Annotated in this window: 44 protein-coding genes; 28 read left to right on the forward strand and 16 right to left on the reverse strand. The window is 62.4% G+C overall.

Going from position 1 to position 51477, the window contains the following annotated elements; all coding sequences use genetic code 11:
- Nucleotides 1-225: 225 nt before the first annotated feature.
- The 5 genes from otnI to ltnD all read right to left on the reverse strand — a co-directional run bounded on the left by otnI (nucleotide 226) and on the right by ltnD (nucleotide 5504).
- Entirely contained in the window at nucleotides 226-1011 is a 786-nt protein-coding gene (gene otnI / locus HDC32_RS25520; RefSeq protein WP_145338767.1) for a 2-oxo-tetronate isomerase, read from the reverse strand.
- Nucleotides 1012-1026: 15 nt separating this feature from the next.
- The gene (locus HDC32_RS25525; protein WP_184746029.1) at nucleotides 1027-2487 is read right to left on the reverse strand and encodes an SLC13 family permease; all 1461 of its coding nucleotides are present in this window, start codon (nucleotides 2485-2487) and stop codon (nucleotides 1027-1029) included.
- Between the two features lie 98 nt (nucleotides 2488-2585).
- On the reverse strand, nucleotides 2586-3230 hold the full coding sequence (locus tag HDC32_RS25530; protein ID WP_131698759.1) for an aldolase: 645 nt from the start codon (nucleotides 3228-3230) through the stop codon (nucleotides 2586-2588).
- The gene (otnK, locus tag HDC32_RS25535; protein ID WP_184746031.1) at nucleotides 3227-4519 is read right to left on the reverse strand and encodes a 3-oxo-tetronate kinase; all 1293 of its coding nucleotides are present in this window, start codon (nucleotides 4517-4519) and stop codon (nucleotides 3227-3229) included. Before otnK ends, HDC32_RS25530 begins: the two co-directional genes overlap by 4 nt.
- A 10-nt stretch (nucleotides 4520-4529) precedes the next feature.
- A complete protein-coding gene (gene ltnD, locus HDC32_RS25540) occupies nucleotides 4530-5504 on the reverse strand; it encodes an L-threonate dehydrogenase (RefSeq protein WP_260403726.1) in 975 nt (324 codons plus the stop codon).
- Between the two features lie 185 nt (nucleotides 5505-5689).
- On the opposite strand from ltnD, the gene HDC32_RS25545 reads away from it, so the two are divergent.
- The 6 genes from HDC32_RS25545 to HDC32_RS25570 all read left to right on the forward strand — a co-directional run bounded on the left by HDC32_RS25545 (nucleotide 5690) and on the right by HDC32_RS25570 (nucleotide 10578).
- Complete coding sequence (locus HDC32_RS25545) at nucleotides 5690-6280, forward strand: amino acid synthesis family protein (RefSeq protein ID WP_145338769.1); 591 nt, start codon at nucleotides 5690-5692, stop codon at nucleotides 6278-6280.
- Nucleotides 6281-6319: 39 nt separating this feature from the next.
- On the forward strand, nucleotides 6320-7153 hold the full coding sequence (locus HDC32_RS25550) for an alpha/beta fold hydrolase (protein ID WP_131698763.1): 834 nt from the start codon (nucleotides 6320-6322) through the stop codon (nucleotides 7151-7153).
- Nucleotides 7150-8631, forward strand: coding sequence for an aldehyde dehydrogenase (locus HDC32_RS25555; protein ID WP_145338771.1), 1482 nt, complete (start codon nucleotides 7150-7152; stop codon nucleotides 8629-8631). The genes HDC32_RS25550 and HDC32_RS25555 overlap by 4 nt, the downstream gene beginning before the upstream one ends.
- A 12-nt stretch (nucleotides 8632-8643) precedes the next feature.
- Nucleotides 8644-9129, forward strand: a complete 486-nt coding sequence (locus HDC32_RS25560; protein WP_053139508.1) for a flavin reductase family protein — start codon at nucleotides 8644-8646, stop codon at nucleotides 9127-9129.
- Between the two features lie 130 nt (nucleotides 9130-9259).
- On the forward strand, nucleotides 9260-10012 hold the full coding sequence (locus HDC32_RS25565; RefSeq protein WP_027603600.1) for a GntR family transcriptional regulator: 753 nt from the start codon (nucleotides 9260-9262) through the stop codon (nucleotides 10010-10012).
- 2 nt (nucleotides 10013-10014) lie between these two features.
- Nucleotides 10015-10578: an NUDIX hydrolase gene (locus HDC32_RS25570; protein ID WP_131698765.1), complete on the forward strand. Its 564-nt coding sequence runs from the start codon at nucleotides 10015-10017 to the stop codon at nucleotides 10576-10578.
- A 138-nt stretch (nucleotides 10579-10716) separates the two neighbouring features.
- Here HDC32_RS25570 and HDC32_RS25575 read toward each other — a convergent pair whose 3' ends face one another.
- A complete protein-coding gene (locus HDC32_RS25575) occupies nucleotides 10717-11010 on the reverse strand; it encodes a DUF1330 domain-containing protein (protein ID WP_053139511.1) in 294 nt (97 codons plus the stop codon).
- Nucleotides 11011-11079: 69 nt separating this feature from the next.
- Between HDC32_RS25575 and ribBA the strand changes: the two genes are divergently transcribed.
- The 5 genes from ribBA to HDC32_RS25600 all read left to right on the forward strand — a co-directional run bounded on the left by ribBA (nucleotide 11080) and on the right by HDC32_RS25600 (nucleotide 16345).
- Entirely contained in the window at nucleotides 11080-12189 is a 1110-nt protein-coding gene (gene ribBA / locus HDC32_RS25580) for a bifunctional 3,4-dihydroxy-2-butanone-4-phosphate synthase/GTP cyclohydrolase II (protein WP_184746033.1), read from the forward strand.
- Between the two features lie 228 nt (nucleotides 12190-12417).
- Entirely contained in the window at nucleotides 12418-13443 is a 1026-nt protein-coding gene (locus HDC32_RS25585; RefSeq protein ID WP_027603596.1) for an ABC transporter substrate-binding protein, read from the forward strand.
- Nucleotides 13440-14357, forward strand: coding sequence for an ABC transporter permease (locus tag HDC32_RS25590; protein ID WP_065926398.1), 918 nt, complete (start codon nucleotides 13440-13442; stop codon nucleotides 14355-14357). The genes HDC32_RS25585 and HDC32_RS25590 overlap by 4 nt, the downstream gene beginning before the upstream one ends.
- A 6-nt stretch (nucleotides 14358-14363) precedes the next feature.
- Nucleotides 14364-15173, forward strand: coding sequence for an ABC transporter permease (locus tag HDC32_RS25595; protein WP_010567348.1), 810 nt, complete (start codon nucleotides 14364-14366; stop codon nucleotides 15171-15173).
- A gap of 17 nt (nucleotides 15174-15190) precedes the next feature.
- Nucleotides 15191-16345, forward strand: coding sequence for an ABC transporter ATP-binding protein (locus HDC32_RS25600; protein ID WP_184746035.1), 1155 nt, complete (start codon nucleotides 15191-15193; stop codon nucleotides 16343-16345).
- A 634-nt stretch (nucleotides 16346-16979) separates the two neighbouring features.
- On the opposite strand, the gene HDC32_RS25605 is transcribed toward HDC32_RS25600, so the two are convergent.
- Genes HDC32_RS25605 through HDC32_RS25615 form a run of 3 tightly spaced genes read right to left on the reverse strand, consistent with a single transcriptional unit; the run spans nucleotide 16980 to nucleotide 19395 of the window.
- Entirely contained in the window at nucleotides 16980-17720 is a 741-nt protein-coding gene (locus HDC32_RS25605) for a PAS domain-containing protein (protein ID WP_131698770.1), read from the reverse strand.
- The gene (locus tag HDC32_RS25610; RefSeq protein ID WP_131698771.1) at nucleotides 17721-18380 is read right to left on the reverse strand and encodes a response regulator; all 660 of its coding nucleotides are present in this window, start codon (nucleotides 18378-18380) and stop codon (nucleotides 17721-17723) included.
- Nucleotides 18349-19395, reverse strand: coding sequence for an ATP-binding protein (locus HDC32_RS25615; RefSeq protein ID WP_167655034.1), 1047 nt, complete (start codon nucleotides 19393-19395; stop codon nucleotides 18349-18351). The genes HDC32_RS25610 and HDC32_RS25615 overlap by 32 nt, the downstream gene beginning before the upstream one ends.
- Nucleotides 19396-19645: 250 nt before the next feature.
- Here HDC32_RS25615 and HDC32_RS25620 point away from each other — a divergent pair, with 250 nt between their 5' ends.
- From HDC32_RS25620 to folD (HDC32_RS25660), 9 genes are all read left to right on the forward strand, one after another.
- Nucleotides 19646-20092, forward strand: coding sequence for a dimethylamine monooxygenase subunit DmmA family protein (locus HDC32_RS25620; protein ID WP_145338776.1), 447 nt, complete (start codon nucleotides 19646-19648; stop codon nucleotides 20090-20092).
- Nucleotides 20089-21018 carry a PDR/VanB family oxidoreductase gene (locus HDC32_RS25625; RefSeq protein WP_184746037.1) on the forward strand — a complete coding sequence of 310 codons (930 nt, stop codon included), beginning with the start codon at nucleotides 20089-20091 and terminating at the stop codon, nucleotides 21016-21018. The genes HDC32_RS25620 and HDC32_RS25625 overlap by 4 nt, the downstream gene beginning before the upstream one ends.
- Nucleotides 21019-21029: 11 nt before the next feature.
- Nucleotides 21030-22046 (forward strand): DUF3445 domain-containing protein, encoded by a 1017-nt coding sequence (locus tag HDC32_RS25630; RefSeq protein WP_145338778.1) that lies wholly within the window; start codon nucleotides 21030-21032, stop codon nucleotides 22044-22046.
- A 30-nt stretch (nucleotides 22047-22076) separates the two neighbouring features.
- Nucleotides 22077-23207, forward strand: a complete 1131-nt coding sequence (locus HDC32_RS25635; protein WP_092488268.1) for an aminomethyltransferase family protein — start codon at nucleotides 22077-22079, stop codon at nucleotides 23205-23207.
- Nucleotides 23208-23237: 30 nt separating this feature from the next.
- Entirely contained in the window at nucleotides 23238-24104 is an 867-nt protein-coding gene (gene purU, locus HDC32_RS25640) for a formyltetrahydrofolate deformylase (protein WP_131698775.1), read from the forward strand.
- Between the two features lie 20 nt (nucleotides 24105-24124).
- Entirely contained in the window at nucleotides 24125-25492 is a 1368-nt protein-coding gene (locus HDC32_RS25645; protein WP_131698776.1) for an NAD(P)-binding domain-containing protein, read from the forward strand.
- Between the two features lie 2 nt (nucleotides 25493-25494).
- Entirely contained in the window at nucleotides 25495-27804 is a 2310-nt protein-coding gene (locus HDC32_RS25650) for a DUF1989 domain-containing protein (RefSeq protein ID WP_184746039.1), read from the forward strand.
- A 74-nt stretch (nucleotides 27805-27878) separates the two neighbouring features.
- On the forward strand, nucleotides 27879-29558 hold the full coding sequence (locus HDC32_RS25655; RefSeq protein WP_145338780.1) for an APC family permease: 1680 nt from the start codon (nucleotides 27879-27881) through the stop codon (nucleotides 29556-29558).
- A 73-nt stretch (nucleotides 29559-29631) separates the two neighbouring features.
- Nucleotides 29632-30567 carry a bifunctional methylenetetrahydrofolate dehydrogenase/methenyltetrahydrofolate cyclohydrolase FolD gene (gene folD, locus HDC32_RS25660; RefSeq protein WP_260403728.1) on the forward strand — a complete coding sequence of 312 codons (936 nt, stop codon included), beginning with the start codon at nucleotides 29632-29634 and terminating at the stop codon, nucleotides 30565-30567.
- Nucleotides 30568-31145: 578 nt separating this feature from the next.
- Here folD (HDC32_RS25660) and HDC32_RS25665 read toward each other — a convergent pair.
- From HDC32_RS25665 to glnT, 5 genes are all read right to left on the reverse strand, one after another.
- Nucleotides 31146-32471 carry an ammonium transporter gene (locus HDC32_RS25665; RefSeq protein ID WP_184746043.1) on the reverse strand — a complete coding sequence of 442 codons (1326 nt, stop codon included), beginning with the start codon at nucleotides 32469-32471 and terminating at the stop codon, nucleotides 31146-31148.
- Between the two features lie 205 nt (nucleotides 32472-32676).
- Nucleotides 32677-34005 carry an FMN-binding glutamate synthase family protein gene (locus HDC32_RS25670; RefSeq protein ID WP_078732729.1) on the reverse strand — a complete coding sequence of 443 codons (1329 nt, stop codon included), beginning with the start codon at nucleotides 34003-34005 and terminating at the stop codon, nucleotides 32677-32679.
- A gap of 14 nt (nucleotides 34006-34019) precedes the next feature.
- Nucleotides 34020-34694: a protein glxC gene (locus HDC32_RS25675; RefSeq protein WP_027603580.1), complete on the reverse strand. Its 675-nt coding sequence runs from the start codon at nucleotides 34692-34694 to the stop codon at nucleotides 34020-34022.
- Between the two features lie 11 nt (nucleotides 34695-34705).
- Nucleotides 34706-35611 (reverse strand): glutamine amidotransferase family protein, encoded by a 906-nt coding sequence (locus tag HDC32_RS25680; protein ID WP_131698781.1) that lies wholly within the window; start codon nucleotides 35609-35611, stop codon nucleotides 34706-34708.
- A 22-nt stretch (nucleotides 35612-35633) separates the two neighbouring features.
- Nucleotides 35634-36968, reverse strand: a complete 1335-nt coding sequence (gene glnT / locus HDC32_RS25685; RefSeq protein ID WP_145338782.1) for a type III glutamate--ammonia ligase — start codon at nucleotides 36966-36968, stop codon at nucleotides 35634-35636.
- 282 nt (nucleotides 36969-37250) lie between these two features.
- Here glnT and HDC32_RS25690 point away from each other — a divergent pair, with 282 nt between their 5' ends.
- The 7 genes from HDC32_RS25690 (at nucleotide 37251) to HDC32_RS25720 (ending at nucleotide 44962) form a co-directional block, all read left to right on the forward strand.
- Nucleotides 37251-37850, forward strand: coding sequence for a helix-turn-helix domain-containing protein (locus HDC32_RS25690; RefSeq protein ID WP_131698783.1), 600 nt, complete (start codon nucleotides 37251-37253; stop codon nucleotides 37848-37850).
- 343 nt (nucleotides 37851-38193) lie between these two features.
- On the forward strand, nucleotides 38194-39060 hold the full coding sequence (purU, locus tag HDC32_RS25695) for a formyltetrahydrofolate deformylase (RefSeq protein WP_090402534.1): 867 nt from the start codon (nucleotides 38194-38196) through the stop codon (nucleotides 39058-39060).
- Nucleotides 39057-39962, forward strand: coding sequence for a bifunctional methylenetetrahydrofolate dehydrogenase/methenyltetrahydrofolate cyclohydrolase FolD (gene folD / locus HDC32_RS25700; RefSeq protein ID WP_184746045.1), 906 nt, complete (start codon nucleotides 39057-39059; stop codon nucleotides 39960-39962). Before purU (HDC32_RS25695) ends, folD (HDC32_RS25700) begins: the two co-directional genes overlap by 4 nt.
- Nucleotides 39944-41185, forward strand: a complete 1242-nt coding sequence (locus tag HDC32_RS25705; RefSeq protein WP_184746047.1) for an FAD-dependent oxidoreductase — start codon at nucleotides 39944-39946, stop codon at nucleotides 41183-41185. The genes folD (HDC32_RS25700) and HDC32_RS25705 overlap by 19 nt, the downstream gene beginning before the upstream one ends.
- Before the next feature lie 13 nt (nucleotides 41186-41198).
- A complete protein-coding gene (locus HDC32_RS25710; RefSeq protein WP_065939715.1) occupies nucleotides 41199-41498 on the forward strand; it encodes a sarcosine oxidase subunit delta in 300 nt (99 codons plus the stop codon).
- Entirely contained in the window at nucleotides 41495-44392 is a 2898-nt protein-coding gene (locus HDC32_RS25715) for a 2Fe-2S iron-sulfur cluster-binding protein (protein WP_184746049.1), read from the forward strand. The genes HDC32_RS25710 and HDC32_RS25715 overlap by 4 nt, the downstream gene beginning before the upstream one ends.
- A 3-nt stretch (nucleotides 44393-44395) precedes the next feature.
- Nucleotides 44396-44962 carry a sarcosine oxidase subunit gamma gene (locus tag HDC32_RS25720; RefSeq protein ID WP_184746051.1) on the forward strand — a complete coding sequence of 189 codons (567 nt, stop codon included), beginning with the start codon at nucleotides 44396-44398 and terminating at the stop codon, nucleotides 44960-44962.
- Here the strand turns inward: HDC32_RS25720 and HDC32_RS25725 are convergent.
- Nucleotides 44950-46356 carry a cytosine permease gene (locus HDC32_RS25725; protein ID WP_184746053.1) on the reverse strand — a complete coding sequence of 469 codons (1407 nt, stop codon included), beginning with the start codon at nucleotides 46354-46356 and terminating at the stop codon, nucleotides 44950-44952. The two genes, HDC32_RS25720 and HDC32_RS25725, sit on opposite strands and share 13 nt — an antisense overlap.
- Nucleotides 46357-46678: 322 nt before the next feature.
- Between HDC32_RS25725 and HDC32_RS25730 the strand changes: the two genes are divergently transcribed.
- A complete protein-coding gene (locus tag HDC32_RS25730; RefSeq protein ID WP_115489020.1) occupies nucleotides 46679-47164 on the forward strand; it encodes a flavin reductase family protein in 486 nt (161 codons plus the stop codon).
- Nucleotides 47165-47224: 60 nt separating this feature from the next.
- On the opposite strand, the gene HDC32_RS25735 is transcribed toward HDC32_RS25730, so the two are convergent.
- Complete coding sequence (locus HDC32_RS25735; protein WP_184746055.1) at nucleotides 47225-51277, reverse strand: PAS domain S-box protein; 4053 nt, start codon at nucleotides 51275-51277, stop codon at nucleotides 47225-47227.
- Nucleotides 51278-51477 lie beyond the last annotated feature (200 nt).

The following is a 51477-nucleotide window of genomic DNA, read 5'->3' on the forward strand; positions in this document are numbered from 1 at the left end:
CAAGCCCCCTCCCACATTTGAGCTCGGTTGGCAGGTGGGAAGTTGCTCGGCTATAGATCTCGTGAGCACCGCTGATCCCTGTGGGTGATGTCGAGCTTTAGCGAGGCTTCGATGGCGGTGGCATGGTTGGTAGAGGTGTTGGCTGACACACAGCTATCGGGGGCAAGACGAATCGTCGCACCGCCCCTCCCACATTTGAACCGAACCGACACAGAGGCTCGTCGACTACCGAGCCGCTTTCCAGTCCCGCAACCATTGCAGGCCCGCCGAGGTGTCGCCCTTTGGCCGGTATTCGCAGCCGACCCAGCCGTCGTAGCCCAACTGGTCCATCAGTTCGAACAGGAAGCCGTAGTTCAGCTCGCCCAGGTCAGGCTCGTGACGGTCCGGTACTCCGGCAATCTGGATATGGCCAATGCCATCGATGTCGCGGCGCAGCTTGGTGGCCAAGTCACCTTCGACGATCTGGCAGTGGTAGCAGTCAAACTGCACCTTGAGGTTGCGCGCACCGACCTCCCGGCAGATGGCGTGGGCCTGGTCCTGGCGGTTGAGGAAAAACCCCGGCATGTCGCGGGTGTTGATCGGCTCCAGCAACACGGTGACGCCAACCTCAGCCGCCGCGGCGCTGGCGTAGGCGAGGTTTTCCAGGTACACGGCCTGATGGCGCTGGCGCAGGTTTTCCGAGGGCAGCAAGCCGGCCATAACGTGCACGCGGTCGTTGCCGAGCACGGCGGCGTATTCCAACGCGCGCTCGAAGCCACTGCGAAACTCGGCCTCACGCCCCGGCAGGCTCGCGATGCCCCGCTCCCCCGCCGCCCAGTCACCGGGCGGCGCGTTGAACAACGCCTGCACCAGGCCGTTGTCACTCAGGCGTTGCTTGAGTGCCTCGGCGCTGTAGTCGTAGGGGAACAGGTATTCCACCGCGTCAAAACCATCGGCCTTCGCAGCCGCGAAGCGCTCGAGAAAATCATGTTGCGGGTACAGCATGCTCAGGTTGGCAGCAAAACGAGGCATAAAAGCTCCCAAGAGTCAGACAAAAGGCCAGATCAGCAGGGTAATCAAGAAACCCAAGGTGCCGAGCAAGGTGGTGATCACCGTCCACGTGCGCAAACCGTCGGCCACGTTGAGCCCGGCAAGCTTGGTGAAGATCCAGTAGCCGGCATCGTTGATATGCGACATCGCCAGCCCGCCACCGCCCATGGCCAGGCACAGCAGCGCCAGGTGGTTGGGGGTGAGGTTGAGGGTCACGATCAGCGGGCTGATGATCCCCGCCGTGGTGACCAGGGCCACTGTGGTCGAACCCTGCACCGCGCGCAGCAACATGGTCAGCAAAAAGCCCAGGGCCAGCACCGGCAGGCCGGTGGTGCGCAGCATGTCGGAGACTACCGCGCCGATGCCGGTGTCCACCAGCACCTTGCCGAACACGCCACCGGCGCCGGCGATCAGGATAACCATCGCCACGCCCGGCAACGCCGAGCCGATCACGTCGGAGACCTGGCTGCGGCTCCAGCCACGGCGCGAGCCGAGCAGCCAGGCACACAGCAAGGTGTCGATCAGCAGCGCCACCAGCGGCGCCCCGAGCACGGTCATCACCCCGCGCAGGGTCGAGTCGACCGGCAGCAGCGAAGTGGCCAGGGTGCCCAGCAAAATCAGCACAATCGGCAGCAGGATCAGGCTGACAATCAGGCCGAAACCGGGTGCAGGCGCCGCCGGTAGCTTGGCGGCGATGGCGCTGGTGGACTCTTCAAGGCCCATATGGGACTCGGCCACAGCGCTCTGTTGCACCGCCTGGTGATTGCCGTTGGTCCAGGCCCGCAGGTCTTCATTGGTCACGTGGGGGCCATAGACTTCGGCACGGATATCGTCGGTCATCGGATAGAAGCGTCGGGTCATGCGCCCCGCCACGCGGTAACCGATGTAGCACAACAATGCGGTGATCGGCAGACCGAACATCAGCACCCGGCCCAGGTCAGCACCGAGTTGGCTGGCGGCGGCAACGGCACCCGGATGGGGCGGCAGGAACGCATGCACGGTGAGCAGCGCCGCACACATCGGCAAGGCGAACACCAGCAGCGGCTTGCGTGCCCGACGTGCCACGCCATACGCCAGCGGCATCAGGATGATCACCCCGACTTCAAAGAACACCGGCACGCCGATGATGAACCCGGCGATGGTCAGCGCCAGCGGCGTGCGGCTGTTGCCAAACCGCTCGATCAACGACCTGGCCAAGGCTTCGGCACCGCCTGACAGCTCGATGATCCGCCCGATCATCGCGCCCAGAGCAATGATGATCGCGATATGGCCAAGGGTCTTGCCCATGCCACCTTCGATGGTCGCCACCAGGTCAGCCGGTTTTACCCCGGCCACCAGCGCCACCACGATACTCACCAGCATCAACGCGACAAACGGCTGGAATTTGTACTTGAGGACCAGAAACAGCAGCAGCGCGATACCCGCGCCAGCGGTCAACATCAAAATCAGTGGGCTCATTCGAGAATGTCCTGTTGTTATTGTTTTTTTGGCGCAAGCCGCTCCCGTCACGATCCGCAGGCGGGTCTCGCGGGGGGCTTGCAGTGTCGGTCTACGGCTTACCAGTGCGCGCCGAACGTCTCGCGCAGTTCATCCAAGGCGGCCTGGCTCAGCGGCTCGGGCCGGGGATTGCTCATCAGCCAGAGCCGGGCGGTTTCTTCCAACTCTTCCAAGGCGTAGCTGGCCTTGGCCACCGAGCTTTCCCAGACCACCGGCCCCAGGCGTTCGAGCATCACCCCACGCACGCTGTTGGCCAGCTGCGCGACTTGCTCGGCGACGTTGGGCGAGCCCGGACGCTGGTAGCCGATCAAAGGAATGTGCCCGACCTTCATCACCTGATAGGGCGTGAGCGGCGGCAGAATATCGTCCGCCCGCCATACCCCGGCCAGGGTCAACGCCACCAGGTGGGTGGAATGGGTGTGCACCACACCGCCCACCGAGGGGTTGCGGTCGTACACCTGACGGTGCAGGGCCAGGGTCTTCGAGGGTTTGTCCCCGGACACCCACTCGCCTTGCAGGTTGACCTTGGCAATCGCCCCAGGCGCCAAGCGACCCAGGCAGACGTCGGTGGGAGTAATCAACCAACCATCGTCGAGGCGCGCACTGATATTGCCGGCGCTGCCAACGGTGTAGCCACGTTGATACAGGCTGTGGCCGACGTCGCAGATCTCTTCGCGCAGGGCCTGTTCGTCGATGCCAGTCATTGGGCACCTCCGGCCAGGTGCGCAAGGGCCTTGGCAAAGAACTCACGGCCACCGAAGTTGCCGGATTTGAGCGCCAGCGCCAGCGGCTCGGTGGAACTGCTGACTGTGGCCGGCACGCCGGGGTCGATCTGCGCGCCGATCTGCAGCAGGTTGACGCCGAGCGCCTTGACTACCGCCCCGGAGGTTTCCCCGCCGGCGATCACGAAACGCCGCACGCCTTGCTCGCGCAAGCCCGCAGCGATCTCGCCCAAGGCGTTCTCCACCAGGGCACCCGCGCGTTCGACGCCGAGTTGCTCTTGCACGGCCTTGACCTCGGCGGGGGTGCTGGTGGTGTAGATCAATACGGTGTGTGCACTGTCGCGGGCAAACGCCAGCGCCTGCGCCACCACCGGTTCACCGGCAGCCAGGGCGATGGGATCAATGCGCAACGCCGGGCGGCCCGCCTCGCACCAGGCCGCAACCTGGCCGAGGGTCGCCACCGAGGCACTGCCGGCGAGCACCACCTCGCCACCGCTGATAGTCGGCAGCGTCGCCGCATCGAAGTCGCGCAGCTTACCGGCACGGCGGAAATTGCCTGGCAAACCCAAGGCCAGGCCCGAGCCACCCGTGAGCAAAGGCAAGTCGGCGCAGGCGCTGCCGAGGGTGTAGAGGTCTTGATCGGACAGCGCATCGGCGATGGCAATACCCACACCTTGCTCGCGCAGTTCGGCGATTTTTTTACGGGTCGCCTCGACGCCCGCGGCGATGCTGTCGTACCGCAGCAACCCGACCGGCAGTTGCGTCTGGCTCTGCAGCACGCGCACCAGGTTCGCGTCGCCCATGGGCGTCAGCGGGTGATGTTGCATGCCCGACTCATTGAGCAGCTGGTCCTGCACAAACAGGTGGCCACGGAAAATCGTCCGGCCGTTTTCGGGGAACGCCGGGCAGGCCAGGGTAAAATCACCGCCCAACGCCTTGAGCAAGGCCTCGCTGACCTGGCCGATATTGCCGGCGGCGGTGGAGTCAAAGGTCGAGCAATACTTGAAGAAAATCTGTTCGCAGCCCTGCTCGCGCAGCCAGTCCAGCGCGGCCAGGGATTCCTCCACAGCCTCTGCGACCGGCGTGGTACGCGACTTGAGGGCGATGACGATGGCGTCCGCATCCAGCCCGTCCGCGACTTCGCGGCTGGGGATGCCAATGCTCTGCACCGTGCGCATACCGCCGCGCACCAGCATGTTGGCCAGGTCGGTGGCGCCGGTGAAATCGTCGGCGATGCAGCCCAGCAACGGGCGCGTGGTGTGGTTAGTCATAAAGTGTTCCTTACACCGGCTCGGGCTTGGCCGTCGGCAGGTCGATGCCAGGGAAAATCTTGATCACCGCCGAGTCGTCCTCGCGGCCAAAACCGGCGCTTGAAGCCTGCATGAACATCTGGTGCGCAGTGGCCGACAACGGCAGCGGAAACTTGCTCGCACGCGCGGTATCCAGCACCAGGCCGAGGTCCTTGACGAAAATATCCACCGCCGACAGTGCCGTGTAGTCGGCCTTGAGAATGTGCGGCACGCGGTTTTCGAACATCCAGGAATTGCCGGCGCTGTGGGTGATCACCTCGTACAAGGCATCGGCGTCCACCCCTTCGCGCAGGCCCAGGGCCATGGCTTCGGCGGAGGCGGCGATATGCACGCCGGCGAGCAACTGGTTGATAATCTTGACCTTGGAACCCAGGCCATGGACGTCGCCCAGGCGATACACCTTGCCGGCCATGCCCGCCAGCACCGCATCGGCCTTGGCATAGGCGGCCTGCGGGCCGGACGTCATCATGGTCATCTCACCGGCGGCGGCCTTGGCCGCACCGCCGGAAATCGGCGCATCCAGGTACAGCAGGCCGTGTTCGCCCAGGCGCTGGCCGAGGTCCACGGCGTAGGTCGGGGCCACGGTGGCACAGCCGATCACCAGGCTCGCAGGGCGCAATGCAGCCACGGCACCGCCTTCGCCGAACAATACGGTCTCAGTCTGTTCGGCGTTAACCACCACCGTGATGATCACATCACAGGCCTCGGCCATCTGCGCCGGTGACGCGCACGCCACCCCGCCTTCGCCGGCGAACTGCTGGGTGACCGCCTCACGCACATCACAGGCATGCACATTGAAGCCTGCGCGCAACAGCGAGCGGGCAATACCAAGCCCCATCGCGCCCAAACCGATCACACCGACATTCTTATTATTCATGGGGTACTCCAGGGGAAAACGGCGGCTGACACCACACCGGCGAGCCGCGTTGGAATTGGGATCGATCATCCACCAATGAACGGATTATGTGAAGTATTTTTTCTATCTAACATTTTTTAACATCGATCCGAGAAAATCTCAGCCTCACCCTTTAACGCCTTACCCCACGCAAACTCATTTGCGACGCTTGTGCTTTGCGTATTATGGTATACCATCATACGCAACCCACTCCCCCACACCTGATGGAGCCGCTCATGAGTTTCGAAATCCGCAAAATCGTCAGCTACGTAGAAGAAACCTTCATCGAAGGCGGCAAGGCCGCAGACACCCCGGTGAAAATGGTCGGCCTCGCCGTGGTGCTGAAGAATCCATGGCTGGGTCGTGGCTTCGTCGAAGACCTCAAGCCGGAAATCCGGGCCAATTGCTCCGACCTCGGCGCGCTGATGGTCGAGCGCCTGGTGGGCATTATTGGCGGCGCTGAAAACATCGAGGCGTATGGCAAGGCCGCCGTGGTCGGTGCCGATGGCGAGATCGAACACGCGAGCGCGATCATCCACACCCTGCGCTTCGGCAATCACTACCGTGAAGCGGTCAAGGCCAAAAGCTACTTGAGCTTCACCAACAAGCGCGGCGGTCCGGGCACCTCGATCCAGATCCCGATGATGCACAAGGACGACGAAGGCCTGCGTTCGCACTACATCACCCTGGAAATGCAGATCGAAGATGCGCCGCGTGCCGATGAAATCGTCGTGGTATTGGGCTGCGCCGATGGCGGCCGCCTGCACCCTCGTATCGGCAACCGCTATATCGACCTGGAAGAGCTGGCCGCTGAAAACGCCCAGTAAGCAACACCGGCCAAAACAAAAAGCATGCAGGAGCGCTCCATGATTCGGCTCACCGCTGAACGCACCCCGGCTGGCACCAGTTATCTGGCGACCGGCCAAGGCCAGCCTGTGGTTTTGATCCACGGCGTGGGCCTGAATAAAGAAATGTGGGGCGGGCAAGTCGTTGGCCTGGCCACGAATTACCGCGTGATCAGCTATGACATGCTCGGTCATGGCGCCAGTCCGCGCCCGGCCGCCGGCACGCCGCTGCTGGGGTATGCCGACCAGTTGCTGGAGCTGCTCGACCACCTGCAACTGCCCCAGGCCACGGTGATCGGTTTTTCCATGGGCGGCCTGGTCGCCCGGGCGTTTGCCCTGCACTACCCCGAGCGCCTCAAATCCCTGGTAGTGCTCAACAGTGTGTTCAACCGCAGCCCCGAACAGCGTGCCGGCGTGATCGCACGCACCGCCCAGGCTGCGGAACACGGCCCGGATGCGAATGCCGAAGCCGCGTTGTCGCGCTGGTTCAGCCGTGAATACCAGGCGGCCAACCCGGCGCAGATCGCCGCCCTGCGTGAAACCCTGGCGGGCAACGACCCCCAGGGCTACCTGACCACCTACGAACTGTTTGCGACCCAGGACATGTACCGCGCCGACGACCTCAAGGGCCTGCGCGTACCGACCCTGGTCGCCACCGGCGAACTCGACCCCGGTTCAACCCCGGAAATGGCCCGGCAACTGGCCGATCGTATTCCCGGCGCCACCGTTGCGGTGCTGGCCGAGCAACGGCATATGATGCCGGTAGAATCGCCACGCCTGGTCAACCAGCTGCTGCTGGGCTTCCTCGACACGGTGTACGCCCAAAACAATCCAATCAAGGGGATCGTTGCATGACACTCGCACGCTTCCAGATGTGCATCGGCGGTGAATGGGTCGATGCCCTGTCCGGCAAGACTTTCGACAGCCTCAACCCGGCGCTGGCCGAACCCTGGGCGCAACTGCCCGACGCCGATGAGGCCGATGTAGAGCGCGCCGTGCAGGCCGCGCAACGCGCGTTCGACAGCCCGGCCTGGCGTGGCCTCACCGCCACAGCACGGGGCAAATTGCTGCGCCGCCTGGGCGACCTGATCGCCGAGAACAAGGAACAACTGGCCCAACTGGAAAGCCGCGACAACGGCAAGCTGATCCGCGAAACCCGTGGCCAGGTCAGCTACCTGCCGGAGTTTTTCCACTACACCGCCGGCCTGGCCGACAAGCTCGAAGGCGGCACCCTGCCGCTGGACAAGCCCGACCTGTTCGCCTACACCGTGCACGAAGCCATGGGCGTGGTCGCCGCGATCATTCCGTGGAACAGCCCGCTGTACCTGACCGCGATCAAACTCGCACCGGCCCTGGCGGCGGGCAATACCATCGTGATCAAGCCGTCGGAGCACGCCTCGGCGACCATCCTCGAACTCGCGCGCCTGGCCCTCGAAGCCGGGATCCCGCCGGGCGTGGTCAACGTGGTCACCGGCTACGGCCCCAGCACCGGCGCCGCCCTCACCCGCCACCCACTGGTGCGCAAGATCGCCTTCACCGGCGGCGCGGCCACGGCCCGCCATGTGGTGCGCAGCAGCGCGGAGAACTTCGCCAAGCTGTCCCTGGAACTGGGCGGCAAATCGCCGAATATCATCTTTGCCGACGCCGACCTCGACAGTGCCATCAACGGTGCGATTGCCGGGATCTATGCAGCGTCCGGGCAGAGCTGCGTGTCCGGCTCGCGCCTGCTGGTGCAGGATGAAATCTACGACGAATTCGTCGAGCGCCTGGTGGCGCGCGCCGAGCGCATCCGCATCGGCAACCCCCAGGACGACGCCAGCGAAATGGGCCCCATGGCCACCGCGCAGCAACTGGCCGTGGTCGAACGCCTGGTGGCGGACGCCATCGCCGAAGGCGCGCGCCTGCGCACCGGCGGCAAGCGCCCGCAGAACCTCGGTGAAGGCTGGTTCTATGAGCCGACCTTGTTCGAGTGCGACAGCAATTCGATGAAGATCATGCAGGAAGAAGTGTTCGGCCCGGTGGCCTCGGTCATCCGTTTCAAGGACGAAGCCGAAGCGCTGGCCATCGCCAACGACTCGCAATTCGGCCTCGCCGCCGGCATCTGGACCCGCGACCTCGGCCGCGCCCACCGCCTGGCGCGGGACGTGCGCTCGGGGATCATCTGGGTCAACACCTACCGGGCCGTGTCGGCGATGGCGCCTATCGGCGGCTTCAAGAACAGCGGCTACGGACGTGAAAGCGGCATCGATTCGGTGCTCGCCTACACCGAGCTGAAGACGGTGTGGATCAACCTCTCCCAGGCGCCTATGCCTGATCCTTTCGTGATGCGTTAAGAGACCCCGACCATGATCGAACCCGGCATTTACAAAGACGTCATGAGCTCATTCCCCTCCGGGGTCACGGTGGTCACCACCCTCGACCCGGACGGCGGCATCGTCGGCATTACCGCCAGTGCGTTCAGCGCACTGTCGATCGACCCGGCGCTGGTGCTGTTCTGCCCTAACTATGCGTCGGACACCTACCCGATCCTGCGCGACAGCAAGCGCTTCGCGATCCACTTGCTGTCCGCCGACCAGACCGCCGAGGCCTATGCTTTCGCCAGCAAGGGCAAGGAAAAGGCCAAGGGCATCGAGTGGCACCTGAGCGAGTTGGGCAACCCGCTGCTGGCCAAGGCCACGGCGATCATCGAGTGCGAGCTGTGGCGCGAATACGACGGCGGCGATCACGCAATCATCGTCGGTGCGGTAAAGAACCTGATCCTGCCCAAGGAGCCGGTCACGCCGATGATCTACCACAAGGGCAAGCTGGGCCCGCTGCCGGCGCTGGCCTGAGGCGCGCGGGGGCCGTGAGGGTTTGTCGCTTAAGGAACGCAGCATGATAAACTTGGGCACGATTTTCGGCCCTCAATCGGCCCCGGCCGGCCGAGGCCTCCAGTTAACCGCTAAATTCAGAGCAGACCCCATGAAACGCGCGCCCCTCGACGACAGCTTCAAGGTCAATCACAACCCGGTCACCCTGCGCGAAATCGTGCTGGAAAAACTGCGCAGCGCCATCATGAACTTCCAACTGCTGCCCGGTGACCGCCTGGTGGAGCGCGACCTGTGCGACCGCCTCGGCGTCAGCCGCACCTCGGTACGCGAAGCCTTGCGTCACCTGGAGTCCGAAGGCCTGGTGGAATTCGCCGATGCCAAAGGCCCGCAGGTGGCGATCATTACCCTGGCCGACGCCGTCGACATCTATGAACTGCGCTGCGTGCTCGAAGGCTTGATCGTGCAATTGTTCACCCTGCGCGCCAAGGCCAAGGACATCAAGGCCCTGGAAAAAGCCCTGGAAGAAAACCGCAAGGCCCTCAAGGACGGCGAGCTGCAACAGGTCATCGACTCGGTCCAAGGCTTCTACGACGTGCTGCTCGAAGGTTCGGGCAACCATGTGGCGGCCACCCAGTTGCGCCAGTTGCAGGCGCGCATCAGCTACCTGCGCGCCACCTCGGTGTCCCAGGAAAACCGTCGCGGCACCAGTAACCAGGAAATGGAACGCATGGTCCAGGCGATCAAGAGCGGCGACCCGCTGGCGGCCCACCAGGCCTGCGTCGATCACGTGCGTGCTGCGGCCGCCGTGGCCCTGGACTACCTCAAGCGCAAACAGGAAGAAACCGGCAAGATCCCGGAAATCACCCTGCCCATCGCGCTGAAAGAACCGCGCATAGGTCACTGACCTTGGCCAGCCCCAGCTTTTGCCCGACATGCGGCGGCAGTGACCTCGGTCACCAGCTGCCACCGGGCGATACCCATGAGCGCCTGATGTGCCGGGGCTGCGGCTATATCCACTACATCAATCCCAAGATCATCGCCGGCTGCATCATCGAGCAGGACGGCAAATACCTGCTGTGCCAACGGGCGATCCCGCCCCGCCCGGGCACCTGGACCTTGCCTGCCGGCTTTATGGAAGGTGGCGAAACCACTGAGCAGGCGGCGTTGCGTGAAGTCTGGGAAGAAAGCGGAGTACGTGCCGAGATCCTCTCGCCCTACTCGATCTTCAGCGTGCCGAAAATCAGCGAGGTGTACATCATCTTCCGCGCCATCGCGCTGGAGATCACCGGCCAGTTCGGCCCGGAGACCCTCGACTACAAGTTCTTCGCGCCCGAGGACATTCCCTGGGACAGCATCTACTACCCGGCGATCCGGCAGATCCTCGAACGGTATATCGAGGAACGCCAGGCTGGGGTGTATGGCATCTACATCGGCAATGACGACAGCGGCAAGATCCACTTCATCCGCTGACCTTCAGGTAAACCAGGTCCAAATGTGGGAGGGGGCTTGCTCCCGATGGCGGTAGTTCAGTCACTTCATGTATTGACTGACATACTGCTATCGGGAGCAAGCCCCCTCCCACATTTGGCCCATGTTCGGCCTGATGACCTAGGGCGCCAACCCTTCCACGATGATGATCTGCGCCACCCCCGCCCCTTCACGGTGCGCCTTCGCCTCCTGATATTCAGCGGACTCATAACACGCCACCGCCTGCTCATAGCTCTCAAACTCAATCACCACATTACGCTGCCGTGCCGGCCCGCCTTCCATCGCTTCACTGCGCCCGCCCCTGGCCAGGAACCGTCCGCCAAACTTTGCGAACGCCGCCGGCGCGCGCTGGGTGTACTGCGTGTATTGCTCTGCATCGGACACATCCACATGGGCAATCCAGTAGGCCTTCATCGTGACATCCTCTTGTTGAGTTTTTGTGGTATACCATAATACATACAACCAACAAATCGAGCACTCTCCATGTCCTTCAACAGCATCGCAGACATCATCGAAGACTACCGCCAAGGCAAGATGGTGCTCCTGGTGGACGACGAAGACCGGGAAAACGAAGGCGACCTGTTGCTGCCTGCGGCCTGCTGCACCGCCGAGACTATCAGTTTCATGGCCCGCGAAGCCCGTGGCCTGATCTGCCTGACCCTCACCGACGAACACTGCCAGCGCCTGGGCCTGGAACAGATGGTGCCGAGCAATGGCAGCGTGTTCAGCACCGCGTTTACCGTGTCCATCGAAGCCGCCAGCGGCGTGACTACCGGCATCTCCGCCGCCGACCGCGCACGCACTGTGGCAGCGGCCGTCGACAGCAATGCCGGACCGGCCGATATCGTGCAGCCGGGGCATATCTTCCCGTTGCGCGCCAAGGATGGCGGCGTGTTGACGCGCGCCGGCCACACCGAAGCCGGCTGCGACCTGGCGCGCCTGGCCGGGCACACCCCGGCCTCGGTGATCGTCGAAGTGATGAACGACGACGGCACCATGGCCCGCCGCCCCGACCTGGAAATCTTCGCGCGCAGGCACGGCATCAAGATCGGCACCATCGCCGACCTAATCCACTACCGCCTCAGCACCGAACGCACCGTGGTGCGCATCGGTGAACGCGACCTGCCCACGGTGCACGGCACATTCCGCCTGATCACCTTTGAAGACCGCATCGACGGCGGCGTGCACATGGCCATGGTGATGGGCCAGTTGCACCGCGATACCCCGGCGCTGGTGCGCGTGCATGTGATCGACCCGCTGCGCGACCTGGTCGGTGCCGACTACAGCGGCCCGTCCAACTGGACGCTGTGGGCGGCCTTGCAACGTGTCGCTGCTGAAGGCAGTGGCGTAGTGGTGGTACTGGCCAACCATGAATCGTCCCAGGCCCTGCTGGAACGCGTGCCGCAACTGACGCAGGCGCCGCGCCAGTTCAACCGTTCGCAGTCGCGCATCTATTCCGAAGTGGGCACCGGGGCGCAGATCTTGCAGGACCTCGGCGTCGGCAAGCTGCGTCACCTCGGCCCGCCCCTCAAATACGCAGGGCTGACCGGCTACGACCTGGAGGTGGTCGAGAGCATTCCCTTCACCGAATGACGGATAACCGGTAAGGCAAAATGCTTGCACAAAGTTTGGAATACCATAATATGATATTCCATAGACCGAACGTTTCTGCCAAGTGCGCCCGCCAGGGAGAGCACCAATAACAGCCCTTGGCACGGTCGCCTTTTGGGGTCTCGATTAGAGGCCCCCGATGGACCTACTGCTCCCGATAGGCGGGCATTACCAAGCCCGCTCAATAACAAAACAAATGAGGGCGTGAAAATGGTGTTGAACAAACGTGCAACCGCGGTGCTGTTCGCGGGCTTATTGGCCACGGCCACTCACGCGGCCATGGCGGCCGAAAGCGTCAATTTCGTGAGCTGGGGCGGTAGCACCCAGGATGCGCAGAAGCAGGCCTGGGCCGACCCGTTCAGCAAGGCCAGCGGCATTACCGTGGTCCAGGATGGGCCCACCGACTACGGCAAACTCAAGGCCATGGTCGAAAGCGGCAACGTGCAGTGGGACGTGGTGGATGTCGAGGCCGACTTCGCCTTGCGCGCCGCCGCCGAAGGACTGCTCGAACCCCTCGACTTCTCGGTGATCCAGCGCGACAAGATCGACCCGCGCTTCGTCTCCGACCATGGCGTGGGCTCGTTCTTCTTCTCCTTCGTGCTCGGCTACAACGAAGGCAAGCTCGGCGCCGGCAAGCCCCAGGACTGGACCGCGCTGTTCGACACCAAGACCTACCCCGGCAAACGCGCCCTCTACAAATGGCCAAGCCCCGGCGTGCTCGAACTGGCGCTGTTGGCCGACGGCGTCCCGGCCGACAAGCTCTACCCCCTGGACCTGGACCGCGCCTTCAAGAAACTCGACACCATCAAAAAAGACATCGTCTGGTGGGGCGGCGGTGCGCAGTCGCAACAGTTGCTGGCGTCCGGCGAAGTCAGCATGGGCCAGTTCTGGAACGGTCGCATCCATGCCCTGCAGGAAGACGGCGCGCCCGTGGGCGTGAGCTGGAAGCAGAACCTGGTGATGGCCGACATCCTCGTCGTGCCTAAAGGTTCGAAAAACAAAGCGGCTGCGATGAAGTTCCTCGCCAACGCCAGCAGCGCCAAGGGCCAGGCGGATTTCTCTAATCTGACCGCCTATGCACCGGTGAACATCGACAGCGTGCAGCGCCTGGATTCGGTGCTCGCGCCGAACCTGCCGACCGCCTACGTCAAGGACCAGATCACCCTCGATTTCGCCTACTGGGCCAAGAACGGTCCGGCAATTGCGACACGGTGGAATGAATGGCTAGTCAAATGAAAATGACGGCAACCACACCGACCGGGAGCGCCCTCGGCGCTGCCGGCGCGGTTTCGCCCAAGGCCGGGGCGCCGTCCCTGGCGCAGCGCTGGCGGGGCTCGAGCAACCTGATCCCGGCCCTGCTGTTCCTCGGCCTGTTCTTCCTGGCGCCGCTGATCGGCCTGTTGCTGCGCGGCGTGCTGGAGCCGGTGCCGGGCCTGGGCAACTATGAACAGCTGTTCGCCAACTCGGCCTATGCACGGGTGCTGCTCAACACCTTTTCGGTGGCGGGCCTGGTGACCCTGTTCAGCCTGCTGCTGGGCTTTCCGCTGGCCTGGGCGATCACCTTGGTGCCGCGCGGTTGGGGGCGCTGGATCCTGAATATTGTGCTGCTGTCGATGTGGACCAGCCTGCTCGCCCGCACCTATTCCTGGCTGGTCTTGCTGCAAGCCTCCGGGGTGATCAACAAGGCGCTGATGGCCATGGGCATCATCGATGTGCCCCTGGAGATGGTGCATAACCTCACCGGCGTGGTGATCGGCATGAGCTACATCATGATCCCGTTCATCGTGCTGCCGTTGCAGGCGACCATGCAGGCCATCGACCCGATGATCCTGCAGGCCGGCTCCATCTGCGGCGCGAGCCCGTGGACCAACTTCTTCCGCGTGTTCCTGCCGCTGTGCCGGCCGGGGTTGTTCTCCGGCGGCCTGATGGTGTTCGTGATGTCCCTCGGTTACTACGTCACCCCGGCGCTGCTCGGCGGTGCGCAGAACATGATGTTGCCCGAGTTCATCATCCAGCAGGTGCAATCGTTCCTTAATTGGGGCCTGGCCAGTGCCGGCGCCGCGTTGCTGATCTTCATCACGCTGGTGCTGTTCTACTTCTACCTGAAGCTTCAGCCGGAATCCCCGGTTGGCGCCAGCAACGCGAGGTAAGCCGTCATGCTCCTGACCCCCAATGCCATGAGCCGCAGGATGCGCTTGGGCCTCTACACCACCACCGGGTTGATTGGCCTGTTCCTGCTGCTGCCGATCGTGTTTATCGTGCTGCTGTCGTTCGGCTCGTCGCAATGGCTGGTGTTCCCGCCGCCGGGCTGGACGTTGAAATGGTACGGCCAGTTCTTCTCCAACGCTGACTGGATGAACGCAGCCATGGCCAGTCTCAAGGTGGCCGTGCTGACCACCGTGTTCGCCGTCGCCCTGGGCCTGCCCACCGCCTTTGCCCTGGTGCGTGGGCGCTTCCCCGGCCGCGAATTGCTCTATGGCCTGTTCACCCTGCCGATGATCGTGCCGCTGGTGATCATCGCCGTGGCGGTGTACGCGCTGTTCCTCAAGCTTGGCTACACCGGCACGATGTTCGCCTTTGTGGTCAGCCATGTGATCGTGGCGCTGCCGTTCACCATCATCTCGATCATCAATTCGCTGAAGCTGTTCGACCAGTCGATCGAAGACGCGGCGGTGATCTGCGGCGCCTCGCGGTTGCAGGCGGTGTTCAAGGTGACCTTTCCGGCGATTCGTCCGGGGATGGTCGCCGGTGCGTTGTTCGCCTTCCTGGTCTCGTGGGACGAAGTGGTGCTCAGCGTGATGATGGCCAGCCCGACCCTGCAAACCCTTCCCGTAAAAATGTGGACCACCCTGCGCCAGGACCTGACGCCTGTGATCGCCGTCGCGTCGACGCTGCTGATCGGCCTGTCGGTACTGGTCATGGTGATTGCCGCCGCCGTTCGCCGGCGTACCGAAACCCGCGCTTGAGCGCCGAGGAGAAGAACATGAGTGCAGTGATCAACGATGTCGCGCAGAGCCATGGCCAACCCCTGGTCAGCCTGCGCAACCTGAATAAGCACTACGGCGAATTCGCTGCCGTGGACAACATCTCGCTGGACATCCAGGACGGCGAATTCCTCACCTTCCTCGGCTCCAGCGGCTCGGGCAAAAGCACCACACTGTCGATGCTTGCCGGCTTCGAAACGCCAAGCAGCGGCGAGATCCTGGTCAGCGGCCAATCACTGGTCAATGTACCGCCGCACAAGCGCGACATCGGCATGGTGTTCCAGCGTTACTCACTGTTCCCGCATTTGTCGGTGCGCGACAACATCGCCTTCCCCCTGGCGATTCGCAAACTGGCCAGCGCCGAACGCGAAAAGCGCGTGGACGCCATGCTCAAGCTGGTGCAACTGGAACAGTTCGCCCATCGCCGCCCTTCGCAACTGTCCGGCGGCCAACAGCAACGGGTCGCCATCGCCCGCGCGCTGGTGTACGAGCCACGCATCCTGCTGATGGACGAACCCCTCGGCGCCCTCGACAAGAAGTTGCGCGAAGACCTGCAGGACGAACTGCGCCAGCTGCACCGGCGCCTGGGCATCACCATCGTCTACGTGACCCACGACCAGGAAGAAGCCATGCGCCTGTCCCTGCGCATCGCGATTTTCAGCCACGGCAAGATCGTCGGCCTGGGCACCGGCTTCGACCTCTACCAGAACCCGCCGAACGCGTTCGTGGCGTCGTTCCTCGGCAACTCCAACTTCCTCAAGCTCAAGGCCCAGGGCAACGCGGCGGCAGCGTTCGAAGGCCAATCCCTGTCGATCCGCCTGACCAGCGGGCTGCGCACCGAGCAGGATGTGCTGCTGATGGTGCGCCCGGAAAAAGCCCTGGCGCTGAGTGTCGAACAGGCCGCTGAACAACCGTTGGCGGCGGGCTGGAATGAAGTGTCGGCGATTGTGAGTGAGGTGCTGTTCCTCGGCGAAAGCCAGACCTGCACAGTGAAAACCCTCGGCGGCACGTCAATGACGGTCAAGGCGCTGTCCGCTGCGGGCATGCCACTCAAGGCCGGCGACCCGGTGCGTGTGCGCTGGGCGACGGCGGATGCGTGTGTGTATACGGAGTGGGCCGAGAGTGATCTGAACAAGGCCGCAGGCGCGCATTGAGTCACCCATGTGGGAGGGAGGCCCCACTACCGCTTCGAAGTAGGGCTGCTGCGCAGCCCAACGCGGGACAAGCCCGCTCGCCACAAGAATGCTGTCGACTGAAATTGCTTATGCAAAATTCAAGACTTTAGGGTGAAATTTTAACTTTTAAAATCAGTAAGTTATTTTAAGTTTGAGAAGAGCATGGCTATCTACACAACGTTCTAGTCGCCAACGGCAACCACGATGCGAAGAGAGCCGCCCTTGATCTTGCTTTGGATCTTGATCTTGATCTCAGGCGCCCCGTTAACCACGCTGGCCGGAATCCGATAGTGATTGGGGGAGGTAAACCGGCAGGGATGCCGGTTTAGCCGCCCCGCGCCATGGATGGCGCGTGGCGGCGGCCCCCCAAATCACTGTCGGATTACGGGCACACCGAGCCTAAGCGAGGTGCCGAGTGGTGGGGCAAGAGCCCTTTTGGTTACTTTTGGGGCTCTTTTCCAAAGTGACCCGCTGTAAGAGCGGAACCCTAAGTGGCCGTTACCGCAGCAACGGATATGTACTCGGCCTGACATCCTGGTCGGCTGTCAGGCCGCCATCGGGGGCAAGTCGAATCGTCGCACCGCCCCTCCCACATTTGAGCTGCATTTACCCGTTAAAGCTGGCGCTCGAAAATAGCCCCCTCGATCCCCAACACCTCACGGGTATCCGCATAAATCCCCACGCCCTTCTCCCACACGTGCTTGATCGACCGGTCGGCGCAGCGAATCCGGTAATTGAGCTCGAACGGCTCCTGCCGTGACAACGCATATTGCACCTCGCGCCACACATAGTCGGCATCCTGCGCCAGGATCAGGCTGTTGTAGGTGAACTCATGGTTGTCCACCAGGCGCTCGGCGGGGTAGCCGGTCAGCTCCAGGCAGCCGGCGCTGACGAATTCCATGGTCCAGTCGCGGTTGTTGCGGCCGCGATAGATCAGGCCCGGCATGCTGTCGAGCAAGCTCATGCTACTGCGCTGGCTGGCCTGCCAGGCGATTTCGCGGCGCTTGTGCGTGGTGACATCGCCGGCCACCAGGTAAAAACCTTGGGGGCCGCGCTTGAGGCTGATCTCGAACCAGCGCAATTCGCCGTTGGGGTGCACAAAGCGCAGGCGCTGGTTGAATGAGGTGTCGGGGCGGCGGCGCAGTTCATTCAGGGCCTGGCGCCATAGCGGGCGGTCTTCCTGATGCACGTAGTCCATCAGGTTGCGCTCCGCGCCGGGCGGGCCCATCAACTCGGCCCAGGCCAGGTTGAAATGGGCGATCTGACCGTTGTCGCGCAGTTGCAATAAGGCGGCGGGAAAGCAATCCATCAAGTCCATTGGCGGCGGCGCAAACGCTTCGGGGCTGTCCCTCATCTAGTGGCGCTCCTCGTGTTTCATCAAGGCGCCGCTGTGCACCCAGGCCGCCAGCTCCAGGCGCGAATGCAGGCCGAGCTTCTGCAACAGGCTGCGCACGTAGATTTTCACCGTGCCGTCGCTGATCCCCAGCTCCCGGCCGATCTGTTTGTTGCTCATGCCGGCGGCGATCAGCGCCAGGGTCTGGCCTTCGCGCTCGGTAAGGTTTTCGCTGCCCGCTGCCTCACACGCTTGCGTGGGCTCGGCCTGGTCGGCGAGCAAGGCAATCAGGGTCGAGTCCAGCACGATCGCGCCCTTGTGACAGTTGCGCATATACGCCAATAGCGCATCCGGCTCGGTTTCCTTGAGCACATAACCGCTGGCGCCCAGGCGCAAGGCCGTGAGCAACTCGGCGCGGTCCATGGAGGCGGTGAGCACCACCACCTGGCAATCCAGGCGCAACTGGCGCAGTTCATCCAGCACCTGTAATCCGCTGAGGCCCGGCATGTGCAAATCCAGCAGCACCTGTTGCGGCGTCAGGCTCACGGCCAGGTTGATGCCCTCGCGGCCGCTGGCCGCCTGCCCCACCACTTCGAAGTCGCCGCTGGCATCGAACAACTGCGCCAGGCCCTTGCGAAACAACGGGTGATCATCGATCAGTAATAAGGTCGTGCAGTCCATCGAGACTCCCCTGTGGCAGATCGTGGTGGCGACGCAGGCCAAGGTGCACACGCACCCCGTGCGGGCGGATCGCTTCTATGCTCAGCCGTGCGCCGATGCTGGCGGCGCGCTCGCGGATAATCGCCAGGCCGAAATGGTTGTGCTCGTCGCAGGCCGGGATCAAGCCGATGCCATCGTCTTCCACCGACACCGAGGCGTCGCCATCCTGGGTCTGGCGCAGTTCGATGCGCACGTGGCGCGCGTGGGAGTGCCGCACGGCATTGGCCAGGGCCTCGCGAATGATCTGCAGGATCTGCAATTCGGTTTCAGGGCTCAGGGCGTCGTCGGCCAGGCGGTTGTCGAGTTCGAAGACAATGATGCAGCGCCGCGAGAACTCCGCGACCGAGTCGGCCAGGGCCTGGCGCAGCGAGCGCCCGTCCATGGTCAGGCGCGCACTGGTGATCAGCTCGCGCACCTGGCGTTGCAGTTGGCTCAGGCCGGTGCACAGGTCCTGCAGTGCCGGCTCGCCCAGCTGCGACTGTAAGCCATGGGCCTGGAACGACAGGTAGCCCAACTGCTGCGCCACCGAATCATGCAGCTCACGGGCCAGGGCGCCGTGGCGGGAGGTCGCCTGTTTGCGCTGCTGCTCACGGTTATGGCTGCGCAGGCGTACGGTCACGCCTACCGCCTGCGCCGCCTCTTCCAGTAACTGGCGCCAACTGGCACCGGCGCGCCGGGGGGTGTCGAGCAGCAATGCGCCCTTTTCACCCTCGGGCAACGCGCACACCAGACGGTGCACGCCCCGTTGCCGGCACGGTCCGCAGGCTTGAGGGGCGTCCGTCACGCTCGCGTCGCGCCAGGGGCAACGCGCGACCTCCTGGCAGCCGTCGACCCACCCTCGCCGCGTCGGGCCCAGGTCTTCGCCGCCGAGGATCAGGTTAAGCCTGGCAGGCGGCAGCAGTGCGTCGAAACGGTCCAGGAAACCCGACAAGGCACCGTCAGCGTGCAGGGGTAACTCGGCCAACAACCTGCGCACGCTGCGCGCCTGTTCGCGGCGTATAGGCCCCAACCAGAGCGGCCAGCCTTTTGGTCGTGTCAGCACTCTTTGATAACTCCCCGTCCGGTTGCTCTGCATGGTCGAAAGGCCCAGCAACTTCCATGCCCCGAATGGCCGGCGCACAAGGCTTATCTCCAAAGGCATAGCCCTTTTTCCAGATTGAGAAGATTTTCCCCATAGGAAAGTATCTCTCCCAACAGGAAACAAACACACACCGTGGAGAGCCCGCATGACGCCTACCCGCAGCCGCCCCATCGTGGTGATGCAATCAGCCGCCGCCAGCGCAGCGTTCATCAGCGAACTGCACATGCCCGTGCTGTTGAACGGCGAACACCCCGACTTTGCGCGGCGCCTGCAACAGGCGCTGGCCAGCGCCACCGTGGGCTGCCGGCTCTACCTGCTGGGCGACGAAGCCTTTATCTGGCGTGTGCACGGCGAGGCCCGCGCCGCTGGCCTGGAAGACGACGAGATCGACATGACCTGCACCACGCCGGGCCTGCGCCAGGTGTATTGCGCACACTGCGGCCTGACCCAGGCGGCCGGGCCGGAGCCGCTGTTGAACTGCATCGGCTGCCACGTCGGGCTGGAGGTCCGCACGCATTTTTCCCGGCGCCTGGGGGCGTATCTCGGCGTGTGCATCAACCCCGACCAGCCCTACGCGGGGTTCCAGCCATGAGCGCGGCCCTCAATGTCCAGGTCAGCGCAGCACGCATGCTCACGCCGGTGGTGCGCGAATTCACCCTGACACCCGCCACGGGCAGCCTGCCCGGCTTCTCGCCCGGCAGCCATGTGCAGGTGCACCTGCCGCTGGCCGAAGGCACGGTGCGCAACGCCTATTCACTCACCAGCGACCCGGCGCACCCCCAGCACTACCGCATCGCCGTGCGCCTGCAAGACGCCTCGCGCGGTGGCTCGCAGTACCTGCACAGGCAGGTGCAGGTCGGCGACACCTTGCAGATTTCACCACCGGCCAATCTGTTCGCCCCCCATGGCACCGCGCGCCTGCATATCCTCATCGCCGCCGGGATCGGGATCACGCCGTTCATGGCCTATATCGCCGCGATGGAACAACAGCAGGCCGACTTCGAACTGCATTACCTGTTCCGTCCGGGCCTCAGCGACGCCTATCTCGACGAGTTACAAGAGCGCCTCGGCCCGCGCCTGCACACCTACGATCGGCGCCCGGACCTAGACCGGATCCTCGGCAATCGACCGCTGGGCAGCCACGTCTACACCTGCGGTCCGCAGCCCTTGCTCGAGGCGGTTGAGCAACACGCCGCACGCCTCGGCTGGCCGCTCAAGCGTGTGCATTCGGAAGCCTTCAAGGGCGCACAACCCGGCCAGCCATTCGACCTGCACCTGCTGCGCAGTGGCCGACGCCTGCGGGTCGAGGCCGAGCAAAGCCTGCTCGAAGCCCTGGAACACGCAGGATTACAGGTGCCCAACCTGTGCCGTGGCGGGGTCTGCGGCCAGTGCATCACGCGCCACCAGGGCGGCGCCATCGAACACCGCGACAGCTTCCTCAGCCCGGCCGAGCAGGCCGACTTTCTGATGCCCTGCGTCTCGCGCGGCAGCGGCCCCTGCGTTTCGCTGGACCTATAGGAGTGAGTGCCATGCCCCTGCAAACGAGCCCCGTGCTGAGCTATCGCGACGATTTCAGTTTTCGCAACAGCCCGGCAGCGATCCGGCGTTTCCCCTTTCCCTTTATCGAGGACAGCTACCTGTACTCGGTGAACATCGAACCGGCCATCTCCCGCGACCCCGGCTCGATCTATGAGCACGCCTTCGACATCGACGAGCACTACCGCTCGGAAATGGCCGAGCGCGCCCTGGTGCTGGACAAGGACCCGCGCCGCTACCTGGTGATGCCGCACATGCAAGTGGCGGCCTGGGATGCGCTGCAGATGATCATGGAACACCTGGCCGCCGACTACCCGCAGTCGTTCAGCCTGACGCAAAACGGCGAGCGCTGGCAGTGGCGCAACCACCTCCTGGACATCGACCAGCACTTCATCTTCGGCGATGCCACCAGCCTGCCCTGCGCGCCGCTGGAGTACATCGGCCGTCAGGTGCAGGGGGATTTCGCCCTGCTCGACCAGCGCGACGGCGACCTGTACATGGACGCCGGCCTGGTCACCAGCCCGGCCGACTGGTCGCTGGCGTTCGACGCCGGCATGAGTTTCAAGCAGTGGCACGCACCGGTGCCCATGGCCCATCAGATGGGCGTGTTCGAACGGGCGCTGAAGTACCTGCTCAACCTGCAGGTCGGCCAGCCGGTACGGCGCTTGAACTGGACACTGACCATCAATCCGCGCCTGGATTCGTCGCCGGAAACCTTCCATGAATGGGGCGCCGATCGCGGCCAGATCACCGCGCAGAACGTCGGGCAACAGGTGCACCTGCGGGTCGAGCTGCAAGTGATGGCGCGCCTGCCGCGCAGCCACGCGGTGATGTTCAGCATCCGCACCTACCTGATCAGCCTGGACGAGCTGGTCACGCAACCCGGCTGGGGCTGTCGCCTGCACCGCGTGCTGCGCGACCTGCCCGACCCCATCGCCGACTACAAGGGCATGACCCGCTACCGCCACACGCTGGTCGAGTGGCTGAGCCAGTTCGACCCACAGGCCTGACGCCCCTTCTTCTACGACAAGGAACCTCACATGACCCACTCATGGCGTATTTCTGCATTGGCCGAACGGCACCGCGCCCTCGGCTCCCACCTCGAAGACTGGAACGGCATGGGCACTGCCTGGACCTACAGCAGTGACCTCGCCGACCACCACCAGGCGATCCGCACCCGCGCCGGCCTGATGGACGTGTCCGGCCTGAAAAAAGTCCATTACGTGGGCCCCCACGCCGAGAGCCTGTTGCAGTGGGCCACCACCCGCGACATCGCCAAGCTCTACCCCGGCAAATCGGTGTATGCCTCGATGCTCGATGAGGACGGCAAGTTCGTCGATGACTGCATCGTCTACCGCACCGGCCCCAACGCGTTCATGGTGGTGCATGGCGCCGGCACCGGGCATGAAATGCTCGTGCGCTCGGCCCAGGGCCGGCAAGTGGCGGTGCTGTTCGATGACGACCTGCACGACCTGTCGCTGCAAGGCCCGCTGGCGGTGGATTTCCTCGCCGAACACGTGCCCGGCATCCGCCAGCTGGCGTACTTCCACCACCTGCAAACCCGCCTGTTCGACCGCCCGGTGATGATCTCGCGCACCGGCTACACCGGCGAACGTGGCTATGAGATTTTCTGCAAGGCCGCCGATGCGCCGTTCCTGTGGGACAGCATCCTCGAACAAGGCGCGAGCCTGGGGATCATCCCCTGCGCCTTCACCGCCCTGGACTGGTTGCGGGTGGAAAGCTCGCTGATGTTTTTCCCCTACGACAACTCGCAGATGTACCCCTTCGCCGACCAGAAGGCCGGCGACACCCTCTGGGAAATGGGCCTGGATTTCACTGTTTCACCTGGCAAGAACGCCTTCCGTGGCGCCGAAGAACACCTGCGCCTGCGCGGCCAGGAGCGCTTCAAGATCACCGGTGTGCTGCTTGAGGGCGTCCGCGCCGCCGAGGCCGGCGACACCGTGTGGCAGGGCAACCAGCAAGTCGGCGTGATCACCTGCGGCATGTATTCGCGCCTGAGCAAACGCTCGATGGCCATCGCGCGCATGAGCGTCGCCTGTTCCGAACCCGGTATTGCCTTGCAGGTTCGCGGCAGCCTTGAGGCCAGCGCCAGCACCCACGCCCTGCCCTTCGACGACCCGCAAAAAACCAAGCGCACGGCCAAGGGCTGAACCTTCCTTCACGCAATTCAGGAGCCTTCGATGGACGCCTCCAGCGAACATTACATCCTCAAGATCACCTGCCCGGCGGCGTCCGGGATTGTCGCCGCGATCAGCGTGTGCCTGGCCCAACAGCAGTGCTACATCAGCGAGCTGGCACAGTTCGACGATGAGTTCACCGGGCAGTTTTTCATGCGCGCGGTGTTCCGTTTCAACACCGGCGTGAGCGGCGACATCGACGCCCTGCGCAAAGGCCTCGGCGACCTTGCCGGTGGCTTCGACATGCACTGGCAGTTGTTCAGCTCACGCCAACCGACCCGCGTGCTGCTGATGGTCAGCAAGTTCGACCACTGCCTCACCGACCTGCTCTACCGCCACCGCAAGGGCGAGATGGACATGCACATCACTGCCGTGGTCTCCAACCACCTGGACCTGCGGGCGATGGCCGAACGCGAAGGCATCCGCTTCATCTACCTGCCGATCACCAAGGACACCAAGGCCGGCCAGGAAGCCGAGCTGATGCGCATCGTCGAAGACACCCAGACCGACCTGGTGGTGCTCGCGCGCTACATGCAGATCCTGTCAGACGGGCTGTGCCAGCAACTGTCGGGCCGGGCGATCAATATCCACCACTCGTTCCTGCCCGGTTTCAAGGGCGCCAAGCCCTACCACCAGGCCTATGACCGTGGCGTCAAGCTGATCGGCGCCACCGCCCACTACGTCACCAGCGACCTGGATGAAGGCCCGATCATCGAGCAGGAAATCCAGCGCGTCGACCATACCCACCTGCCCGATTCGCTGGTCGCCATCGGCCGTGACACCGAAACCGTGGCCCTTTCCAAAGCCCTGAAATACCACCTGGAACACCGGGTGTTCATCAACCAGGACAAGACAGTGATCTTTCGCTGAAACCTTCAGGAGGCACGCTCATGACCCTACGTGTAGCAATCATCGGTGCCGGCCCATGCGGCCTGGCGCAACTTCGCGCGTTCCAGTCGGCCCGCGACAAAGGCGCCGCCATCCCTGAGCTGGTGTGCTTCGAAAAACAGCAGGACTGGGGCGGCATGTGGAACTACACCTGGCGCACCGGCCTCGACGAGAACGGCGAGCCGGTGCACGGCAGCATGTACCGCTACCTGTGGTCCAACGGTCCCAAGGAATGCCTGGAGTTCGCCGACTACACCTTCGAAGAGCATTTCGGCCGGCCCATCGCCTCCTACCCGCCGCGCGAAGTGCTGTGGGACTACATCAAGGGCCGCGTGGAAAAGGCCGGCGTGCGCGACTACATCCGCTTCAACAATGTGGTGCGGCAAGTCACCTTCGACGAACAGAGCCAGCGCTTCACCCTCTACGCCCACGACTACACCAGCGACACCTTGACCTGCGAGGAATTCGACTACGTGATCAACGCCTGCGGCCACTTTTCCACGCCCAAGGTGCCGTACTTCGAAGGCTTCGAACAGTTCGCCGGGCGTATCCTGCATGCCCACGATTTTCGCGAGGCCCTGGAGTTCAAGGACAAGGACCTGCTGATCGTCGGCAGCAGCTATTCGGCCGAGGACATCGGCTCGCAATGCTACAAATACGGCGCGCGCAGCATCACCAGTTGCTACCGCAGCGCGCCCATGGGCTATGCCTGGCCGGATAACTGGGAAGAAAAACCGCTGCTCCAGCGCCTGGAAAACAACCGCGCGTACTTTATCGATGGCAGCAGCAAGCACATCGACGCGGTGATCCTGTGCACCGGCTACAAGCACCACTTCCCGTTCCTGCCCGATGAACTGAGCCTCAAGACCGACAACCGCCTGTGGCCGATGAACCTCTACAAGGGCGTGTTCTGGGAACCCAACCCACGCCTGATCTACCTCGGCATGCAGGACCAGTGGTACTCCTTCAACATGTTCGACGCCCAGGCCTGGTATGCCCGCGATGTGATCCTCGGGCGCATTCAACTGCCCGGCCACGCCGACATGGTCGCCGACAGCCAAGCGTGGCACGCACGGGAACAGACCCTGGAAACCAACCAGCAGATGTTCGAGTACCAGGGCGCCTATATCCAGCAACTGGTGGACGCCACCGACTACCCGAATTTCGACATCGCCGCCGTCAACGAAACCTTTCTGCACTGGAAGCACGACAAGGCGGAAAACATCATGGGCTATCGCGACAAGTCCTATCGCTCGCTGATGACCGGCACTCAGTCACCGCCCCACCACACGCCGTGGTTGCAGGCCCTGGATGACTCGATGGCGGCGTACCTGGGCGAGCCCGCGACGCCCATCAAGTCGGTCGGATGATGATGAATGCACCGCGTGTTTCCCATCCCCGTGAACCCGGGCTGTTTGCCCGCGCGCCGAACCTGGAACGCTACCGCGTGGCCGTCGGTGGCGTGACCCTGGTCGACTTGCAGCCTGGCGACGGCCTGCACGTGATCGACGTCGAAGGCCGGCAAACCTGCGCACTGCTGGCCCTCGACGCCGGCGGCCGCAGCGCCCTGGCGAGCTGGGGTCTGAGCGGGTCAACGGCGTGCAGCGTGCCTGGGCGTATCGGCCAGGCGCTCCAGCGGCGCGGCATCGACACACAGGCATTGCCGCTGGCTGCCTCGCTGTGGGACGCCGACAGCCCGCCCGGCCACAGCCGACAGTTTGTCGCCGAGGACGCGCTGCTGGTAATCGTCGCCGCCCCCGCCGAGGCCACCGCCGTCGACCGGCAATACCGGCCCAGCGAGCTGCGCCTGCTGGTGACGCGGGCCAACCCCTCGCCGCTGCTGGTACCGGCCCTGCCCGAACCGTTGGGCGATGTACTCGACGAATTCACCCTGCGCGCGGGCACGGCCCACAGCTACACCGTCGCCAGAGGGCAGTACATCCAGGTGCTGGACGTCGCAGGCCGCCAGTGTTCGGACTTCGTCGCTCTCGACCGGCGAGCCCTGGATCGCGGCGTCGAACTGGACCTGGACCAGACCGTCACGCGCACGCTGAACGGCAGCGCCTACCCGGCACCGGGGCTGTTCTCGAAGTTTTTCGACCGCCATATGCAACCGATGCTGGAGGTGGTGCAAGACACCGTCGGGCGCCACGATTCATTCGCCCTGGCCTGCGCGGCGCGCTACTACGAAACCCATGGCTATTTCGGGCACGACAACTGCAGCGACAACCTCAGCCGCGTCCTCGCCTCCCATGGCGTGCAGGCGCGCAACGGCTGGCCGGCGATCAATTTCTTCTTCAACACCGGTATCGATGCGCACCAGCAGATGACCCTGGATGAACCCTGGTCACGGCCCGGCGATTACGTGCTGCTGCGGGCCATGACCGACCTGCTGTGTGGCAGTACCTCGTGCCCGGATGACATTGACCCGGCCAATGGCTGGAACCCGACCGACATCCATGTCCGCATCTACAGCGAGAAGGAGCGTTTTTCCATCGCCATGAGCACTCGAACCACGGCGGATGCCGACCCGATCCTCACCCGTGAGTCCGCGTTTCACTCACGTACCCGCGCCCTCACCGGCAGCTTCACCGACTACCGCAACTGGTGGCTGCCGCTGCGCTACGACGGTTACGGCGTCACCGAGGAATACCTCGGTTGCCGCGAACGGGTGGCGGTGATGGACCTGACCGCCCTGCGCAAATTCGAAATCATCGGCCCCGACGCCGAAGCCCTGTTGCAGTACTGCCTGACCCGCGACGTACGGCGCCTCGCGGTGGGCCAAGTGGTGTATTCGGCGATGTGCCATGCCCACGGCGGCATGCTCGACGACGGCACCCTGCTGCGCCTGGGCCCGGACAACTTCCGCTGGATCTGCGGCGAAGACTACGCCGGCGTGTGGTTGCGCGAACAGGCACAGAAACTGGGCATGAAGGTGTGGGTCAAGTCCGCCAGCGCGCAGATTCACAACCTGGCAGTGCAAGGGCCGCTGAGCCGCGAACTGCTCAAGCAGATGGTCTGGACTCCGCCCACGCAACCGAGTGTGGAAACCCTCGGCTGGTTTCGCTTCCTGGTCGGTCGGCTGGACGGTTTCGACGGCTGCCCGTTGATGATTTCGCGCACCGGCTACACCGGCGAACTGGGCTTTGAGGTGTGGTGCCAGCCCGAAGACGCCGAACGGGTCTGGGACCGCATCTGGCAACTCGGCCAACCCTTGGGCCTGGTGCCCCTGGGCCTGGAAGCCCTGGACCTGCTGCGCATCGAAGCCGGGCTGATTTTCGCCGGCTACGAGTTCAGCGACCAGACCGATCCGTTCGAGGCCGGTATCGGTTTCAGCGTGCCGCTCAAGAGCAAGACCGATGACTTTATCGGTCGCGACGCCCTGCTGCGGCGCAGCGCCCATCCCAGCCACAAGCTGGTCGGCCTGCACCTGAGCGGCAACGAGACCGCCCACCATGGCGACCCGGTGTACCAGGGCCGGGCCCAGGTCGGGGTGATCACCAGTGCCTGCCGCTCACCGCTGCTGGCCAGCAATATCGCGCTGTGCCGGGTCGACGTGAGCTGCGCCGAGCCCGGCACTGAACTTGAGATTGGCAAAGTCGATGGCCTGCAGAAGCGCATCAGCGCCACGGTCAGCGCAGCGATTTTCTACGACCCGGACAAAAGCCGGGTGCGTAGCTGATCGTCCCGAAACGGGTGTGCCACCCCATTTTGACTGCCCCAACCTAACCGCTATTCAGACATGGGAATACGAAGATGGAAGCGACGACGTTCGAGGCTGTACCGCAGGCTGCCGGCTCGGTGGGCAGCCTGCACCGCAAGATCGATTGGCGCGGGGCATTCTGGGTCGCCAGTGGTGTGCCCGCGCTGGTGTTGTTCTCCATCGGTGCGATTGCCGCCACGGTGGGCAAACCGGCGTGGATCGTGTGGATCGTGTCGATCCTGTTCGGGTTTATCCAGGCCTTCACCTACGCCGAGATCGCCGGGCTGTTCCCGCACAAATCCGGCGGCGCCTCGGTGTACGGCGCGGTGGCCTGGGTGCGCTACAGCAAGCTGATCGCACCGGTGTCGGTGTGGTGCAACTGGCTGGCCTGGTCGCCGGTGCTGTCCATCGGTTCGGGGCTGGCGGCGGGGTATATCCTCACGGCGCTGTTTCCCGCCGATGCGCTGATCAACACCTGGCAACTGACCCTGCTGGACCTGGGCTGGGTGAAAAGCGGTCTGTCGTTGCGCATCAACGCGACGTTCGCCATTGGTTTGTTGATTTTGCTCACGGTGTTTGCCGTGCAGCACGGCGGCATCCTGCGGTCGGCGCGCCTGACCCTGGTGCTCGGCGTCACCTCGTTGATTCCGCTGCTGCTGGTGGGCGTGGTGCCGTTGTTCACCGGGGATGCGACCCAGGCCAACTTCCTGCCGCTGTACCCCCTGGCCCATGACGCGGCCGGGCAAGTCATCGATGGACCGTGGGATATATCCGGCTGGTCACTGATGGCCGGTGGGCTGTTCATGGCGGCGTGGTCCACCTACGGCTTTGAAACGGCGGTGTGCTACACCCGTGAGTTCAAGGACCCCAAGCGCGACACCTTCAAGGCGATCTTCTACGCCGGCCTGCTGTGCATCCTGGTGTTCACCCTGGTGCCGCTGGCATTTCAAGGCAGCCTCGGGCTGGGCCAACTGGTGACGCCGGCGGTGCTCGACGCCAGTGGCGCAACCGTGACGCCCGCGGTGTACAGCGGCCTGCTCTCGCCGGCGATCTACAGCGGCATGGGCGTTGGCCAGGTGCTGGCCGACAGCATCGGCGGCGGCAAGGTGGTGGCCAATATCGTATTGATCATGCTGGTGCTGGCGACGTTGCTGGCGATCATGACCTCGATGTCCGGTTCGTCGCGCACCCTGTATCAGGCTTCGGTGGATGGCTGGCTGCCCAAGTACCTGGGGCGCACCAACGAACATGGCGCGCCGACGGCGGCGATGTGGACCGACCTGTCGTTCAACCTGCTGCTGTTGCTGATGTCGGACTACGTGTTCGTGCTTGCGGCGTCCAACGTCAGCTACATCATCTTCAACTTCCTCAACCTCAATGCCGGCTGGATCCACCGCCTGGACCGCCCCGACTGGGTGCGCCCGTACAAAGCCCCCACCGTGCTGCTGGCGGCCGGCGGCGTGCTGAGTTTCGTCAACCTGGCCTGCATGGGCCTGGGCGCGGACATCTGGGGCGCAGGCACGCTGGTCACCGGCTTGCTGTTGGCGCTGCTGATCCTGCCGGTGTTCTGCTACCGCCACTATGTTCAGGACAAGGGCCGCTTCCCCGCCGCCATGCTCACTGACCTGTATATCCAGGCCGATGACGGCCAACGCCGCGCCGGCTGGCTGCCCTATGCCACGCTGGTCGCCGGTGTGCTGGTGGTGTATGCCTGCCATCAACTGGTAGCCTGAGCCTTCTGGCCTGCCTATGGCTGAGGGATTCCTATCCCTCAGCGCCTTATTTCCCCAGACAACGGTGACGCTTTTGACCAGCTCTCTCCCCACGCTTGCCCGCGATATCGACGGCAAGGCCATCTCTGCCCAGGTGCTCGACGAGGTTCGCGAAGAGGTCCTGCTGCTTGCCTCGCAGCAAATCTACCCGGCCCTGGCGGTATTGCTGGTGGGCGATGACCCGGCCAGCCACGTCTACGTGCGCAATAAACTGCTGCGGGCGAAGGAAGTCGGGATTCGCTCCCTGGAATACCGGCTGCCGGAGGATGCCAGCCAGACGCAAGTGCTCGACCTGCTTGCCCAGTTGAATGCCGATGCGACGGTCAACGGCATCCTGGTGCAGTTGCCGCTGCCGGCGCATATCGACGAAGCGGCGGTGATCCACGCGATCGACCCGATCAAGGATGTCGATGGCTTCCACCGCGAAAACGTCGGCGGCCTGGTGCAAGGCATCGAAGTGCTCACGCCGTGCACGCCCAGTGGCTGCATGCGCCTGCTGCACGAAACCTGCGGCGACTTGAGCGGCTTGCACGCGGTGGTGATCGGGCGTTCGAACATTGTCGGCAAACCCATGGCAACCCTGCTGCTGCAGGCCAACTGCTCGGTCAGCGTGGTGCACTCGCGCAGCATCGATGCACCGGCGCTGTGCCGTTTGGCCGACATCGTCGTCGCCGCCGTAGGCCGGCCGCAGTTGATCGATGCCAGTTGGCTCAAGCCCGGCGCAGTGGTGATTGATGTGGGGATCAACCGCATCACCACCGAGACCGGCACGCGGTTGGTGGGGGATGTGGATTACGCCAGCGCACGCACCATTGCCAGCGCAATCACGCCAGTGCCCGGCGGTGTGGGACCGATGACGATTGCCTACCTGCTGAAGAACACCCTGGTGGCGAGCCAGCTGCAACGCAGCAAGGCAAATGCGGAAGGGGACTTGCCCCCGATGGCGGTGGCTCAGCTACAACCAAGCTGACTGACAGACCGCTGTAGGCGCATAGGTATCCACAACGGTAACCACGATGCGAAGCGAGCCGCTCTTGATCTTGCTGTAGATCTTGATCTTGATCTTGCTGTAGATCTTGATCTCAGGCGCCCCGTTAACCACGCTGGCCGGAATCCGATAGTGATTTGGGGGGTAAACCGGCAGGGATGCCGGTTTAGCCGCCCCGCGCCATGGATGGCGCGTGGCGGCGGCCCCCCGAATCACTGTCGGATTACGGGCACACCGAGCCTGGGCGAGGTGCCGAGTGGTGGGGCAAGAGCCCTTTTGGTTACTTTTGGGGCTCTTTTCCAAAAGTGACCCGCTGTAAGAGCGGAACCCTAAGTGGCCGTTACCGCAGCAACGGATATGTACTCGGCCTGACATTCTGGTCGGCTGTCAGGCCGCCATCGGGGGCAAGTCGAATCGTCGCACCGCCCCTCCCACATTTTAGTCGCAGGGCATCAGTTGGATAACCGTCGGCTCCTGATCCGTCACGGGAGCAAGCTCCCTCACCACAGGTACAGCGCTCGCCCTTAACTGACTGGCAAACAGTTTGAGCCGCGTTTACTTCAGTGGTTGTAGGCCCGCTCATTATGCTCGGCCAGGTCCAACCCCATCTCCTCCACCGACTCATGGGCACGCAAGCCAACCAGGGCATTGACCACCTTGAGGATGACCCAACTGATCACAAAGCAGTACACCGTGGTCAGCAGCACACCCTTGAGCTGGGCAACTACCTGAGCGCCCATGGTCACACCTTCCACCAGGCCACCCATGGACGGTACACAGAACACGCCAGTCAACACCGCGCCGATCATCCCACCGATGCCGTGCAGGCCGAACACGTCGAGGCTGTCGTCGTAGCCGAAGCGGCGCTTCAACACCGTCACGCTCAAATAACAGAACACCCCGCACAGCAAGCCGATGGCCAACGCACCGCCGACGCCCACGTAGGCACACGCCGGGGTGATCCCCACCAGACCGGCCAACGCGCCGCTGGCCAGGCCAAGGGCACTGGGCTTGCCGACCTTGAACCACTCGGTGAACATCCAGCCCAGAATCCCGGCGCAGGCGCCCAACTGAGTGTTGAGCATGACGATGCCCGAGGTGCCGCTGAGGCCGCCACCGGAGCCGATATTGAAGCCGAACCAGCCGACCCAGAGCATCGCCGCGCCGGCCATGGTCAGGCTGAGGTTATGCGCCGGCATCGGCGTGTTCTGGTAGCCCTTGCGCTTGCCGAGGATCAGGCACGCAGCGAGCGCAGCCACACCGGCATTGATGTGCACGGCGGTGCCGCCGGCAAAATCGAGCACGCCCCAGTTATGCATCAAGGCCCCCGAACCGCCCCAGACCATATGCGCCACCGGGGCATAGACCAGGGTGAACCAGAGGGCCATGAACAGCAGCGCCGCCGAGAATTTCATGCGTTCGGCAAAGGCGCCGGCGATCAGCGCCGGGGTGATGATGGCGAAGGTCATCTGGAAGGTCACGAACACCCCTTCCGGAATATCCCCCACCAGGCTCTCCGGGGTCATGCCCGCCAGAAAGGCGCGGCTCAGGCCGCCGACAAAACTGTTGAAGGTCACCTGCCCTTCGACCATGCCGGTGGTGTCGACCACCATGCTGTAGCCGTAGATCACCCACAGCACGCCCACCAACCCGGCAATGCCGAAGCATTGGGTGAACAACGAGAGCATGTTTTTCGCACGGACCAGGCCGCCGTAGAACAACGCAAGCCCCGGCAAGCACATGAACAGCACCAGCACGGCGGCGGTGACCATCCAGGCGGTGCTGCCGGTGTTCAAGGTGGGGGCGTCGGCGGCCTGGGCCAAGGGTGCAAAGGCACTGGCCACCAATAAACCGGAGAGGGATTTGCCGAGAAGACGATTGACCATGTTCAAAGCTCCTGCAAAAGAAATGGGAAGTGTCGGGCAGCGAGCAGTTGTTGTTTGGAGAGCCTCTAGGCGGGCTCCTTGATTTGCCTATCTATTGTGGCGAGGGAGCTTGCTCCCGCTGGGGTGCGAAGCAGCCCTAAAAAGCCGGCTCCAGCTGCGCTGTCGAACGGGAGCAAGCTCCCTCGCCACAGGTTCTTCTCCCGCCTCAGTAACCGCTACCCGAACCCGGCACCCAACTGGTCCCCGCCAGCGGCACCCGCGCCATGGCGGCCGATTCCACTGTCAGCGCCACCAGGTCCTCGGGGTCGAGGTTGTGCAGGTGCGATTTGCCGCACGCACGGGCCATGGTCTGCGCCTCCAGCACCATCACCCGCAGGTAGTTGGCCAACCGCCGCCCGCCTTCCACCGGGTCGAGGCGCTTGGACAGCTCCGGGTCTTGCGTGGTGATGCCGGCCGGGTCGCGGCCGTTCTGCCAGTCGTCGTAGAAGCCGGCGGCCGAGCCGATCTTTTTCAGTTCCGCGTCCAGCCGTGGGTGGTTATCGCCCAGGGCAATCAGCGCCGCCGTGCCGATGGCGACCGCATCCGCGCCCATCGCCATGGCCTTGGCCACATCGGCACCGTTGCGAATCCCGCCCGACACGATCAACTGGACCTTGCGGTGCATGCCCATCTCTTGCAAAGCCTGTACCGCTTGCGGGATGGCCGACAAAATCGGGATGCCCACATGCTCGATAAACACTTCCTGGGTCGCGGCAGTCCCGCCTTGCATGCCGTCGAGCACGATCACATCGGCACCGGCCTTGACCGCCAGCTTCACGTCGTAATACGGCCGGCTCGCGCCGATTTTCACGTAGATCGGTTTTTCCCAATCGGTGATTTCGCGCAGCTCGGCAATCTTGATCGCCAGGTCATCCGGGCCGGTCCAGTCCGGGTGGCGACAGGCGCTACGCTGGTCCACGCCGATCGGCAAGGTGCGCATGCCGGCCACACGCTCGGTGACTTTCATGCCGAGCAACATGCCGCCACCCCCGGGCTTGGCGCCCTGGCCGAGGACGATCTCGATGGCATCGGCCTTGCGCAAGTCATCCGGGTTCATGCCGTAGCGTGATGGCAGGTACTGATACACCAGGTGCTGGGACTGGCCGCGCTCTTCCGGGGTCATGCCGCCGTCACCGGTGGTGGTGCTGGTGCCGGCGATGGTCGCGCCACGGCCCAGGGCCTCCTTGGCGTTGGCCGACAACGCACCGAAACTCATGCCGGCGATGGTCACCGGGATCTTCAGGTGGATCGGCTTCTTGGCGAAACGGTTGCCGAGGATCACATCGGTGCCGCACTTCTCGCGATAGCCTTCCAGCGGGTAGCGCGACACGCTGGCGCCGAGCAGCAGCAAGTCATCGAAGTGCGGCAGCTTGCGCTTGGTGCCGCCACCGCGAATGTCGTAGATGCCGGTTTCGGCGGCACGCTGGATTTCCTGGATGGTCAGGCGGTCGAAGGTGGCCGACTCGCGCAGGACCGGAGGGGTTTGTTCAGTCATGGTGAAGCTCCTGATCAGTACGCGGAGGCGTTATCGACTTTGAAGTTGTAGAGTTGACGGGCCGAGCCGTAGCGCTTGAAATCCGCCGCCTGGTGGGCGAAACCGGCGCGGTCGAGCAGTTCCTGCAACTCTTGCAGGTGCTCGCTGCGCATCTCTTTTTCGACGCAGTCCGAGCCCAGGGACTCCACCGTGCCTTTCACGTAGATGTGGGTTTCGTAGAGCGAATCGCCCAGCGCATCGCCGGCGTCGCCGCACACCACCAGGCGCCCGGCCTGGCCCATGAAGCAGCTCATATGGCCGATGCTGCCGCCGACGACGATGTCGATGCCCTTCATGGAGATCCCGCAACGCGCGCCCGCGTCGCCCTCGATCACCAGCAAACCGCCATGGGCCGTGGCCCCGGCCGCCTGGGACGCGCTGCCTTTGACGCGCACCGAGCCGGACATCATGTTCTCGGCGCAGCCCACGCCGACATTGCCGTGCACGGTGATCGAGGCCTGCTGGTTCATGCCCGCGCAGTAGTAGCCGGCGTGGCCCTCGATATCGATGGACACGGCCTGGTTCACCCCCACCGCGAGGTTGTGCTTGCCGTTGGAATGGGTCACGCGCCACTCGTTGTCGATGGCCTGGGCGTGCAGCGCCTGGTTGAGGTCACGCACGGTGGCGGTGGAAAGATCGATGGTTTTCATGTGTGCGCTCCTTAAGCTGACTGGCGTTCCCAGATGTACAACGTGGCCGGTGCCGGCTCCCAGATCCGCGCGTTCTCGATGCCCGGCAGGCTCGACAGCGCCTGGTATTCGGAGGCCATGGCGACGTAGTCGTCGGTCTCGGCGAGGATCGCCGGCTTGCACGCAATCGGGTCGCGGATCACCGCAAAGCCGTTGCGCGTGCCGATGGCGAAGGTGAAGAAACCGTCGAGGTCTTCCAGGGAATGGTCCAGCGCCTCTTTGAGCGAGTCGCCCTGTTGCAGGCGCCAGGTCAGGTAGCCGGCGGCGACTTCGGTGTCGTTGTCGGTTTCGAAGTGGATGCCTTCGCGCTTGAGTTCCTGGCGCAGGCGGAAGTGGTTGGACAGCGAGCCGTTGTGTACCAGGCACAGGTCGGCGCCGGTGGAAAACGGGTGGCTGCCCTCCATGGTCACCGCGCTTTCCGTGGCCATGCGGGTGTGGCCGATGATGTGGCTGCCCTGCATGTTTGCCAGGCCGAAGCGCTGGGAAATCTCCTGGGGCAGGCCCATGCCCTTGAGGATCTCGATGCTCTGCCCGGCGCTCATGATGCGCACGCTCGGCGCCAGTTCGGCCAGGGCCAGGCGCACCGGAGCTTCGTCGGCGTGGATCTTCAATACGGCGGCGCTGGCGTTCTGGAACCAGTCCAGGGAACAGCCGAGGCGCCCTTCCAGCTCGCCCATCAAGCCTTTCCAATCGAAGGCTTCGGTGGTGGCTTGCAGGGTCAGCTTGACCCAGCCATCGGCGACTTCATCGCCGTAGATGGCGAAACCGGCGCTGTCCGGGCCACGGTCGGTCATGGCTTGCAGCATGGGTTCAAACAGCTTGCCGAGCTGGGGTTCCAGCTGCGGATTCTTCAGGTACAGGCCTACGATTCCACACATAACAAGTCTCCGTCACACGGTGTCAGAAAAATTCGGTATAGCGCTGGATTTCCCAGTCGCTCACATGGCGGCTGTACTCCACCCACTCCATGCGCTTGAGCTTGATGAACTCGCCCACGATCTGCGGGCCGAGCATTTCGGCGAACAGCGCGTCGGCTTCCAGCGCGTCGCAGGCTTCCTTGAGGGATTGCGGCAGGGTCTTGATGCCGCGCTCGGCGATCTGCTCGAGGCTCAGGCTGTAGAGGTTTTCGTTGCAGACGTGGTCGATTTCCAACTGGCGATCAATACCGTCCAGGCCCGCGGCGATGATCGCAGCGCTGACCAGATAGGGATTGCAGCCGGCATCCGGCAGGCGGAACTCCAGGCGGCCATACGGCACGCGCACCATGGCCGAGCGGTTGTTGGCGCCAAACGCAATAAAGGCCGGGGCCCAGGTGGCGCCGGACAACGAGTTGCCGACCACCAGGCGCTTGTAGGAGTTGACCGTGGGCGCGGCGAACGCACACAGCGCCGGGCCATGGGCGAGCAAGCCGGCGGCGAAGTGATAGGCGAGTTTCGACAGGCCCATGCCGCTCGGGTCGCTGGCGTCATGGAACAGGTTTTTGTTCTCGGCGCTGCTGATCGACAGGTGAAAGTGCATGCCATTACCGGCGCGTTTCGGGTCGGGCTTGGGCATGAAGGAGCAGATCATGCCCAGGTCATTGGCGATCTCGCCGGCGGCCATGCGGAAGAAGGTGAAACGGTCGGCGGAGGTCAAAGCGTCGCTGTAGGTGTAATTGATCTCGAACTGGCCGTTCGCGTCTTCATGGTCGATTTGATAGACCTCGAAATCCACCGCCTGCAAGGCTTCGGTCAGGCGCTCGAGAAACACCCGCGAACGCGACAGGCCCTTGTAGTCGTAGCAAGGCTTGTCGAGGTTGTCGCTGGGGTCTACCAATTGCAACTTGCCCTGCTCGTCGCGGCGCATCAGGTTGAACTCGGGCTCCAGGCCGGTGTTAAGCGTCCAGCCCTTGTCCTGCAGGCGCTGCACTTGTTGCTGCAACACGTAGCGGCTGTCGTAGGGATGAGGCTTGCCGTCGACATGCCCGACGCACACCACGCGCCCATAACCTGGCTGCCAGGGTACCGGGGTCAAGGTCGACAGATCGCCACGCGCCATGAAGTCCGGGCCGTGGGGCTCCATACCCATGCCACTGATGGCAAACCCGGCAAACCCCGCGCCCTCTTCGGCCACGGTCTTGAGCCCGCAGATGGGCACCGACTTGGTCTTGGCCGCACCGTGTATATCCACAAACTGCGCAAGCACGTACTTGATCCCGTGCTTGTCGATGAGGCGCTGGGTTTCTGCTGGCAACATTGCGTGTCACTCCTCGCGAAAGGCAAAACCGTGTGGGTGGGTCTAGGCTGTCTTTTTATTCCTAAAAAGAAAGTTAGTTTCCCTACAGGAATGCAATACCCTTGCCAGATTCGTGGTCGACACATCGAAGTGGGTGGAGCTGCGCTTTTGTGCTGTATATATGGGAAAATTCTTTTCCCCGCAGGAATACGTACAGCGGGGTGGCCTTCAAGCGCCAGACCTTGCACTTTCCCAGTGCGAAAATAATATTACTGAACGGAAACCGTGCAGGAGCCGATGATCATGTCCACCGAAACCGCCCCGCGCCTCAAGCTCGAGCAATACCTGGGGCTGCAGATCAAACGCCAGCGCCAGGCCCAGGACCTTAAGCTGTCCGACGTGGCGAAGATTGCCGATATCAGCCAGGGCATGTTGAGCAAGATCGAGAACGCCCAGGTCTCCACCAGCCTCGATACCTTGAGCCGCCTGTGCGACGTGCTCGGGCTGCCGTTATCGAAGTTATTCAGCGAATACGACCAGCAGGATGGCAGCGCCTTGCTGGTCAAGGCCGACCAGGGCATGGAAGTGGTGCGCCGGGGGACCGAGAAAGGGCATACCTATCACCTGCTCAACCACACGCGCGGACCGAAGAAGAGCTTCGAGGCGTACATGGTCAGCATGGATGACGCCAGTGAGGAGTTTCCGACCTTTGCCCATCCAGGGACGGAGTTTTTGCATTTGCTGGAGGGGGAGTTGATTTATCGGCATGGCAACCAGCTGTATCGGATGGAGGCCGGGGACAGCTTGACGTTTGAGGGCGAGATTCCGCACGGGCCGGAGCAGTTGGTGCGGGTGCCGATTCGGTTGTTGTCGATCATGAACTACGGCAACGACAAGGAGTAATCCGAACTCGCGATACACCTGAAGCACAGAGATTCAACTGTGGGAGGGGGCTTGCTCCCGATAAGGGAATGTCAGTGAATGCATTTGTCATTGACCCACCCTTATCGGGAGCAAGCCCCCTCCCACATTTTTGACTGGATTCGATGCCGTCCTGTCCGCTAAAAATTCCCCTCAGTTAAAAAACTTTCCCAAAACCCCTAGACGCCCTGCCCCCATTCCCCTATAAAGCCAATTCAGGAATATTTTATTCCTCACAAGAAAATGCGCTCAAGGAATGAGCCTGCTGTCCTCAGACATTTTTTCGCTATGCGATGAGCTGCCGCCATCATCCCGAGGACGTGTCATGCAACACGAAAAAAACCATTTCATCATCAAGGTGACGTGCCCCGCCGTGTCCGGCATCGTCGCTGCCGTCACCACTTACCTGGCGGACAAGGCGTGCTACATCGGGGAAATGGCGCAGTTCGACGATGACTTCAGCGGCCGCTTCTTCATGCGCGCCGTGTTCCGCTTCAACGATGGGCACACAGGGGACCTGCAAGAGATCAGAGACGGTTTCGCCGATGTCGCCCAGGCCTTCGACATGCAGTGGGAGCTGTACGACACCCGCGAGCCGATGCGCGTGATGCTGATGGTGAGCAAGTTCGACCACTGCCTCACCGACCTGCTCTACCGCTACCACAAGGGCGAGATGGACATGACCATCACCGCCATCGTCTCCAACCACCTCGACCTGCGGCCGATGGCCGAGCGCGAGGGCATTCGCTTTATCTACCTGCCGGTGTCCAAGGACAACAAGGCCGCGCAGGAAGCCGAGTTGATGAAGATCGTCGATGACACCCGCACCGAGCTGGTGGTGTTGGCGCGCTACATGCAGATCCTCTCCGACGACCTGTGCCGGCAACTGTCGGGGCGGGCGATCAATATCCACCATTCGTTCCTGCCCGGTTTCAAGGGTGCCAAGCCCTATCACCAGGCGTATCAACGCGGTGTGAAGTTGATCGGCGCCACCGCGCACTATGTGACCAGCGACCTGGATGAGGGCCCAATCATCGAGCAGGAAGTGCAGCGCGTCGACCACGTGTACAAGCCCGACGACCTCGTCGCCATCGGCCGCGACACCGAAACCGTGGCCCTATCCAAGGCGGTCAAGTACCACCTGGAGCACCGGGTCTTCCTCAATCAGGACAGAACGGTGGTGTTCCGGTGAACGCGCATAAACTGATCGACGGCAAAGCCGCCGCCGCGCGAGTGCTGCTGCAAGTGCGCGAGGACGTGGCGCGGCTGCATGGGCAGGATATTCAACCGGCGCTGGCGGTGATCCTGGTGGGCAGCGACCCGGCCAGCCAGGTTTATGTGCGCAACAAGATCCTGCGCGCCGAAGAGGTGGGCATCCGCTCCGTGGAGCATCGCCTGCCCGGCGATACCAGCACCGAACAATTATTGATTCTGATCGGCCAATTGAATGCCGACCCGGCGATCCACGGCATCCTCCTGCAATTGCCGTTGCCGGCGCAGATGGACGAACTGCGCGCCCTGGAAGCCATCGCGCCGGAGAAGGACGTCGACGGGTTTCACAGCCAGAACGTCGGCGGCCTCAGCCAGGGCCGCGCGGTGCTCACGCCATGCACCCCGAGCGGTTGCCTGTATCTGTTGGAGCAAACCTGCGGCGACCTGCGTGGCAAACACGCGGTGGTGATCGGCCGTTCGAACATCGTCGGCAAGCCCATGGCCGCGCTGCTGCTCAAGGCGGATTGCTCGGTGACCGTGCTGCATTCACGCAGCCACGATGCCCAGGCCCTGTGTCGCCAGGCCGATATCGTGATCGCCGCCGTGGGCCGCGCCCGCTTGATTGACGCGAGCTGGTTGAAGCCCGGCGCGGTGGTGATTGATGTCGGTATTAACCGCATCGACGACGACGGCCGCAGCCGCCTGGTGGGTGATGTCGACTTCGACAGCGCCCTGCCCCATGTCGCCGCCATCACCCCGGTGCCCGGCGGTGTCGGGCCGATGACCATTGCCTTCCTGATGAAAAACACCGTGGCCGCCGCTCTGGCGCAACACCACGCCCTACGCAGCCAATCGGAGGCCGTATGCCATTCAATCTATTGAAATACGGGCTGAGTTCGGAGTACCCGGTGGAGGTGGACCTGCCACCGCCCAAGGAACTCAAGTCGAGTTACGACGTGGTGATCATCGGCGCCGGTGGCCATGGCCTGGCGACGGCCTACTACCTGGCCAAGTACCACGGGATCACCAATATAGCGGTGCTGGAAAAGGCCTACCTGGGCGGCGGCAATACCGCGCGCAATACGGCGGTGATCCGCTCCAACTACCTCACCAGCGAAGGCGTTCGTTTCTACGCCGAGTCGGTGAAGATGTTCCTGTCGCTGTCCAACGAGTTCGATTTCAACATCATGTACTCCGAGCGCGGCCAACTGACCCTGGCCCACACCGACGCCACCGTGCGTTCGTTCCGCCAGCGCGCCGAGGTCAACAAGCACTTCGGCGGGCGTACCGAGATGATCGACCGCCAGCAGATCCGCGAACTGGTGCCCAGCCTCAACCTCGACCCCGGCCACTTGCCGGTGCTCGCCGGGCTCTGGCATATCGACGGCGCCACCGCACGCCACGATGCCGTGGCCTGGGGCTACGCCAAGCAGGCGGCCAAGCGCGGGGTGGAAATCCACCAGCTCACCGAAGTGCAGGACCTGGTGATCGAAAACGGCACCATCACCGCGGTGAAAACCAATCGCGGCACCATCCGTTGCGGCTGCGCGGTGCAGGCGATTGCCGGGCACAGTTCGCTGCTGATGGCCAAGGCCGGTATCCGTTCGCCGATCCAGACCTTCCCGTTGCAGGCCATGGTCACCCAACCGTTCAAGCCGTTCCTCGACCCGTTGGTGAGTTCCTCGGCCCTGCACTGCTACGTGCAGCAAACCAGCCGTGGCGAAGTGGTGTTCGGTGGCGGTTCCGACCCGTACCCGCTGTTCAACACGCGCTCGACCCTGGACCTCAAGGAAAGCCTGTTGGCCCATGCCATCGAGATGTTCCCGTTCCTGGCCAACGCCAAGTTGATGCGCCAGTGGGCCGGGATCACCGACATGACCCCCGACTACAGCCCGATCATGGGCCTGTCGCCGGTAAAGAATTACTACCTCGACGCCGGCTGGGGCACCTGGGGCTTCAAGGCCACGCCGATCTGCGGCAAAACCATGGCCGAGCTGGTCGCCAGCGGCGGCAAGGTGCCGGACTTGATCAAGCCCTTCGGCCTCGAGCGCTTTTCGACCTTCCAGCAAGTCAACGAAATGGGCGCCACAGCGGCCAGCCACTGACGGAGAGCAGACGATGAAAATCATGATTTGCCCGCTCAACGGGCCGCGCAATATCAGCGAGTTCACCTACGGCGGTGAATTCAAACCGATGCCCGACCCGGTGACCTGCAGCGATGCCGAATGGGCCGACTACGTGTTCAACACCGACAACCTCGCCGGTGTGGTGCGCGAATGGTGGATGCACACGCCGTCCAGCTACTGGTTCCTCGCCGAGCGCCATACGGTCACCGACGAGATCGTGCGCACCTTCGATCCGCGCGAAGTGTTCACCACCCGCGTCGATTTCACCACCGCCAAGGAGATCGCCGGATGAACCGCCTCCCCGCCCCCATGGGCTTGCTGATCCAGCGTGACCAGCCACTCGATTTCAGTTTCGACGGCCTGCCCTACCAAGGTTTGCAGGGCGACAGCATCGCCAGCGCGCTGCTCGCCAACGGGCGCTTCCTGATGTCGCGTTCGTTCAAGTACCACCGCCCACGCGGCCCATTGACCATGGCCGGCCATGACGCCAACAGCCTGGTGCAACTGCCCCGCGAACCCAACGTATTGGCCGATGCCCATGCGCTGTCCGCCGGCTTGGCGGTGACGGCGCAGAACGTCAACGGCTCGCTGGACAACGACAAGGACGCCTACCTGGGCAAGTTCTCCAAGTTCATGCCGGTGGGTTTTTACTACCGTTCGTTCTACAAGCCCAAGGGCATGTGGAAAGTCTGGGAGCCGATCATCCGCAAAAAGGCCGGCCTGGGCGTGCTCGACCTGACGTTCCAACCCGAGTACTACGACAAGGCCTACCTGTTCACCGACCTCGCCGTGATCGGCGCCGGCCCCGCTGGCTTGCAGGCCGCGCTGACCGCCGCGAATGCCGGCGCCAAGGTGTTGCTGATTGAGCAGCAGCCGATCCTCGGCGGGTCGCTGACCTACGCGCGCTTCGATATTGCCGGCACCCGCGCCGACACCTTGCGCCGCGAGTTGCTCGGCGCGGTGCAGCAACACGCGAATATCCAGGTGCTCACCGACGCCACCTGCAATGCCTGGTTCACCGACAACTACCTGCCGGTGATCCAGGGCAAGCGCCTGTACAAAGTGCGCGCGCAACAGTGCCTGGTGTGCAGCGGTTCGTTCGACCAACCGGTGGTCTTCCGCAACAACGACCTGCCGGGGGTGATGCTCACCAGCGCCGCGCAACGCCTGATGAAGCTGTATGCAGTCAAGCCCGGCAAGCGCGCAGTGGTACTCACCGGCAACGATGACGGCTACCTCGCCGCCCTCGACCTGCATGACCAGGGCGTGGACGTGGCCGCCGTGATCGACCTGCGTCACGCCCCGGCGGACAAAGCCCTGCCGGGCGCCCTGGCCCAGCGCAAGATCCCGTGCCTGAGCAACAGCACCGTGTTCGAAGCCCTGCATGAAAAAGGCCTGCGCCATGTGAAAGGCGTCGACGTGCGCCAGATCACCGGCCAGGGCCAGGTCAGCGCCAGCGGGCAAGTGATCGACTGCGACCTGTTGTGCATGTCGGCCGGTTATATGCCGGTCTATCAGCTGCTATGCCAGGCCGGTGGCAAGCTGGCCTATGACGACTCGCGGGCGGAGTTCAGCCTCAGTGGCCTGCCGCGTAACCTGGGCGTGGCCGGTTCCGTACAGGGGCGCCATCAACTGGACAATGTGCTGGCGGATGCGACCAACGCCGCCGCCGACAGCCTGCTCGCCCTCGGTTTGAACAGCGCCGGCTCGCCTGCAGCGCTGCGCAGCGAAGCTCAGGTCAACTTCCACTGGCCGATCTTCCCGCACCCCAAAGGCAAGGATTTTGTGGATTTTGACGAAGACCTGCAGGTGGCGGACATCGTCAACGCCACCCGCATCGGCTACCGCGATGTGCAGTTGGTCAAGCGTTACTCCACGGTCGGCATGGGCCCGTCCCAGGGGCGTCACTCGGCGCTGCCGACCGCACGGCTGGTGGCCTGGGCGACCCAGCGCACTATCAGCGAAACCGGGGTCACCACCGCACGGCCGCCGTTCGTGGCGGAGAAACTCGCGCATGTCGCCGGGCGCGCCTTCGACCCTTACCGCCAAACGCCGATGCACGCACGCCATGTGCAAGCCGGAGCGAAGATGATGCCCGCCGGTATCTGGCAGCGCCCGGCCTATTACGGCAAGGCCGAGGACCGCGAAGCATGCATGCAGGCCGAAGCGCTGCACGTGCGCAACAAGGTCGGGCTGATCGATGTGTCCACACTCGGCGGCCTCGACGTGCGCGGCCCGGACGCCGCCGAATTGCTCAACCGCATGTACACCTTTGCGTTCCTCAAGCAGCCGGTGGGCCGTTCGCGTTATGCGCTGATGACCAACGAACACGGCGTGGTGATCGACGATGGCGTGTGCGCGCGGCTGGCCGACAACCATTTCTACGTCACCGCCACCACCAGCGGCGTCGACCGCATCTACCAGCAGATGCTCAAGTGGAACGCGCAGTGGCGCCTGGACGTGGACGTGACCAACGTCACTGCGGCGATCTGTGCGGTGAACGTCGCCGGGCCGGATTCGCGCAAGGTGCTGGAGCAGGTGTGCAGCGACATCGACCTCAGTGCCGAAGGCTTCCCCTACCTGGGCGTGCGCCAGGGTACGGTGGCCGGGATCAAGGCACGCTTGCTGCGGGTGGGGTTCGTCGGCGAATTGGGCTATGAAATCCACGTACCGGCACGCCACGGCCTGGCGTTGTGGGACGCGTTGATGACGGCCGGCAAGGCCTTTGACATTCGCCCCTTCGGCGTCGAAACCCAACGCCTGCTGCGCCTGGAAAAAGGCCACGTGATCATCAGCCAGGACACTGACGGCATGACTCACCCGGCAGAAATCGACATGGGCTGGGCGGTCAACCGCAACAAGCCATTCTTCGTCGGCCGCCGCTCGGTGGACATCCTCGAAGCCCAGCCGCTGAAACGCAAACTGGTGGGCTTCAGCCTGCCCAAGGGCAGTGTGCAACCGCTGGAAGGCCACCTGGTGCTCAACGGCGCGGACATCAGCGGCAACGTCACCTCCTGCGAATACTCCACCAGCCTGGGCCGCATCATCGGCCTGGCCTACGCCGGGATCGACCAGAGCACACCGGGGCAGCGCATTCCGATTCGCGTCGAAGGCGGCATCGTCGTCCAGGCCGAGGTGGTGCAACTGCCGTTCTTCGACCCCACCAACCAACGCCAGGAGGGTTAAGCCATGACCAGTCTGAAAGCCCACGAATTGTTCACGCCGCCCTGCCAGCTGCAGGACCAGACCGACCTGCCCCGGGTCGGCTTTCGCGGCACACAAAGCGCCGAGTACCTCACGGCGCGCGGCTTCACGTTGCCGGGCGCGCCCAACCAAGCCAGCGCGCAAGCGGACGGCAGTTGGGTGGCGCGCCTGTCCCAGAACGAATACCTGCTACTGGGCAGCCCGCAGGATCAGGGGCAGCGGATTGCCGATGAAGAAGCGCGTTGGGAACTGGACCACCGCGCCAATTACCTGCTGCCGCGCCAGGACAGCCATGCCTGCGTGCTGCTCAGCGGTGGCGTGATTGCGCAGGTGATGGCCAAGCTGTGCGGGGTGGATCTGAGTTTCCCGGCCTTTAAGCCGGGGACGGTGGCGCAGACGTCGGTGGCGCGGGTCAATGCGATTGTCATCCACACAGGGAGTGTGGAGCTGCCGGCGTTTCATATCCTCTGGGATCGCGCCTCGAAGGCATACTTCGAGGGCGCGTTGCGGGATGCGTTGGAGGAGTTCGGCGGGGTGGGTCAGTCGGTGTAGCCCAACCGCGCCGCCCTGACCTTTTGGGTGTGTTGACGTGTCGCCAGGCAGTAATACAACGGGCACGTCACCACCAATCCCACCAGCCACGACAAGTCCGCGCCTTCCACCAGGTTGGCCCACGGCCCCACATACAGCGAGGTATTGGCAAACGGCAGTTGCACGATGATGCCGATGAAGTACGCCACGATCGCATGCAGGTTGAAACGCCCATACACCCCGCCATCCGCCCGGAAAATCGAGGCAATGTCATAGACCCCGCGCTTGATGATGTAGAAGTCGATCAGGTTGATTGACGCCCACGGCACCAGCACCAGCAACAGCGCGAGGATCAGGCCGATAAATTGCGAGATGAAGTCCGCCGAGGCGCCCAAGGCGACTACGCAGCAACCGGTGAGGATCACGCCTGAGAGCGCCACGCGCACCTTGATGCTCGGGGTCCAGTGACTGGCGAAGGTCTGGATCGAGGTGACGATCGACAGCACCGCACCGTACAGATTCAGGGCGTTGTGGCTGATGATATTGAGCAGGAACAGCACCATCAGGATTGGCCCCAGCCAGCCGGTGGCTTGCTTGACCGCGACCATGGCTTCGGTGCCTTCTGGCGTGGCCAGTGCGGCAACCAGGCCAAAGGCAAAGGACAGGATGGTGCCGAGGGTGGCGCCCAGGTAGGTCGCAATGAACGGCCGGGTGATGCCGATATCCGCCGGCAGGTAGCGCGAGTAGTCGCTGGTGTAGGGCGAAAAGCTGATCTGCCAGATCACCCCCAGCGACACGGTGGCCAACCAGCCAGCGGCGTTGAAGCCACCACGGGTAAGGAAGTCTGCCGGCAGGTCATGGGCAAAGATGTAGATAAAACCGGCCAGCAACGCGCTGCCCATCACCCAGGTGCCGATGCGGTTGAGGGTATGGATAAAGCGGTAGCCGATCACGCCGATGGCGGTGGCGCTGAGGGCGCCGATCAGGATGCTCGCCGGCACCGGCACCGACGGTGCGATGCCGACGATGGACTTGCCGGCCAGGACGATATTGGAGATGAAAAAGCCGATGTAGATCAGTGCGGCGAAGAACACGATCAGCAGCGCGCCGTAACGGCCGAACTGGCCACGACTCTGCACCATCTGCGGGATGCCCATGCGCGGGCCCTGGGCCGATGCGAGGGCAATCACGATGCCGCCGAGCAGATGCCCGAGGGCAATCGCCAGCAGCCCCCACGCCAGATTGAGATGGAACACCTGGGCGACCATGGCACCGGTGACGATCGGCAGCGGTGCGATGTTGGTGCTGAACCATAAGGTGAACAGGTCGCGGGCCTTTCCATGGCGCTCTGCGAGGGGGACGTAATCGACCGTGTGATGCTCGATCAGGGGGTCTTGCCGGGACATCTGGGGCATGGAAATGAACTCGCGTTTGTCTGATCTTATAGTTGTTTGACGCCAAACCGGGGGAGCTCTCTGGCCGCCCCTCAGATGAACACCATATTATGGTATTCCAACATTTTCACAAGACTGATCCGTAGTTTCAGCACGCATCTGATCCGCAAGTGTGCCACAGGGCACCCTGTTATTTCCTACCATGGCTCCCGTATTTATTGGCTATAAGCCCCAGGATTGACGTTCATCGGGCGACTGAAAAAGCGGTTGCATCAACTGTATTACGGTATACCATCAGACCTACAAACTCATAAAAACCGCTTTACCCGCAGAGGACCGCCCCATGATCGATGCCGCTATCTACAAACAAGTGATGGGTTCGTTTCCGTCCGGGGTCACCGTGATCACCACGCTCGATGACGACGGGCAAATCGTCGGGCTGACCGCCAGTGCCTTCAGCTCACTGTCCATGGACCCGGCCCTGGTGCTGTTCTGCCCCAACTACAGCTCCGACTCGTACCCGGTGTTGATCAAGAACAAACGCTTTGCCATTCATGTGCTTTCCGGTGGGCAGCAAACCGAAGCCTATGCCTTTGCGCGCAAGGGCAAGGACAAGGCCCAGGGCATCGAATGGACGCTCAGTGAGTTGGGCAACCCGATCCTGGCCAATGCCACGGCGGTGATCGAGTGCGAGTTGTGGCGAGAATATGAAGGCGGCGATCACGCGATCATGGTCGGCGCAGTGAAAAACCTGATCGTGCCCCGACAGAACGCCGGGCCACTGGTGTATTGCCACGGCAAGATGGGCGCGTTGCCGATGCCGGCCTGAGCAACACCTATCATTCTGTGAGAGGGGGCTTGCGCCCCCGATGGCGGTGAAACAGCCAGCTTATTCGTTGTAAAAGGCTGTTTTTAATCGTTCGTTGCTATCCCTAAACAACTTTTCCAGTTCATCCAGGGTTTCTTCTGGCAATAACTGCGCCCCGTCAGCGTGAAGCCTGGCCTTGGCCATATTTTCTAATACACCTGCCCGCCGCGCGAGTGCTACGGCACCGAGTGTATCTGCTACGCCCCTGATCGCATGGCATGCCTTGGCAATGTCATCAGCACTGCCGTCCATAGAAAGCTTCTTGAGATTACCCAGCAATCTCTCCCCCTCCAGACTGAAGCTATCCAAAGCCGCTCGGTAGACTTCGCGAAGCCCTCCCAGGCGCTGGAGAACCTTCACCATGGGCTCGGTAATCTCGTGTCGGTCGAGCTCATTTGTCTCAACAGGGCGATCCGAACCGCTCTCTTGCTTCGCGGTGAGCCTGAGTAGCAACGGCACAACCTGCGTCATATCAATTGGCTTACCCAGATGCTCATTCATACCGGACGCCAGGCACTCGCCTCGGTCTGAGTCTGATGCATTGGCGGTCATGGCAAGAACGGGAAGTGAGGTGAATCGACTGTCTGATCGAATACGGCGTGTCGCTTCCATCCCATCTATATCTGGCATTTGCACATCCATGATAACCGCATCAAACTCGCCGACCGACCTGGTAGCCAGCTCCACACCCTCCAAGCCACACACCGCCATGGTCACTCTTGCCCCTTCGGCTGTGAGCAAGTCATTTATGATTTGTCGATTTAACTCATTGTCCTCCACCACCAACAAACGCAAACCCAATAACGGAAAAGCTGCCGGTTCCTCTTCAACCCTACTGCGTGGCGCAGGTGCATTACCGAGCACTTTTTGAATCGCACTGAAAAGCTGCTGTGGCGTCACCGGCTTAGTGAGGAAGTCTTCGAACGGAGCGTCTTTTTGAGCGATCACATTCTCCAATTCTTCACGACCGTAGGCCGTGACCATCACAATAACGGGAGGCTTTTGAGTACAGGGCGCATTTTTAATTGCTTTTGTCGTAGCCAATCCATCCAGATCGGACATTCGCCAGTCCATGATCACTGCGTCGAAAGGTTCGTTCTTTGACTGAGTCAACCGTTCGACGAGGGTCCTCGCATCCGCGACATACACCGCTTCCCATCCAAGCGCTTCAATAGTTTGAGCCAGGAGCCTGCCTGATAAAATATTGTCGTGAGCCACTAAGATGCGGCGTTTTCGCCTTGAAAGTTTCTGCACCGCGATAAGAGGCGTCTCGTCAGCCATGGTGAGGGTGAGATCGAACCAAAACGTGCTGCCCTTTCCTGGCTCGCTCTCGATGTTCAATTTTCCGCCCATCAGTTCGACAAGATGCTTGCAGATTGGCAACCCGAGTCCGGTGCCACCGAAACGACGTGTTATGGACGCTTCGGCTTGTGTGAACCCTTCGAAAATATGCGTAAGGTGGTCAGGGCTTATACCAATACCTGTATCGTTGATAGAAATGCGCAGGGTGATCTGGTTCTGGTCACGCGCGAGTTCGGTCAACTTCACTAACACATAACCTTCTCGCGTGAACTTCATCGCGTTACCCGCTAGATTAATCAGAATCTGCTGCAGGCGAAGTTGATCCCCGATCAAGACACCAGGTAATTGAGGTGAAACTTCATACAACAATTCAACTTCGTTGTTTTTGAGGTTGCCGGAAAGGACAACGGCGAGATCGCGCATTAGTTTTTCCAGGCTGAACGGATGCAGGTCGAGTTCAAGTTTTCCGGCTTCGATCTTAGAAAAGTCCAGTATGTCATTCAACAATGCGAGCAAAGCGCGAGCAGCCGTCTGGGCTTTACTCGCATAATCATCCTGTTGTGTATCCAGACCTGCTTTACGAAGCAGTTGCAGCATCCCCAGAACAGCATTCATCGGGGTGCGGATTTCATGACTCATATTGGCGACGAACTGGCTTTTGATGGAACTTGCCTGCTCTGCTTGCTGCTTGGCGTTAAGCAATTGAGACTCGAATTCCTTGCGTTCAGTAATATCGAAGTTGACCCCGGTTATTCGAGTCGCTTTTCCCTCAGAATTACGTTCAACGTAAGCCCCGGCTTGTACATAACGAATAGAGCCATCAGGCCGAAGTACTCTAAACACAGGTTTATATTTGCTGTTTCCATTTATAGCGGCTTCGAGGCTTGCCTCAGTCGTTAAAATATCATCCGGATGTATACGCGACCGCCAGTGACCATACAGCTCACCGCTGTGGTTCAGACTATCAGGCAGGTCATAGAGGCTGAACATCCGATCGTTCCAGTCCACTACATCGTCACCCAGCAACCAACTCCAGATCCCCAGCTTCGCCGCTTCGGCGGCGAGGACAAGTTGATCGCGCGCCGCAGCAAGGTCGCGCCGCTGAATCTGCTGTTCGGTAATATCCGTGGCGATTCCCACATACCCCAAAATTTTCCCCGTCCAATCGCGTATGGTGGTGACGATCAGGGAAACGGTCAGGTGGGTGCCGTCCTTTCTGACATAGGTCCATTCACGTGTTTCAGAACCCACAGCCTCTGGTACGCTGACAAAAACTCGAAACCCACTGACGGGTTGATTCATTTGCGCACTCAGAACGCATGCGCGATCAGCCACCTCCTTTGCCTGATGAAACAGTTGAGGTGTCGCCACACCCACCACCTCATCCTCTTCATATCCCAGCATCTGCTGAGCCCCTGTATTAAATAGCGTAATGACGCCCTCTCCGTCCGTTGCGATGATTGAGACTTCAGAGGCTGCTCGCAGAACATTGCTTAATAATAAATGAAGTCTGGACACTTCCTCATCAGCGGCCCGGCGAGAGGTGATATCGATACGTAGCGCGATGTAGCGTTCTATTGCACCCGATGAGTTAAAGCTGGGTGCGACGAAAGTATCAAACCAATGCAGACTTCCATCACGCGCGCGATTGCAAATGTCACCACGCCAGGCGATGCCTCTGTTTAAGTCAGCCCACATCTCTTGCCAAAACGTCTTCGGGTGCACCCCCGAGTCGAGCACCTGGTGATCCTGCCCCAATAGTTCTGCTCGCGTAAATCCATGCGTTGAACAAAAGTGCTCATTGACGTCATTAATCAAACCTGTGGCGTCAGTGGCTGAGTAGAGTAACTGCTCGTTGATGGTACGTAGCAACAACTCGTTTTCACGCAGCGCTCCTGCCAACTTGATCTGGCTCTCGTGGAGTTCTGAGATGTCATGAACTATCACGAAAAACCCTTTAACCTCACCTTGTGAGATATCAGGCAGATAGTGAGCCAGCGAGTGGCGAATTCTTCCGTCTGGTCCGGGAATCTCTCTTTCGAACGTCTGAGGTTCACCGAGTAGTACACCCTCAATATAGCAACGGTTAGCCTGAAATAACTTTTCTCCCAAAACGTCCTGCATTGACCGACCGGGCAATGTCAACGGATCAATACCAAACCAAATAAAATAAGCATGGTTGGCAACGCGGTTTATCAGTTGAGCATCCCAGTAACTGATCATAGACGGTACGCCATCCAGAACCGTGCGCATAGCACGCTGTGCCGTCTCCAACTGCAACGTTCTTTCGTTGACCTGGTATTCCAGTCTGGCATTGGCCTCCAATACCTGAGCCTTAGCCGCCGTCTCCAAAGAAATATCTCTTACCGTCGTGGATGCCCCAACGATACACCCGAAAGAGTCGTAGACCGGAGATACCGATATGGAGACCTGGATGACTTGACCATCCTTGCGATGACGCGAGGTATGAAAGTTCTCAATTCGTTGCCCGTTGGCAATCCGCGTCAGAAATTCTGCGTCTTCATGATGAAACTCTGGCGGTGTTATTAATGAAGAAAGAGAGCGCCCCAACGTGTCACAAACGGTATACCCAAAAAGTTGTTCAGCGCCCCTGTTCCAACTAATGACGATGCCGCTTACATCATTAAAAATAATACAGTCATGGGAGCTTTCAACAACGGCAGCCAGCCACAGTCTCTCCTCTAGAAACTCACGGCGTCGTTGCTGGCTCATATTCCAGAAGAATGCCAGGATTGCCAGGATTGCACTCATTAACACGCCAACGATGGCGAGTGCGCTGACAGGTACCAAAGGAAGTCGGTCCGAGAAGTGAGGATATATGCTAAAGGTTAACTTCCAGACTCTCCCATTAAAGGTATGAATCGCCCCGGGTTTCGTAGACACCTCCATGCCTTAAACTGAGGCCAATCAGGAGGTGCCATGAGCAACCCACGTTATCCCGAAGAGTTCAA

Origin of the sequence: Pseudomonas sp. JAI120, assembly GCF_014207255.1 — a bacterium.
Lineage (GTDB): Bacteria > Pseudomonadota > Gammaproteobacteria > Pseudomonadales > Pseudomonadaceae > Aquipseudomonas.

Coding starts and splice junctions, on each gene's coding strand:
- HDC32_RS25665 (WP_184746043.1), bottom strand. CDS start 32,471: ATGGTCAATCGTCTTCTCGGCAAATCCCTCTCCGGTTTATTGGTGGCC.
- HDC32_RS25655 (WP_145338780.1), top strand. CDS start 27,879: ATGGAAGCGACGACGTTCGAGGCTGTACCGCAGGCTGCCGGCTCGGTG.
- HDC32_RS25680 (WP_131698781.1), bottom strand. CDS start 35,611: ATGTGTGGAATCGTAGGCCTGTACCTGAAGAATCCGCAGCTGGAACCC.
- HDC32_RS25525 (WP_184746029.1), bottom strand. CDS start 2,487: ATGAGCCCACTGATTTTGATGTTGACCGCTGGCGCGGGTATCGCGCTG.
- HDC32_RS25565 (WP_027603600.1), top strand. CDS start 9,260: ATGAAACGCGCGCCCCTCGACGACAGCTTCAAGGTCAATCACAACCCG.
- HDC32_RS25560 (WP_053139508.1), top strand. CDS start 8,644: ATGATCGAACCCGGCATTTACAAAGACGTCATGAGCTCATTCCCCTCC.
- HDC32_RS25645 (WP_131698776.1), top strand. CDS start 24,125: ATGACCCTACGTGTAGCAATCATCGGTGCCGGCCCATGCGGCCTGGCG.
- ltnD (WP_260403726.1), bottom strand. CDS start 5,504: ATGATCGATCCCAATTCCAACGCGGCTCGCCGGTGTGGTGTCAGCCGC.
- HDC32_RS25635 (WP_092488268.1), top strand. CDS start 22,077: ATGACCCACTCATGGCGTATTTCTGCATTGGCCGAACGGCACCGCGCC.
- HDC32_RS25610 (WP_131698771.1), bottom strand. CDS start 18,380: ATGGACTGCACGACCTTATTACTGATCGATGATCACCCGTTGTTTCGC.
- HDC32_RS25550 (WP_131698763.1), top strand. CDS start 6,320: ATGATTCGGCTCACCGCTGAACGCACCCCGGCTGGCACCAGTTATCTG.
- HDC32_RS25600 (WP_184746035.1), top strand. CDS start 15,191: ATGAGTGCAGTGATCAACGATGTCGCGCAGAGCCATGGCCAACCCCTG.
- HDC32_RS25725 (WP_184746053.1), bottom strand. CDS start 46,356: ATGCCCCAGATGTCCCGGCAAGACCCCCTGATCGAGCATCACACGGTC.
- HDC32_RS25590 (WP_065926398.1), top strand. CDS start 13,440: ATGAAAATGACGGCAACCACACCGACCGGGAGCGCCCTCGGCGCTGCC.
- HDC32_RS25730 (WP_115489020.1), top strand. CDS start 46,679: ATGATCGATGCCGCTATCTACAAACAAGTGATGGGTTCGTTTCCGTCC.
- HDC32_RS25620 (WP_145338776.1), top strand. CDS start 19,646: ATGACGCCTACCCGCAGCCGCCCCATCGTGGTGATGCAATCAGCCGCC.
- purU (WP_090402534.1), top strand. CDS start 38,194: ATGCAACACGAAAAAAACCATTTCATCATCAAGGTGACGTGCCCCGCC.
- otnI (WP_145338767.1), bottom strand. CDS start 1,011: ATGCCTCGTTTTGCTGCCAACCTGAGCATGCTGTACCCGCAACATGAT.
- HDC32_RS25530 (WP_131698759.1), bottom strand. CDS start 3,230: ATGACTGGCATCGACGAACAGGCCCTGCGCGAAGAGATCTGCGACGTC.
- HDC32_RS25630 (WP_145338778.1), top strand. CDS start 21,030: ATGCCCCTGCAAACGAGCCCCGTGCTGAGCTATCGCGACGATTTCAGT.
- HDC32_RS25545 (WP_145338769.1), top strand. CDS start 5,690: ATGAGTTTCGAAATCCGCAAAATCGTCAGCTACGTAGAAGAAACCTTC.
- HDC32_RS25575 (WP_053139511.1), bottom strand. CDS start 11,010: ATGAAGGCCTACTGGATTGCCCATGTGGATGTGTCCGATGCAGAGCAA.
- ribBA (WP_184746033.1), top strand. CDS start 11,080: ATGTCCTTCAACAGCATCGCAGACATCATCGAAGACTACCGCCAAGGC.
- HDC32_RS25710 (WP_065939715.1), top strand. CDS start 41,199: ATGAAAATCATGATTTGCCCGCTCAACGGGCCGCGCAATATCAGCGAG.
- HDC32_RS25650 (WP_184746039.1), top strand. CDS start 25,495: ATGAATGCACCGCGTGTTTCCCATCCCCGTGAACCCGGGCTGTTTGCC.
- HDC32_RS25555 (WP_145338771.1), top strand. CDS start 7,150: ATGACACTCGCACGCTTCCAGATGTGCATCGGCGGTGAATGGGTCGAT.
- glnT (WP_145338782.1), bottom strand. CDS start 36,968: ATGTTGCCAGCAGAAACCCAGCGCCTCATCGACAAGCACGGGATCAAG.
- HDC32_RS25735 (WP_184746055.1), bottom strand. CDS start 51,277: ATGAGTGCAATCCTGGCAATCCTGGCATTCTTCTGGAATATGAGCCAG.
- HDC32_RS25670 (WP_078732729.1), bottom strand. CDS start 34,005: ATGACTGAACAAACCCCTCCGGTCCTGCGCGAGTCGGCCACCTTCGAC.
- purU (WP_131698775.1), top strand. CDS start 23,238: ATGGACGCCTCCAGCGAACATTACATCCTCAAGATCACCTGCCCGGCG.
- HDC32_RS25605 (WP_131698770.1), bottom strand. CDS start 17,720: ATGAGGGACAGCCCCGAAGCGTTTGCGCCGCCGCCAATGGACTTGATG.
- HDC32_RS25690 (WP_131698783.1), top strand. CDS start 37,251: ATGTCCACCGAAACCGCCCCGCGCCTCAAGCTCGAGCAATACCTGGGG.
- HDC32_RS25595 (WP_010567348.1), top strand. CDS start 14,364: ATGCTCCTGACCCCCAATGCCATGAGCCGCAGGATGCGCTTGGGCCTC.
- HDC32_RS25625 (WP_184746037.1), top strand. CDS start 20,089: ATGAGCGCGGCCCTCAATGTCCAGGTCAGCGCAGCACGCATGCTCACG.
- HDC32_RS25585 (WP_027603596.1), top strand. CDS start 12,418: ATGGTGTTGAACAAACGTGCAACCGCGGTGCTGTTCGCGGGCTTATTG.
- HDC32_RS25705 (WP_184746047.1), top strand. CDS start 39,944: ATGCCATTCAATCTATTGAAATACGGGCTGAGTTCGGAGTACCCGGTG.
- HDC32_RS25715 (WP_184746049.1), top strand. CDS start 41,495: ATGAACCGCCTCCCCGCCCCCATGGGCTTGCTGATCCAGCGTGACCAG.
- HDC32_RS25675 (WP_027603580.1), bottom strand. CDS start 34,694: ATGAAAACCATCGATCTTTCCACCGCCACCGTGCGTGACCTCAACCAG.
- otnK (WP_184746031.1), bottom strand. CDS start 4,519: ATGACTAACCACACCACGCGCCCGTTGCTGGGCTGCATCGCCGACGAT.
- HDC32_RS25720 (WP_184746051.1), top strand. CDS start 44,396: ATGACCAGTCTGAAAGCCCACGAATTGTTCACGCCGCCCTGCCAGCTG.